Origin of the sequence: Pseudomonas sp. Marseille-P9899 (assembly GCF_903166565.1) — a bacterium.
Taxonomy (GTDB): domain Bacteria; phylum Pseudomonadota; class Gammaproteobacteria; order Pseudomonadales; family Pseudomonadaceae; genus Aquipseudomonas; species Aquipseudomonas huaxiensis.
In genome coordinates this window covers 57,672-114,710 of record NZ_CAESCG010000007.1, presented here as the reverse complement: position 1 = coordinate 114,710, position 57,039 = coordinate 57,672, and the positions used below count along the sequence as shown (strand labels likewise).

Annotated in this window: 49 protein-coding genes and 1 tRNA gene (2 of these 50 running past the window's edge); 32 read left to right on the top strand and 18 right to left on the bottom strand. The window is 63.7% G+C overall.

The genetic code is table 11. The features are described 5' to 3' along the window. Positions 1–356, top strand: partial view of a glycerol-3-phosphate 1-O-acyltransferase PlsY gene (gene plsY, locus HWV67_RS26750; protein WP_110971529.1) — the 3' portion only. It extends 214 nt beyond the left edge of the window; only the last 356 of its 570 coding nucleotides appear in the window; the start codon falls outside the window, past its left edge; it ends in the stop codon at positions 354–356. Between the two features lie 26 nt (positions 357–382). Here plsY and tsaD read toward each other — a convergent pair whose 3' ends face one another. Then, entirely contained in the window at positions 383–1,408 is a 1,026-nt protein-coding gene (tsaD, locus tag HWV67_RS26745) for a tRNA (adenosine(37)-N6)-threonylcarbamoyltransferase complex transferase subunit TsaD (protein ID WP_095156166.1), read from the bottom strand. 201 nt (positions 1,409–1,609) lie between these two features. Between tsaD and rpsU the strand changes: the two genes are divergently transcribed. The 5 genes from rpsU (at position 1,610) to HWV67_RS26720 (ending at position 10,002) form a co-directional block, all read left to right on the top strand. Beyond that, a complete protein-coding gene (gene rpsU / locus HWV67_RS26740) occupies positions 1,610–1,825 on the top strand; it encodes a 30S ribosomal protein S21 (RefSeq protein ID WP_002551877.1) in 216 nt (71 codons plus the stop codon). A gap of 324 nt (positions 1,826–2,149) precedes the next feature. After that, positions 2,150–4,126, top strand: coding sequence for a DNA primase (dnaG, locus tag HWV67_RS26735; protein ID WP_110971528.1), 1,977 nt, complete (start codon positions 2,150–2,152; stop codon positions 4,124–4,126). A 67-nt stretch (positions 4,127–4,193) separates the two neighbouring features. Continuing rightward, positions 4,194–6,044, top strand: coding sequence for an RNA polymerase sigma factor RpoD (rpoD, locus tag HWV67_RS26730; protein ID WP_095156168.1), 1,851 nt, complete (start codon positions 4,194–4,196; stop codon positions 6,042–6,044). 124 nt (positions 6,045–6,168) lie between these two features. Continuing rightward, positions 6,169–9,912 carry a bifunctional diguanylate cyclase/phosphodiesterase gene (locus HWV67_RS26725; protein ID WP_175653448.1) on the top strand — a complete coding sequence of 1,248 codons (3,744 nt, stop codon included), beginning with the start codon at positions 6,169–6,171 and terminating at the stop codon, positions 9,910–9,912. A 13-nt stretch (positions 9,913–9,925) separates the two neighbouring features. Then, positions 9,926–10,002 (top strand) — tRNA-Ile (locus HWV67_RS26720). A gap of 51 nt (positions 10,003–10,053) precedes the next feature. Here the strand turns inward: HWV67_RS26720 and HWV67_RS26715 are convergent. Beyond that, positions 10,054–10,842 (bottom strand): AraC family transcriptional regulator, encoded by a 789-nt coding sequence (locus HWV67_RS26715; RefSeq protein WP_175653447.1) that lies wholly within the window; start codon positions 10,840–10,842, stop codon positions 10,054–10,056. Between the two features lie 85 nt (positions 10,843–10,927). Here HWV67_RS26715 and panB point away from each other — a divergent pair, with 85 nt between their 5' ends. The 11 genes from panB to HWV67_RS26660 all read left to right on the top strand — a co-directional run bounded on the left by panB (position 10,928) and on the right by HWV67_RS26660 (position 22,463). Beyond that, positions 10,928–11,749, top strand: coding sequence for a 3-methyl-2-oxobutanoate hydroxymethyltransferase (panB, locus tag HWV67_RS26710; protein ID WP_175653446.1), 822 nt, complete (start codon positions 10,928–10,930; stop codon positions 11,747–11,749). 57 nt (positions 11,750–11,806) lie between these two features. Next, on the top strand, positions 11,807–12,265 hold the full coding sequence (locus HWV67_RS26705) for an Lrp/AsnC family transcriptional regulator (RefSeq protein WP_095156172.1): 459 nt from the start codon (positions 11,807–11,809) through the stop codon (positions 12,263–12,265). Positions 12,266–12,473: 208 nt separating this feature from the next. Further along, positions 12,474–14,156: a flavin monoamine oxidase family protein gene (locus tag HWV67_RS26700; protein ID WP_175653445.1), complete on the top strand. Its 1,683-nt coding sequence runs from the start codon at positions 12,474–12,476 to the stop codon at positions 14,154–14,156. Between the two features lie 13 nt (positions 14,157–14,169). After that, entirely contained in the window at positions 14,170–14,970 is an 801-nt protein-coding gene (locus HWV67_RS26695) for a carbon-nitrogen hydrolase family protein (RefSeq protein WP_175653444.1), read from the top strand. Between the two features lie 41 nt (positions 14,971–15,011). Next, complete coding sequence (gene pqqF, locus HWV67_RS26690; RefSeq protein ID WP_175653443.1) at positions 15,012–17,222, top strand: pyrroloquinoline quinone biosynthesis protein PqqF; 2,211 nt, start codon at positions 15,012–15,014, stop codon at positions 17,220–17,222. A 161-nt stretch (positions 17,223–17,383) separates the two neighbouring features. Continuing rightward, positions 17,384–17,455, top strand: a complete 72-nt coding sequence (gene pqqA, locus HWV67_RS26685) for a pyrroloquinoline quinone precursor peptide PqqA (RefSeq protein ID WP_003243383.1) — start codon at positions 17,384–17,386, stop codon at positions 17,453–17,455. Positions 17,456–17,591: 136 nt separating this feature from the next. Beyond that, positions 17,592–18,503 carry a pyrroloquinoline quinone biosynthesis protein PqqB gene (gene pqqB, locus HWV67_RS26680; protein ID WP_175653442.1) on the top strand — a complete coding sequence of 304 codons (912 nt, stop codon included), beginning with the start codon at positions 17,592–17,594 and terminating at the stop codon, positions 18,501–18,503. A 14-nt stretch (positions 18,504–18,517) separates the two neighbouring features. Next, positions 18,518–19,273, top strand: a complete 756-nt coding sequence (gene pqqC / locus HWV67_RS26675) for a pyrroloquinoline-quinone synthase PqqC (protein WP_175653441.1) — start codon at positions 18,518–18,520, stop codon at positions 19,271–19,273. Then, positions 19,270–19,545 carry a pyrroloquinoline quinone biosynthesis peptide chaperone PqqD gene (gene pqqD / locus HWV67_RS26670; protein WP_110971515.1) on the top strand — a complete coding sequence of 92 codons (276 nt, stop codon included), beginning with the start codon at positions 19,270–19,272 and terminating at the stop codon, positions 19,543–19,545. Before pqqC ends, pqqD begins: the two co-directional genes overlap by 4 nt. Beyond that, positions 19,517–20,677 (top strand): pyrroloquinoline quinone biosynthesis protein PqqE, encoded by a 1,161-nt coding sequence (gene pqqE / locus HWV67_RS26665; RefSeq protein WP_175653440.1) that lies wholly within the window; start codon positions 19,517–19,519, stop codon positions 20,675–20,677. Before pqqD ends, pqqE begins: the two co-directional genes overlap by 29 nt. Beyond that, positions 20,643–22,463 carry a S9 family peptidase gene (locus HWV67_RS26660; RefSeq protein ID WP_175653439.1) on the top strand — a complete coding sequence of 607 codons (1,821 nt, stop codon included), beginning with the start codon at positions 20,643–20,645 and terminating at the stop codon, positions 22,461–22,463. The genes pqqE and HWV67_RS26660 overlap by 35 nt, the downstream gene beginning before the upstream one ends. Positions 22,464–22,502: 39 nt before the next feature. On the opposite strand, the gene HWV67_RS26655 is transcribed toward HWV67_RS26660, so the two are convergent. From HWV67_RS26655 to HWV67_RS26645, 3 genes are all read right to left on the bottom strand, one after another. Beyond that, positions 22,503–22,661 carry a YqaE/Pmp3 family membrane protein gene (locus HWV67_RS26655; RefSeq protein ID WP_003177654.1) on the bottom strand — a complete coding sequence of 53 codons (159 nt, stop codon included), beginning with the start codon at positions 22,659–22,661 and terminating at the stop codon, positions 22,503–22,505. A 171-nt stretch (positions 22,662–22,832) separates the two neighbouring features. Next, entirely contained in the window at positions 22,833–24,113 is a 1,281-nt protein-coding gene (locus HWV67_RS26650) for an aspartate aminotransferase family protein (RefSeq protein WP_175653438.1), read from the bottom strand. Beyond that, positions 24,110–24,808, bottom strand: a complete 699-nt coding sequence (locus tag HWV67_RS26645; protein WP_095156182.1) for an MOSC domain-containing protein — start codon at positions 24,806–24,808, stop codon at positions 24,110–24,112. The genes HWV67_RS26650 and HWV67_RS26645 overlap by 4 nt, the downstream gene beginning before the upstream one ends. A gap of 103 nt (positions 24,809–24,911) precedes the next feature. Here HWV67_RS26645 and HWV67_RS26640 point away from each other — a divergent pair, with 103 nt between their 5' ends. Continuing rightward, a complete protein-coding gene (locus tag HWV67_RS26640) occupies positions 24,912–25,832 on the top strand; it encodes a LysR family transcriptional regulator (RefSeq protein ID WP_110971511.1) in 921 nt (306 codons plus the stop codon). A gap of 228 nt (positions 25,833–26,060) precedes the next feature. Here the strand turns inward: HWV67_RS26640 and HWV67_RS26635 are convergent, their stop codons facing one another. The 9 genes from HWV67_RS26635 to bioB form a co-directional block, all read right to left on the bottom strand. Beyond that, positions 26,061–27,839: an acyl-CoA dehydrogenase C-terminal domain-containing protein gene (locus HWV67_RS26635; RefSeq protein WP_175653437.1), complete on the bottom strand. Its 1,779-nt coding sequence runs from the start codon at positions 27,837–27,839 to the stop codon at positions 26,061–26,063. 130 nt (positions 27,840–27,969) lie between these two features. Next, positions 27,970–29,253: a GGDEF domain-containing protein gene (locus tag HWV67_RS26630; RefSeq protein WP_175653436.1), complete on the bottom strand. Its 1,284-nt coding sequence runs from the start codon at positions 29,251–29,253 to the stop codon at positions 27,970–27,972. A gap of 228 nt (positions 29,254–29,481) precedes the next feature. Then, the gene (locus tag HWV67_RS26625; protein WP_175653435.1) at positions 29,482–31,287 is read right to left on the bottom strand and encodes a phenylacyl-CoA dehydrogenase; all 1,806 of its coding nucleotides are present in this window, start codon (positions 31,285–31,287) and stop codon (positions 29,482–29,484) included. Positions 31,288–31,561: 274 nt separating this feature from the next. Then, a complete protein-coding gene (locus HWV67_RS26620; protein WP_110971507.1) occupies positions 31,562–31,858 on the bottom strand; it encodes a pyrroloquinoline quinone biosynthesis protein PqqE in 297 nt (98 codons plus the stop codon). Between the two features lie 139 nt (positions 31,859–31,997). Next, complete coding sequence (bioD, locus tag HWV67_RS26615; protein WP_175653434.1) at positions 31,998–32,678, bottom strand: dethiobiotin synthase; 681 nt, start codon at positions 32,676–32,678, stop codon at positions 31,998–32,000. A gap of 1 nt (position 32,679) precedes the next feature. Then, positions 32,680–33,504: a malonyl-ACP O-methyltransferase BioC gene (gene bioC / locus HWV67_RS26610; protein ID WP_175653433.1), complete on the bottom strand. Its 825-nt coding sequence runs from the start codon at positions 33,502–33,504 to the stop codon at positions 32,680–32,682. Further along, a complete protein-coding gene (locus HWV67_RS26605; protein ID WP_175653432.1) occupies positions 33,497–34,228 on the bottom strand; it encodes an alpha/beta fold hydrolase in 732 nt (243 codons plus the stop codon). The genes bioC and HWV67_RS26605 overlap by 8 nt, the downstream gene beginning before the upstream one ends. After that, on the bottom strand, positions 34,221–35,393 hold the full coding sequence (gene bioF / locus HWV67_RS26600; protein WP_175653431.1) for an 8-amino-7-oxononanoate synthase: 1,173 nt from the start codon (positions 35,391–35,393) through the stop codon (positions 34,221–34,223). The genes HWV67_RS26605 and bioF overlap by 8 nt, the downstream gene beginning before the upstream one ends. A 7-nt stretch (positions 35,394–35,400) precedes the next feature. Then, entirely contained in the window at positions 35,401–36,459 is a 1,059-nt protein-coding gene (bioB, locus tag HWV67_RS26595; RefSeq protein WP_175653430.1) for a biotin synthase BioB, read from the bottom strand. Positions 36,460–36,549: 90 nt separating this feature from the next. On the opposite strand from bioB, the gene HWV67_RS26590 reads away from it, so the two are divergent. The 5 genes from HWV67_RS26590 (at position 36,550) to rarD (ending at position 42,116) form a co-directional block, all read left to right on the top strand. Next, positions 36,550–37,287 (top strand): ComF family protein, encoded by a 738-nt coding sequence (locus HWV67_RS26590; protein WP_175653429.1) that lies wholly within the window; start codon positions 36,550–36,552, stop codon positions 37,285–37,287. Between the two features lie 59 nt (positions 37,288–37,346). Continuing rightward, positions 37,347–38,111: a TOBE domain-containing protein gene (locus HWV67_RS26585; protein ID WP_175653428.1), complete on the top strand. Its 765-nt coding sequence runs from the start codon at positions 37,347–37,349 to the stop codon at positions 38,109–38,111. A gap of 64 nt (positions 38,112–38,175) precedes the next feature. Then, positions 38,176–40,077 carry a PhoX family protein gene (locus HWV67_RS26580; protein ID WP_175653427.1) on the top strand — a complete coding sequence of 634 codons (1,902 nt, stop codon included), beginning with the start codon at positions 38,176–38,178 and terminating at the stop codon, positions 40,075–40,077. 116 nt (positions 40,078–40,193) lie between these two features. Next, positions 40,194–41,168, top strand: a complete 975-nt coding sequence (locus HWV67_RS26575) for a serine/threonine protein kinase (RefSeq protein WP_175653426.1) — start codon at positions 40,194–40,196, stop codon at positions 41,166–41,168. A 60-nt stretch (positions 41,169–41,228) separates the two neighbouring features. Beyond that, entirely contained in the window at positions 41,229–42,116 is an 888-nt protein-coding gene (rarD, locus tag HWV67_RS26570) for an EamA family transporter RarD (RefSeq protein ID WP_175653425.1), read from the top strand. 237 nt (positions 42,117–42,353) lie between these two features. Here rarD and HWV67_RS26565 read toward each other — a convergent pair whose 3' ends face one another. Continuing rightward, positions 42,354–42,872, bottom strand: a complete 519-nt coding sequence (locus HWV67_RS26565) for a glycine cleavage system protein R (RefSeq protein WP_110971497.1) — start codon at positions 42,870–42,872, stop codon at positions 42,354–42,356. Between the two features lie 440 nt (positions 42,873–43,312). Here HWV67_RS26565 and HWV67_RS26560 point away from each other — a divergent pair, with 440 nt between their 5' ends. Then, positions 43,313–45,490, top strand: coding sequence for a malate synthase G (locus tag HWV67_RS26560; protein ID WP_175653424.1), 2,178 nt, complete (start codon positions 43,313–43,315; stop codon positions 45,488–45,490). Between the two features lie 123 nt (positions 45,491–45,613). Here HWV67_RS26560 and HWV67_RS26555 read toward each other — a convergent pair whose 3' ends face one another. Next, positions 45,614–46,060, bottom strand: a complete 447-nt coding sequence (locus HWV67_RS26555) for a response regulator (protein ID WP_175653423.1) — start codon at positions 46,058–46,060, stop codon at positions 45,614–45,616. A gap of 199 nt (positions 46,061–46,259) precedes the next feature. On the opposite strand from HWV67_RS26555, the gene HWV67_RS26550 reads away from it, so the two are divergent. The 7 genes from HWV67_RS26550 (at position 46,260) to HWV67_RS26520 (ending at position 54,479) form a co-directional block, all read left to right on the top strand. Then, positions 46,260–48,197, top strand: a complete 1,938-nt coding sequence (locus tag HWV67_RS26550; protein WP_175653422.1) for a DUF294 nucleotidyltransferase-like domain-containing protein — start codon at positions 46,260–46,262, stop codon at positions 48,195–48,197. Positions 48,198–48,207: 10 nt separating this feature from the next. After that, positions 48,208–48,918, top strand: coding sequence for a 3'-5' exonuclease (locus tag HWV67_RS26545; protein WP_175653421.1), 711 nt, complete (start codon positions 48,208–48,210; stop codon positions 48,916–48,918). Between the two features lie 116 nt (positions 48,919–49,034). Beyond that, positions 49,035–49,553 (top strand): RNA polymerase sigma factor, encoded by a 519-nt coding sequence (locus tag HWV67_RS26540; RefSeq protein ID WP_175653420.1) that lies wholly within the window; start codon positions 49,035–49,037, stop codon positions 49,551–49,553. Further along, positions 49,550–50,527, top strand: coding sequence for a FecR domain-containing protein (locus HWV67_RS26535; RefSeq protein ID WP_175653419.1), 978 nt, complete (start codon positions 49,550–49,552; stop codon positions 50,525–50,527). The genes HWV67_RS26540 and HWV67_RS26535 overlap by 4 nt, the downstream gene beginning before the upstream one ends. Positions 50,528–50,674: 147 nt before the next feature. Next, positions 50,675–53,101, top strand: a complete 2,427-nt coding sequence (locus tag HWV67_RS26530; protein ID WP_175653418.1) for a TonB-dependent receptor — start codon at positions 50,675–50,677, stop codon at positions 53,099–53,101. Between the two features lie 113 nt (positions 53,102–53,214). Next, on the top strand, positions 53,215–54,327 hold the full coding sequence (locus HWV67_RS26525; RefSeq protein WP_175653417.1) for a PepSY-associated TM helix domain-containing protein: 1,113 nt from the start codon (positions 53,215–53,217) through the stop codon (positions 54,325–54,327). Continuing rightward, positions 54,324–54,479: a hypothetical protein gene (locus HWV67_RS26520; protein WP_175653416.1), complete on the top strand. Its 156-nt coding sequence runs from the start codon at positions 54,324–54,326 to the stop codon at positions 54,477–54,479. Before HWV67_RS26525 ends, HWV67_RS26520 begins: the two co-directional genes overlap by 4 nt. 123 nt (positions 54,480–54,602) lie before the next feature. Here HWV67_RS26520 and HWV67_RS26515 read toward each other — a convergent pair whose 3' ends face one another. After that, on the bottom strand, positions 54,603–55,853 hold the full coding sequence (locus HWV67_RS26515) for an IS256 family transposase (protein WP_175653415.1): 1,251 nt from the start codon (positions 55,851–55,853) through the stop codon (positions 54,603–54,605). Positions 55,854–56,003: 150 nt separating this feature from the next. Here HWV67_RS26515 and HWV67_RS26510 point away from each other — a divergent pair, with 150 nt between their 5' ends. After that, on the top strand, positions 56,004–56,591 hold the full coding sequence (locus HWV67_RS26510) for a DUF2780 domain-containing protein (protein WP_175653414.1): 588 nt from the start codon (positions 56,004–56,006) through the stop codon (positions 56,589–56,591). On the opposite strand, the gene HWV67_RS26505 is transcribed toward HWV67_RS26510, so the two are convergent. Then, positions 56,583–57,039: the 3' portion of an acyltransferase gene (locus HWV67_RS26505; protein WP_175653413.1), read on the bottom strand. Its footprint extends 431 nt past the window's final position; only the last 457 of its 888 coding nucleotides appear in the window; its start codon lies beyond the right edge, outside the window; the stop codon is at positions 56,583–56,585. The two genes, HWV67_RS26510 and HWV67_RS26505, sit on opposite strands and share 9 nt — an antisense overlap.

Below are 57,039 nucleotides of genomic sequence, written 5' to 3'. Positions count from 1 at the left end.
CGGCTGGCCTGGACCAACAAGAACAGGCCTGGATCGGCGTCAGCGCGGTCATCGGCCACCTGTTCCCGGTGTACTTCCGCTTCCGCGGCGGCAAGGGTGTCGCCACCGCCGCCGGCATGCTACTCGGCCTCTACCCGCCGGCCGCCCTGCTGGCCATCAGCAGTTGGCTGCTGACCTTCTACCTGACCCGCACCAGCTCGCTGGCCGCCCTGATCGCAACGCCCCTCACCCTGCCACTGCTGGCCTGGCGCGAGCCTGAAGCGTTGTTGCCAATGAGCCTGTTGACCTTGCTCATCGTCTGGCGTCATCGCGGCAATCTACGCGACCTGTTCGCCGGACGCGAACGGCATTTCTGAACGCGGCGAATGAACAGGATTCACCTTCAGATCGCCTGCAGCTGCTCCATCGGCCAGCGTGCCTGCACGCTGATCGCCAGGCTTTCCTTCTGGCCGGCCGCCAGGCGCTGGCATCCCGCATAGGCAATCATCGCGCCGTTATCGGTGCAGAACTGCGGCCGGGCGTAATACACATTGCCCTTGAGTCCCGCAGTCATATCCTCGAGGGACGCGCGCAACGCCTTGTTGGCGCTTACGCCGCCAGCGATCACCAGGCGCTTCAGGCCGGTCTGCTGCAATGCGCGTCGGCACTTGATGGTCAGAGTCTCCACCACCGCCTTCTCGAAGGCCAGGGAGATGTCGCAACGGGTTTGCTCGCCGTCGTCCCCAGCGCTCTTGCACTGCTGCCAGGTATTGAGGGCGAAGGTTTTCAGGCCACTGAAGCTGAAATCCAGGCCCGGACGATCGGTCATCGGCCGCGGGAATACGAAGCGGCCGGGCACGCCCTGAGTTGCCAGGCGCGCAATTTCAGGACCGCCGGGATAATTCAGGCCGATCAGCTTGGCAGTCTTGTCGAAGGCCTCGCCTGCGGCGTCGTCCAGCGACTCGCCGAGCAGTTCGTAACGGCCAATGCCGTCGACCCGCACCAGTTGCGTATGGCCGCCCGACACCAGCAAGGCGACGAACGGGAATTCCGGAGGATGCTCTTCCAGCATCGGCGCCAGCAGGTGACCTTCCATATGGTGGACGCCCAACGCCGGAATATCCCAGGCAAACGCCAGGGCCTGGGCGCAAGAGGCGCCCACCAGCAGCGCACCGACCAGGCCGGGGCCGGCCGTGTAGGCGATCGCGTCGATCTCGGTAGGCGCGCAATCGGCTTCGGCCAGAACCTGGCGGATCAGCGGCAGCATGCGCTTGACGTGATCGCGCGAAGCGAGCTCTGGCACCACGCCGCCGTAGACGCGGTGCAGGTCGATCTGGCTGAATAACGCGTCGGCCAGCAGGCCTCGCTCGCTGTCGTAGAGCGCGACGCCGGTTTCATCGCAGGATGTTTCCAATCCCAGTACTAGCATGGGTGTTTGCCTTGTCGAGGCTGAATTCGAAGGCGGGCATGATAGTCCCCGCTCCCGGTGCCGACCAGCGGTTTTCGATCAGAGGCTTTGCATTCCGCCCAGCTAAGAGTTACCATCCGCAACCCTTAAAACCGACGTTACTCCAGTGCACATTTCTGCCACGAGTTCGTTGACCCCGGTAATGAATGAAGGTAGCTCTGGATGCCAGCCGTCAAAGTTAAAGAGAATGAACCCTTCGACGTAGCTCTGCGTCGTTTCAAGCGCTCCTGCGAAAAAGCCGGTGTACTGGCTGAAGTTCGTAGCCGCGAATTTTACGAGAAGCCAACTTCTGAGCGTAAGCGCAAAGCAGCAGCCGCTGTTAAGCGTCACGCCAAGAAAGTTCAGCGCGAACAGCGCCGCGCCGTTCGTCTGTACTAATACAGACATTCGTCGCAAGCTTCTGCCTTGCCCGGCCTACAGCCGGGCTGCCGGCAGATGTTCTGCTGTTTACTCCGGCAGCGACCCAGGTCGTGATGCCAGAGACGCCCAGACTGTTTATCAGCGCGGGCAAGCCTGCTTAAATCGTCAGAACTGGCCTCAACGCCAGCCGTGCACGTCACCACTGACGAGCCCTTACGGGCTGCAGACGAGCACACCCTTCTTTCCGTTTTTGCGTCATGCCATTCGACACCTGCTTCGAATGCACCGTCGTTCCCGCTGCATTAGCGATAGACTTTGTTATCGCCTGACGACGAGAGAGCCATGGCCGGGTTGATTCCCCAAAGCTTCATTGACGACCTTCTGAACCGCACCGACATCGTCGATGTGGTGAGTTCTCGCGTCCAGCTGAAAAAAGCCGGCAAGAACCTCACCGCCTGCTGCCCGTTCCACAAGGAAAAGACCCCGTCCTTCAGCGTCAGCCCCGACAAGCAGTTCTATTACTGCTTCGGCTGTGGCGCTGGCGGTAACGCCCTCGGCTTCATCATGGACCACGACAACCTGGACTTTCCCCAGGCTGTCGAAGAACTGGCCAAGGCCGCGGGGATGGAAATCCCCCGCGAAGAAAGCGGTCGCGGACACAAGCCGCGCCAGCCGACCGATTCGCCGCTCTACCCGCTGCTCACTGCTTCCGCCGAGTTTTATCGCCAGGCCCTGAAAAGCCACCCGACCCGCAAGGCGGCGGTGGACTACCTCAAGGGTCGCGGCCTGTCCGGGGAAATCGCCCGCGACTTCGGCCTCGGTTTCGCCCCGCCCGGCTGGGACAACCTGTTCAAGCACCTGGGCAGCGACACCTTGCAACAAAAGGCCATGATCGACGCCGGCCTGCTCATCGAGAACGCCGAATCCGGCAAGCGCTACGACCGCTTCCGCGACCGGGTCATGTTCCCGATCCGCGACAGTCGCGGCAGAGTGATCGCCTTCGGTGGCCGGGTACTCGGCGACGACAAGCCGAAATACCTCAACTCCCCGGAAACCCCGGTCTTTCACAAGGGCCAGGAGCTGTACGGGCTGTACGAGGCACGCAAATTCAACCGCAACCTCGACGAGATCATCGTCGTCGAGGGCTACATGGACGTCATCGCCCTCGCCCAGCAAGGCCTGCGCAATGCCGTCGCAACCTTGGGTACGGCGACCAGTGAGGAACACCTCAAACGCCTGTTCCGCGTGGTGCCCAGCGTATTGTTCTGCTTCGACGGCGACCAAGCCGGCCGCAACGCTGCCTGGCGTGCACTGGAAGCCGCGCTGTCGAGCCTGCAGGATGGCCGCAAGGCGCGCTTCCTGTTCCTGCCCGAAGGTGAAGACCCAGACACCCTGGTACGCGCCGAAGGCACCGATGCCTTCCGTGCCCGCATCAACCAGCATGCCCAGCCGCTGGCCGACTACTTCTTCCAGCAACTGACCGAGGAAGCCGACCCGCGCTCGCTCGAAGGCAAGGCCCACATGGCCACCCTCGCCGCACCGCTGATCGACAAAGTGCCGGGCGCCAACCTGCGCGCCCTGATGCGCAATCGTCTGAAGGAAATCACCGGGCTGGACAACCAGCAGGTCGAGCGACTGGCCCAGAGCGCGCCGCGCGAAGCGCCGCCGGCCTACGACCCGGGCATCGACTACGATGCGATTCCGGACTACAGCCAGGACTACAGCGACTTCCACCAGCCGGAGCACTTCCAGCCCCAGCAGCAATGGACGCCCAACCAGGGCGGACAGCAGCAGAAGAAGAAATGGGACGGCCAGGGCAAGAAGGGCAAACCGTGGGACCGCAATGGCAAACGCCAGGAATTCCACCCGGCATGGGTCCCGACCTCGGTCGAACCACCGACCATCATCGCCCTGCGGACCTTGCTGCATCACCCGGAGCTGGCGAGAAAAGTCGAGGAAACCAGTCATTTCGCCGCCGAAGAGCATCTTCACGCGCAACTGCTGGTAGCACTGGTCGAAGCGCTGCAAAAAAAACCTGAGCTACGCTCATTACAGTTGATCGCACGCTGGCACGGCACTGAACAAGGCCGTCTGCTGCGGGCGCTGGCGGAAAAGGAATGGCTGATCGATGCCGACAACCTTGAACAACAGTTTTTCGACACTATAACTAGCTTGTCCGCTCGCCAACGCGAGCGCAGCCTGGAACATCTGCTCAGAAAAGCACGTCAAAGCGAATTGAGCGCAGAGGAAAAAAATCAGCTGCGCGACCTACTGAGTCGCAATGTTCCCGCACAAACCCCGACCTCAACTGGCGCGTGAGGTCCATGCTCGGGTATAATCCTCGGCTTGTTTTTTGCCCGCCAAGACCTTCAGTGGATAGGGTGTTATGTCCGGAAAAGCGCAACAGCAGTCTCGCATCAAAGAGTTGATCACCCGCGGTCGTGAGCAGGGCTACCTGACTTACGCGGAGGTCAACGACCACCTGCCGGAGGATATTTCAGATCCGGAACAGGTGGAAGACATCATCCGCATGATCAACGACATGGGGATCAACGTATTCGAGAGTGCTCCGGATGCGGATGCCCTTTTGTTGGCCGAAGCCGACACCGACGAAGCCGCGGCCGAAGAAGCCGCAGCAGCGTTGGCGGCTGTGGAAACCGACATTGGTCGCACCACCGACCCAGTGCGCATGTACATGCGCGAAATGGGTACCGTCGAGCTTCTGACCCGTGAAGGCGAAATCGAAATCGCCAAGCGGATCGAGGAAGGCATCCGTGAAGTAATGAGCGCTATCGCTCACTTCCCAGGTACCGTCGAATACATCCTCGGCGAATATGATCGCGTTACCGTCGAAGGCGGTCGGCTGTCCGACGTCCTGAGCGGCTACATCGACCCGGACGACGGTATTGCACCGCCGGCCGAAGTGCCTCCGCCTGTCGATCCGAAAGCCCCGGCCAAGGCCGAAGGTGACGAAGACGAAGACGAAGAGAAAGAAGGTGCCGAGGAAGAGGAAGAGACCGAAAGCGGTCCCGATCCTGAAATCGCGCGCCAACGTTTCGGTGCCGTCGCCGAACAACTGGAAGCTACCACCAAGATCCTGAAGAAGCATGGTCGCGGCAGCAAGCAAGGCGTTGCCGAGCTGCTGGCACTGGCCGAGCTGTTCATGCCGATCAAGCTGGTTCCGAAGCAGTTCGAAGTACTGGTCGAGCGTGTTCGCGGTGCACTTGAGCGTCTGCGTGCCCAGGAACGCGCAATCATGCAACTGTGCGTCCGTGACGCCCGCATGCCACGCGCCGACTTCCTGCGTCTGTTCCCGAGCAACGAAGTCGACATGACCTGGAGCGGCGACCTCGCCAAGCGCAGCACCAAATGGGCTGAAGCCCTGGGTCGCCTGGACGCGGACATCGTGCGTTGCCAGCAGAAGCTGGTCGACCTCGAAGCCGAAACCGGTCTGACCATCGCCGAGATCAAGGACGTCAACCGTCGCATGTCGATCGGTGAAGCCAAGGCTCGTCGTGCCAAGAAAGAAATGGTCGAGGCCAACCTGCGTCTGGTTATCTCGATCGCCAAGAAGTACACCAACCGCGGCCTGCAGTTCCTCGACCTGATCCAGGAAGGCAACATCGGCCTGATGAAGGCGGTGGACAAGTTCGAATACCGTCGCGGTTACAAGTTCTCGACTTATGCCACCTGGTGGATTCGTCAGGCGATCACCCGTTCGATCGCCGACCAGGCCCGCACCATCCGTATTCCGGTGCACATGATCGAGACGATCAACAAGCTCAACCGCATTTCCCGGCAGATGCTGCAGGAAATGGGTCGTGAACCGACCCCGGAAGAGCTGGGCGAACGCATGGAAATGCCTGAAGACAAGATCCGCAAGGTACTGAAGATCGCCAAAGAGCCGATCTCCATGGAAACCCCGATCGGCGACGACGAAGATTCGCATCTGGGTGACTTCATCGAAGACTCGACCATGCAGTCGCCAATCGATGTCGCCACTGTCGAAAGCCTCAAGGAAGCAACCCGTGACGTGCTCTCGGGCCTGACCGCACGCGAGGCCAAAGTGCTGCGCATGCGTTTCGGTATCGACATGAACACCGATCACACCCTCGAAGAGGTCGGCAAACAGTTCGACGTGACCCGTGAACGGATCCGTCAGATTGAAGCCAAGGCGCTGCGCAAGCTGCGTCACCCGACGCGAAGCGAGCACCTGCGCTCCTTCCTCGACGAGTAATGACAAACCCCGGCACCCGCCGGGGTTTTTCTTTTCCGCTCGGAAAATCCTACTGTCGGCAGCGGCCCTGTGGACGGAATGCCCGTCTACACTCGACTCTATCCATTAGATCGATGAGGCCGCTATGCCGAGAATGCCGGCCCTTCTGTTATCGCTCCTGCTGGCCTGGAGCGCGACGGCCGGCGCCTTGACCCTGACTGAAGAAGAGCAGGCCTGGCTCAGTGCGCACCCCAAACTGCGCCTGGGCGCCGATGCTTCTTGGCCACCGTTTGAATACCGGGACCAGGAAGGCCGCTACCAGGGATTGGCCGCCGACTATATCTCTGTGATTCAGGACCGCCTGAATGTCACTTTCGAGCCGGCGGAGCCCACCACCTGGACCGCTTTACTCGAACGCGCGCGACAGAACCAACTCGACCTGTTGCCGAGTGTCATGTCCACCCCGGAGCGCCAGGCCTACCTGTCCTTCACCCGCCCTTACCTCGACTTCCCCATGGTTATCCTGTCCCATGAAGGCGGCCCCCAATCCAAGGACCTGAAGGACCTCTACGGCCGGAAAATCGCCGTGGTGGAAAACTCTGCTCCGCATGAACTGCTGCGCACCCACCACCCCGACCTCAACCTGGTGGCGATGCCGAACGTCAGCTCCACCCTGCAAGCCCTGGCCACAGATGAAGTGGACGCCGTAGTCGGCGACCTTGCCTCCAGCGTCTGGAGCCTGCGCGAACTCAAGCTCGAAGGCCTCTATGTCAGTGGTGAAACGCCTTACCGCTATCAACTGGCAATGGGCGCTCCGAAGGACCAGAAAGTGCTGGTCGGCATCCTCGACAAAGCCATCGCCGACATGACGCCCGAGGAAATCAACAGCATCCAGCAGCGCTGGGTCGGCAACGTCCTGGATCAGCGCACCGTCTGGCCCGACTTGCTGCTCTACGGCCTGCCCGGCGTACTGTTCATGGTGGCGATACTGGCGGGCGTCATGCGCGTCAACCGCCGCCTCAGTTCCGAGATTTCCAGGCGCATCGCGCTGGAACAAGAACTGCGCAGCAGCGAATACCACTACCGCGGCCTGGTCGAGAGCCTGTCGGCCATTGCCTGGGAAGCCGACGCCAATGACTTCACCTACAACTACGTGTCTCCCCACGCCGAAGACCTCCTTGGCTACCCGCTCAGCCGCTGGCTGGAGCCTGGTTTCTGGCGCTCCATCCTGCACCCCGAGGACGCGCTGTGGGCGCAGGCTTACTGCGACGCGGAAACCGCGGCCGGCCGCGATCACAGCCTCGATTACCGGGTAATCCGTTCCGATGGCCGAACCCTGTGGATCCGCGACATCGTCAGCCTGATCGAACACGGTCATAGACCGGTAATGCGCGGCCTGATGATCGACATCAGCGAGGCCAAATACACCGAGCAAGCGCTGCGCCTGTCAGAGCAGAAGTTCGCTTCGGTCTTCCATCAGTGCCCCGACATCCTGGTCATCGCCCGGCTCAGCGACGGCTGCCTGCTGGAGGTCAACGAAACATTCGTGGAACAGATCGGCCTGAGCCCTTCCCAGGTTGTTGGCCGAACCGCCACCGAATTGAACATCTGGGGCGTCGAAGGCATTGGCGCCGGCTTGCTGGAACGCCTGCAGCGGGGCAGCGTGCGCAATCTGGAGATGAGTTTCCGGCGCAGTAACGGCCAGTTGTTCACCGGCCTGATTTCGGCAGAATCCTTCGACCTGGAAAGCACCCCGGCGCTGGTGGTGGCGGTGCGTGATATCAACCAGCTCAAGGAAACCCAACAGCAACTGCAGATTTCCGAAGAGAAGTTCGCCAAGGCCTTCCACGCCTCTCCCGACGGCATGCTGCTGTCGCGTCAGAGCGATGGGCTGCTATTGGAGGTCAATGAAGGCTTTTGCCGCCTGACCGGCTTCGACAGCCATTCGTCCCTCGACCACACCGCCATCGACCTGGGCATCTGGGTCAACCTGAACGAACGCCGGCAAATGCTGGAGATACTGAAAAAGGATGGCTTCGTCCGCGATTTCACCTGCAACCTGAGGCGCAGCGACGGGCAGATCCGTCTGTGCGAACTGTCGGCCAGGCCGCTGCCCATCGGCGGCATCGACTGCATGCTGACTATCGCCCGCGACATCACCGACCGCCAGCAGATGCAGGAAAAACTGCAACTGGCGGCGACCGTCTTTGAAAACACCGCCGAAGGCGTGCTCATCACTGACACCGAGCAACACATCAGTGCGGTCAACCGGGCGTTCAGCGAAATCACCGGCTACAGCGAAGCCGAAGTGCTCGGCCAGACCCCGCGCCTGCTCGCCTCTGGCCAGCACGACAGCGCCTTCTACGCCGCCATGTGGCATCAACTGAGCGCAGAAGGCCATTGGCAAGGCGAGATCCTCAACCGGCGCAAGAATGGCGAGCTTTACCCCAGCTGGCTGACCATCAGCGCCGTGCGCAACCCGGAACTGGGCACCACGCATTTCGTCGCGGTGTTCGCCGATATCTCCAGCCTCAAGCACGCCCAGGCCAAGCTCGACTACCAGGCCCACCACGACCCGCTCACCGGCCTGCCCAACCGCACGCTGTTCGAAAACCGCCTGCAAGCGGCGCTGCACTGCACACAAGCATCGAGCCGCCAGGGCGCGGTGTTGTTCCTCGATCTGGACCGTTTCAAGCACATCAACGACAGCCTCGGCCACCCGGTCGGCGACTTGCTGCTCAAGGCCATCGCCCATCGACTGAAGGAACAGGTGCGCGACATCGACACCGTGGCCCGCCTCGGCGGCGATGAATTCATCATCCTGCTGCCCGGCCTGCACCAGGCCAGCGATGCCGAGCACATCGCACAGAAAGTGCTGACCTGCTTCAACGCGCCGTTCCAGGCCGGCGACCACGAGTTCTTCTCCAGCGCCAGCATCGGCATCAGCCTGTACCCGCAGGACGGCGCCGATGTGGCCTCGCTGATCCGCAACGCCGACGCGGCGATGTACCGCTCCAAGGCCAAGGGGCGCAACCGGGTCGAGTCCTACACCCGCGACCTCACCGCCCAGGCCAGCGAGCGCATCGCCCTGGAGCATGAACTGCGCCGGGCCATCGAGCGCAACGAGCTGAGCCTGTACTTCCAGCCCAAACTGAGCCTGAAGAACCACGCACTCGTCGGCGCCGAAGCCTTGATCCGCTGGACCAACCCGACCTTCGGCGACGTCCCGCCCGAGCACTTCATCCCGTTGGCCGAGGAGAACGGCATGATCCTGCCGCTCGGCGACTGGGTGCTGGAGCGCGCCTGCCAGCAGATGCATGAATGGAAAAGTCACTACCAGGCTTTCGGCCCGCTGTCGGTCAACCTGGCCGGCGCGCAATTGCGCCAGCCGGGGCTGGTGCGGCGCATCGAGCAACTGCTCAAGACCTACCAGCTCAAGGCCGGCGACCTGCAACTGGAGATCACCGAGAACTTCATCATGAGCCAGGCCGAGGAAGGCCTGGCGATCCTTCACCAGCTCAAGCATTTGGGCGTGCAACTGGCGATCGACGACTTCGGCACCGGCTATTCGTCCCTCAGCTACCTAAAGCGCCTGCCGCTGGACATCCTCAAGATCGACCAGTCGTTTATCCGCGGCCTGCCCGACGACCCCAACGACGCCGCCATCGCCCGCGCCATCATTGCCCTGGGCCGCAGCATGCAATTGACCATCATTGCCGAGGGCGTCGAGACCCAGGCACAGCAGGAATTCCTCGCCGCCGAAGGCTGCGAACAGATCCAGGGCTACATCGTCAGCCTGCCGCTGCCGCCGCACGCCTTTGCCGAGTCGTTTTTACGCATAGTACTTTCGGATCTTTCGGATGGCACTGCCTGGAATCCCTCGATATAATCCGCGACCTCTGGGGCCTATAGCTCAGTCGGTTAGAGCAGAGGACTCATAATCCTTTGGTCCACGGTTCGAGTCCGTGTGGGCCCACCAGATACCAAAAGCCGCGCACTGCGCGGCTTTTTCATTTCTCCCGGGCGGGCATCAGCCCAGGCCGAGCGCATAAGCGCCGGGCGTCTCGCCATAGTGGCGCTGAAACAGCGCAATGAACGCCGACACCGAGTCATACCCCAAGTCATTCGCCACCGCCGTAACGCTCGTGCCTTGCGCCAGCATCGGCAGCGCCGCCAGCAAGCGCAGGCGTTGGCGCCAGGCCTGGAACGACAGTTGCGTCTGCGCCTGGAACAAGCGCACCAGGGTGCGCCGCGACGCGCCGACCTGTTGCGCCCATTCCTCGATACCACGGTTATCGCCCGGCTCAGCCTGCAAGGCGTCGGTGATACGGCGCAGGCGCGGGTCGCTGGGCAGCGGCAGGCTGAAAGGCGCCTCGGGCAATTCGCGCACTTCATCCACCAGCACCTGCAACAACCGCGCTTGCGGGCCCTGCTCGGGATAGTCGTTGGCGAAGTGGCTGGCCTTTTCGATCAGCTCGCGCACCAGTGGCGTGACCTGCACCACTGCGCAATCCCGTGCATAGCCCTTGAGGATGCCGTCACCCAAATAGAGGCTGCGAAAAGCCAGCGCCCGCTCGCTGTAGACGGTGTGGTGCACGCCGGGCGGAATCCACACGGCACACTGCGGCGGCAGCAGGTAGCTGTGGCGCTCGGTCAGTACTTGCATGATCCCCGCGCTGGCGTAGGTGAACTGCACCCAGTCATGGCTGTGCATGTCCACCCGATAGCCCGCCGGGATATCGAACATGCGCCCGTGCACCGACCGGGTCAGTTGCTCCGGCACTGGCGGTACCGGGGCGGGTTGTCCCGTGTGCGGCATTGTTAGTCCCCTTTGCTCAAGTGAGCCAGAAGAGCCGATGGTAGCCTGCGCCGCGTCTCGTTGAACAACGCCAGGAGCACACGTCATGAGCACACAGATCCGCGCAAGCCGCCTGACCATTCCCGCCATCCGCCAGCGCAAGGGCGCCGGCAGCCTGGTGGCGCTGACGGCGTACAGCCTGCCGATGGCGCGCTGGGTGGATGCCCACGCCGACATCATCATCGTTGGCGACTCGGTGGGCATGGTGCTGTACGGCATGCCCAGCACCCTGGGCGTGACCCTCGACATGATGATCGCCCACGGCCAGGCGGTGATGCGCGGCGCCGAGCGCGCCTGTGTGGTGGTGGACATGCCGTTCGGCAGCTACCAGGCCTCGCCGGAGCAGGCGTTTCTCAATGCCGCGAAGCTGTTGCGCGACACCGGTGCCCAGGGCATCAAGCTGGAAGGCGGCGAGGAGATGGCCGACACGGTGGCGTTCCTCAGTCAGCGTGGGATTCCGGTGATGGCCCATGTCGGACTGATGCCGCAGCAGGTCAACAGCCAGGGCGGTTTCAAGGCTCAGGGCCGGGATCAGGAAAGCGCGGCAAAGGTGCGTCGCGATGCGCTGGCGATGCAGGCGGCCGGTGCGTTTTCGGTGGTGTTGGAAGGCATCGCCGAGCCTCTGGCGCGGGCCTTGAGCGAGGAGCTGGAGATTCCCACCATCGGCATCGGTGCCTCACCGGCCTGCGACGGGCAGGTGCTGGTGACGGAAGACCTGCTGGGGCTGTTCGGCGAATACCAGCCGCGCTTCGTCAAACGCTACGCCGAGCTGCAGGGGCCGATCGACCGGGCGCTGGGCGAGTATGCGCGGGAAGTGCGCGCGGGGGTTTTCCCCGCATTGGAGCACTGCTTCAAGGCGGCGGGTTGAGTCGCCCGGCGCCGTCTGTACACTGGGCCGACCTTCACCGTTGTACCCGGGAATCCCATGTCCGACAGCCGCACCGCCCTCGATGAAATCGACCGCCAGCTTATCGCCGCCTTGCAGATCAACGCCCGCGAAAGCGTCGCCACCCTCGCCCGCCAACTGGGCATCGCCCGCACCACGGTGACCTCGCGGCTGGCGCGGCTGGAAAAGACCAAGGTGATCAGCGGCTACGGTGTGCGTCTTGGTCAGCGGGTGATCGATGGCGGGTTGCAGGCCTACGTGGGCATCACCGTACAACCGCGCTCCGGGCGAGAGGTGGTGCGGCGGTTGAGCGCCATGGGGCAGGTGCAGCAGCTTTGCGCGGTGAGTGGCGAGTTTGATTACGTGGCGTGGCTGCGCAGTGAGTCGCCGGAACAGCTCGATCAGTTGCTGGACCAGATCGGCAGCCTGGAAGGGGTGGAGAAGACCACCACGTCGATCATTCTGAGTAGCAAGGTGGACCGGGGGCAGCCGGTTTAGCTGGCGGCGCCCTGATCTGTAGGAGCGAGCTCGCGCGAAAACCAGCGCAACTGTCATTCTGCAAACACAACCCGTCATATCGACCAAAAACACCACAAAACGACAACACTCTGCATCTTAATTACGAACACTCCACTCCCTAAAATTGACCCCAGGCATTTCCTATACTCAGGCTCCGCACCCCGCGCAGCCCCTGGCAAGGTCAATCATGAACAAGAACAACCGCCACCCCGCCGACGGCAAGAAGCCCGTCACCATCTTCGGTCCCGACTTCCCTTTCGCCTTCGATGACTGGATCGAACACCCGGCCGGTCTGGGCAGCATTCCCGCCGAACGTCATGGTGAAGAAGTGGCGATCGTCGGTGCCGGTATCGCCGGGCTGGTGGCGGCCTACGAATTGATGAAGCTGGGCCTCAAGCCGGTGGTCTACGAGGCCTCGAAGATGGGCGGGCGCCTGCGTTCGCAAGCCTTCGCCGGGACCGAGGGCATCGTCGCCGAGCTGGGCGGCATGCGTTTTCCGGTGTCGTCCACGGCCTTCTATCACTACGTCGACAAACTCGGCCTCGAAACCAAGCCCTTCCCCAACCCGCTGACGCCCGCCTCCGGCAGCACGGTGATCGACCTCGAAGGCCAGACCCACTACGCGGAAAAGATCAGCGACCTGCCGGCCCTGTTCCAGGAAGTCGCCGACGCCTGGGCCGACGCCCTGGAAGACGGCTCGCGCTTCGGTGATATCCAGCAGGCGATCCGCGACCGCGATGTACCGCGTCTGAAAGAACTGTGGAACACGCTGGTTCCGCTGTGGGATGACCGCACGTTCTACGACTTCGTCGCCACCTCGAAAGCCTTCGCCAAGCTGAGCTTCCTGCACCGCGAAGTGTTCGGTCAGGTCGGTTTCGGCACCGGCGGCTGGGACTCGGACTTCCCCAACTCGATGCTGGAAATCTTCCGCGTGGTGATGACCAACTGCGACGACCACCAGCATCTGATTGTCGGCGGTGTCGAGCAGGTGCCGCTGGGTATCTGGAAGCACGTGCCCGAGCGCTGCGCCCATTGGCCGGCCGGCACCAGCCTGGCGTCGCTGCACCGGGGTGCGCCGCGGCCGGGGGTCAAGCGCATCGCCCGCAATGCCGACGGCAGCGTGGCGGTCACCGATAACTGGGGCGACACGCGCAACTACGCGGCCGTGCTGACCACCTGCCAGAGCTGGCTGCTGACCACTCAAATCGAGTGCGAGGAATCGCTGTTCTCGCAGAAGATGTGGATGGCCTTGGACCGCACCCGCTACATGCAGTCGTCGAAGACCTTCGTGATGGTCGACCGCCCCTTCTGGAAGGACAAGGACCCGGAAACCGGCCGCGACCTGATGAGCATGACCCTCACCGATCGCCTGACCCGCGGCACCTACCTGTTCGACAACGGCGACGACAAGCCGGGGGTGATCTGCCTGTCCTATTCGTGGATGAGCGACGCGCTGAAGATGCTGCCGCACCCGGTGGAAAAGCGGGTCAAGCTGGCGCTGGATGCGCTGAAGAAGATCTACCCGAAGGTGGATATCGCCGGGCATATCATCGGCGATCCGATCACCGTGTCGTGGGAAGCCGACCCGTATTTCCTCGGTGCCTTCAAGGGCGCGCTGCCGGGTCATTACCGCTACAACCAGCGCATGTACGCGCACTTCATGCAGCAGGACATGCCCGCCGAACAGCGCGGCATTTTCATCGCCGGTGACGATGTATCCTGGACCCCGGCCTGGGTCGAGGGCGCGGTGCAGACCTCGCTCAACGCAGTTTGGGGCATCATGAATCACTTCGGCGGTCGCACCCACGCCGACAACCCGGGCCCGGGCGATGTGTTCAACGAAATCGGCCCGATCGCCCTCGCCGACTGACAGGAGATTCAACATGCGTATCGCCCTCTACCAGGGCTCGCCGCAGCCACTGGACGTTGCCGGCAACCTTGAGCGTCTGCAGCAGCAGGCGCAGGTTGCCGCCTCCCGCGGGGCCGAGTTGCTGGTGTGTCCGGAGATGTTCCTTACCGGCTACAACATCGGCAGCGAAGCCGTCGCCCGCCTGGCCGAAGCCGAAGACGGCGCCTCGGCGATGCGCGTGGTGGAAATCGCCCAGGCCAACCGTATCGCCATCGTCTATGGCTACCCGGAGCTGGGCGACGACGGACGGATCTTCAACAGCGTGCAGTTGATCGACGCCCACGGCAGCAGCCTCGGCAACTACCGCAAGACCCACCTGTTCGGTGGCCTCGACCGGGCGATGTTCAGCCCCGGCGACAACCACTTCCCGGTGGTGGAACTCAACGGCTGGAAGGTCGGCATGCTGATCTGCTACGACATCGAGTTCCCGGAGAACGCCCGCCGCCTGGCCATGGCCGGCGCCGAGCTGATCCTGGTGCCGACGGCGAACATGGAACCCTACGATTTCATCTGCCAGGTGACCGTGCGCTCCCGTGCCCACGAAAACCAGTGCTACCTGGTCTACGCCAACTACAGCGGCGCCGAGGGCGAGATCCACTACTGCGGCCAAAGCAGCATCGTCGGCCCCGACGGCAGCGTCCTCGCCATGGCCGGGCGCGATACCGCGCTGCTGTCGGCCGACCTGGAACTGCGTCGGGTCCACGAAGGCCGCGCCCACACGCCCTACCTGCAAGACCTGCGCAGCGAGCTGCACCGCGAGCCGCGCAGCGACTGATTTATCCGCTAGCATGATGGCTCGCGCGTTTCGGAGCCGTCATGTCCAGCACCCTCCAGCACCTCATCCTGAGCAACGGCCTGCGGGTCGCCCTGCGCCATGCGCCGCACCTCAAGCGCTGCGCGGCAGCCGTGCGGGTGCATGCCGGCAGCCATGACGCGCCCACCGAATACCCCGGTCTGGCGCATTTTCTTGAGCACCTGTTCTTTCTCGGCACTGCGCGCTTTCCGGTGGAAGACGGGCTGATGCGCTTCGTCCAGCGCCAAGGCGGGCAGCTCAACGCGAGCACCCGCGAGCGCACCACCGAGTTCTTTTTCGAGGTGCCGCCAGCGGCATTCCCCAATGCGCTGGAGCGGTTGTGCGAGATGCTCGCGAATCCGCTACTGACGCTGGAACGCCAGCGCGCCGAGCGCGAGGTGATCCATGCCGAGTGGGTTGCCTGGTCGGGCAATACCGAGGCGCAACGCCAATACGCGCTGTTGCGCAGCGTGTCGGCGAAGCATCCACTGAGCGGTTTTCATGCGGGCAATCGTGACAGCCTGCCAATCGATGAGCCGGCGTTTCAGCAGGCGCTGGCCGCTTTTCATCAGCGCTTTTATCAGGCCGGGCAAATGACCCTCAGCCTGAGCGGGCCGGAATCACTGGATGAGCTGGAACGGGCCGCGCGCGAATTCGGCAAGCTGTTCGCGACGGGAACGCGGATCGAGCAAACCGCGCCACCGGCCTTGCTCGACGGACCGCTGTGTGTGCCGCCAATCGACGGCCAGCTGGACCTGCTGTTCGCCCATGAGCATCTGCCGGACGGTGCCGACGAGGCCATCGACTACCTCACCACCTGGATCACGGACACGCGCCCGGGCGGGCTACCGGCCGAGTTGCGGCGGCGCGGCTGGCTGGAAGATTTCAGCTTCACCGCGTTGTACCGGTTCGGTGGTCAGGCACTGCTGCATGCACGATTGAAATTGAGCCCGAGCGCCGAGACGGTCGAGGCCGAAGCGTTATTGCACGACTGGCTGGCCTTCTTTCGCGAGGTGGATCACAGCGCCTTGTTGCTGGAATATCAGCGCCTGCAAGCGTGCCGCGATGCCGGCGCCAGCGCGCTGGAACTGGCACGTCGTGAGCGGCCGTTCACGGCGCTGGATCAGCAGGGGCAAGCGGCGCTGCGGGTGTTGTTGGCGGATGCCGGAGTGTCCCGTCATCCATGGCAATTACCCGAACCGGAACCGCTGCTCGCTGCCACGCTTGCCGAGGCTGGAGCCTCGCCCGTACCCGCCGGATTGACCGTCAGCCTTGCCCTGCCCGCCGTTCGCCAGTACGCCGCGCTGTACCTGCGCCTGCAATTCGAAGATCACGCCGAGCACCTTCGCGATGTGCTTAAGCCACTTATCGAACGCGCCAGCCGCGCCGCAGTTGAACTGCAATGGACCCGCACGGCCAACACCTGGCAACTGCGCTGTGCCGGTGCGCCCGCGCCAGTGCTGGCGGTCATTGAACAAGCGCTGTTGCAACTGGACGAGGCCAGCCCCGCCGAGCCGAGTGCGGAGCCGCCGCTGATCCCGATCCGCGCGCTGATGCGGGAACTGCCGCACCACGTGCTCGCTCCCGCCGCGCCGGGTTGGACCGCGCTGTCCACCGGCTTTGACGAGGCGGCGCAGAATGCTCTCAACCTGTTGCTGGCCAACCTCCCCGGCAACCCGATGACACTGCCGCCGCCTACACCGCCAGCCCGCCAATGGCATCACTACGCCGAGGCCAGCGGCGAAGCGGCCCTGCTGCTGTTCTGTCCCACCCCTGACGAAACCAGGGGGCGGCTGCTCGCGCAACTGATTCAGGGCCCGTTCTACCAGCGCCTGCGCAGTGAACTGCAACTGGGTTACGCGGTGTTCAGCGCCTTCCGGCAGATCCAGGGACACAGCGGACTGATGTTCGGCGTGCAATCGCCGAACGCCAGTCACGAGGAAATCCTCAGCCATATCCGCGCATTCCTGGCCCGGCCCACACCCCAGCTTGGCAGCGCCCGCGAAGCCCTCGCCGCGCAGCTTACTGAGCCAGCCATGGCCAATGCCGACGTCGCCGAATGGGCGTGGCAAACCCACCTGGCCGGCAACGACGGCTTCACTCTGGAGCCTCTGGCCGCGACCATCCTCACGCGCCAACAGGCGGATATCGACAGCGCCTGGGAACGCTTGCGCAGCGAAAACGACTGGTTGCTGCTGGCCAACGGGCCGGCGCCGGAGAGCGGCTGGCGTTGACTGTTACGGTTTTTGCAAAAGCTTTTCTGTAAAAATATTTAACCGTTCAGTTAATTTGTTTCGGTAAGATTGCGCAACCCCGAGACTTTGAACGCCTGCCCGAGAGGGTGGACTAAATGAGTAGCGGTGCCCTATCAGACCTATCCCGAAGGAGTAATCCCATGTGGACCAAACCTGCTTACACTGACCTGCGTATTGGCTTTGAAGTGACCATGTATTTCGCCAATCGCTGAGTCGATTCGCGGAACGACGCCTCGGTCGCCAATGAGGTTGGAGCACATCACGATGTAGGAGCGAGCTTGCTCGCGATGAGCCTCCACCCCCAATCGCCCGAGGCGTTTTCATTTTCAGACGGGGCAGGAGTAGGCCATGTACGTCCAGATTCTAGGTTCCGCCGCCGGCGGTGGTTTCCCGCAGTGGAACTGCAACTGCCCCAACTGCAAGGGCTACCGCGACGGCACGCTGCGGGCCAAGTCACGGACGCAATCGTCCATCGCCCTGTCCGACGACGGCGTGCACTGGATCCTCTGCAACGCCTCGCCGGATATCCGCGCCCAACTCCAGTCCTTCGCCCCGATGCAGCCGGCCCGCGCCGTGCGCGATAGCGGCATCGACGCGATCATCCTGCTCGACAGCCAGATCGACCACACCACCGGCCTGCTCAGCCTGCGCGAAGGCTGCCCGCATCAGGTCTGGTGCACCGAGATGGTCCATCAGGACCTCACCACCGGCTTCCCGCTGTTCAACATGCTCGAACACTGGAACGGCGGCCTGGCCTGGAACCGCATCGAACTGGACGGCAGCTTCACCATCGACGCCTGCCCCAACCTGCGTTTCAGCCCTTTCCCGCTGCGCAGCGCCGCACCGCCCTACTCGCCGCACCGCTTCGACCCGCACCCCGGCGACAACCTCGGCTTGATGGTCGAAGACCTGAGTACCGGCGGCAAACTGTTCTACGCGCCGGGCCTCGGCAAGGTCGACGACAGCCTGCTGCAACGCATGCAGGACGCCGACTGCCTGCTGGTGGACGGCACGCTGTGGAACGATGACGAAATGCAGCGCCGCGGGGTCGGCACCCGCACCGGCAGCGAAATGGGCCACCTGCCGCAGAACGGCCCCGGCGGCATGCTCCAGGTGCTGGAAGGCTTCCCCGCGCAGCGCAAGGTGCTTATCCACATCAACAACACCAACCCGATTCTCGATGAGGACTCGGCCGAGCGCGCCGAGCTGGACCGCCGTGGCGTGGAAGTCGCCTTCGACGGTATGAGCATCGAACTCTGAGGAGCCGCCAGGTAATGAGCGACGCGAAACCGCTGTCCCCCGCCGAATTCGAGCAGGCCCTGCGCGCCAAGGGCGCCTACTACCACATCCACCACCCGTATCATGTGGCGATGTACGAAGGCCGCGCGACCCGCGAGCAGATCCAGGGCTGGGTCGCCAACCGCTTCTACTATCAGGTGAACATTCCCCTGAAGGACGCCGCGATCCTCGCCAACTGCCCGGACCGCGACGTGCGCCGCGAGTGGCTGCAACGCATCCTCGACCACGATGGCGCGCCCGGCGAAGACGGCGGCATCGAAGCCTGGCTGCGCCTGGCCGAGTCGGTGGGGCTGGACCGCGAGCAAGTGCTGTCGCAGGAACTGGTGCTGCCCGGCGTGCGTTTCGCCGTGGACGCCTACGTCAATTTCGCCCGCCGCGCCTGCTGGCAGGAAGCGGCCAGCAGCTCGCTGACCGAACTGTTCGCGCCGCAGATCCACCAATCGCGCCTCGACACCTGGCCGCAGCATTACCCGTGGATCGACCCAACCGGCTACACCTACTTCCGCAATCGCCTGAGCCAGGCGCGGCGTGATGTCGAGCACGGTCTGGCGATCACCCTGCAGTACTACAAGACAGTGGAAGGCCAGCAGCGCATGCTGGAAATCCTCCAGTTCAAGCTGGATATTCTCTGGAGCATGCTCGACGCCATGAGCATGGCCTACGAACTCAACCGCCCGCCCTATCACAGCGTCACCGACGCGCGGGTCTGGCACCGGGGGATCGCCCTATGAGCTTCGACCGACACCTGACTCCGCGCTGGCGTCCCGGCTACCGCTTCCAGTACGAGCCGGCGCAGAAAGCCCACGTGCTGCTGTATCCCGAGGGCATGATCAAGCTCAATGAAAGCGCCGCGCTGATCGGCGAGCTGATCGACGGCGAGCGTGACGTCAACGCGATCATCGCCCTGCTCGACGAGAAATTCCCCGGCGTGCCCGAGCTTCCCGAAGACATCGAGCAATTCATGGAGGTGGCCCGTGCCGAACACTGGATCACCCTTGAGTGAGCTACCCGGCAAGCCCGAGGTCGGCCTGCCGTTGTGGCTGCTGGCCGAGCTGACCTACCGCTGCCCGCTGCAATGCCCGTACTGCTCCAACCCGCTGGACTTCGCCGCCCAGGGCCAGGAACTGACCACCGAACAGTGGTTCAAGGTGATGGCCGAGGCGCGGGAAATGGGTGCGGCGCAACTGGGCTTTTCCGGCGGTGAACCGCTGGTGCGCCAGGACCTCGCCGAGCTGATCGGTGAAGGCCGGCGACTGGGCTATTACACCAACCTGATCACCTCCGGCATAGGTCTGACCGAAGAGAAGATAGCCACCTTCAAGAAGGCCGGGCTCGATCACATTCAGATCAGCTTCCAGGCCAGCGACGAACAGGTGAACAACCTGCTCGCCGGCTCGAAGAAAGCCTTTGCGCAGAAACTGGAAATGGCCCGGGCGGTGAAGGCCCAGGGCTACCCGATGGTGCTGAACTTCGTCACCCACCGGCATAACATCGACCGCATCGACCGCATCATCGAGCTGTGCATCGCCCTCGAAGCCGACTTCGTCGAGCTCGCCACCTGCCAGTTCTACGGCTGGGCGCACCTGAACCGCGTCGGCCTGTTGCCGACCCGCGAGCAACTGGAACGCGCCGAGCGCATCACCAACGAATACCGCGATCGGCTCAAGGCCGAAGGCAACCCGTGCAAGCTGATCTTCGTCACCCCGGACTACTACGAAGAACGCCCCAAAGCCTGCATGAACGGCTGGGGCAGCGTGTTCCTCACCGTCACCCCGGACGGCACGGCCCTGCCCTGCCATGGCGCGCGGCAACTGCCGGTGCAGTTTCCCAACGTGCGCGAGCACAGCATGCAGCACATCTGGTACGACTCCTTCGGTTTCAACCGCTATCGTGGTTATGACTGGATGCCTGAGCCGTGCCGCTCGTGCGATGAGAAAGAACGTGATTTCGGCGGCTGCCGCTGCCAGGCGTTCATGCTTACCGGCGACGCCAGCAAGGCTGATCCGGTGTGTGCCAAATCGGCGGACCACGGCATGATTCTCGCGGCGCGGGAGGAGGCCGAGACCGCCAGCCTGACCATCGACCAGATGACCTTCCGCAATGATCGAAACTCCCGACTCATCGCTCGCGGCTGAGCGCTTCAGCGCCGAACAGGCCGTCGCCGCCGGCACCGACTTCGCCGAACTGAAGGTCGGTGCCCACGGCCTGTTCTGGAACGAATTCCGCCCACTCGACGGCGCCTGCCGGATCTGGCACTGGCGCGACGGCCTGGCCCGCTGCCTGACCCCGGTCGGCTTCAGCGTGCGCAGCCGGGTTTACGAATATGGCGGCGGCTCGTTCTGCCTGAACGACGACGGGCTGGTGTTCGTCAACGAAAGCGACCAACAGCTCTACCGCCAATCCCTCGACGGAGGCCCGCCGCAGGCCCTGACCCAAGGCCAGCGCCGCTATGGTGATCTGCTCTGGGCCGCCGGACGGGTGCTGGCGGTGGAAGAAACCCACGCCCCCGAACACGTGGAACATCGGCTGGTGGCCATTGCCGCCGACGGTGAACGCCACGTGCTGGCCGAAGGCGCGGACTTCTACGCCGCGCCGACCCTGAGCGACGATGGCCAGCGCCTGGCCTGGATCGAATGGAGCCGGCCCGACCAGCCCTGGACCGCGACCCGGCTTTATGTCCGTGACGGCCAGCAGGCACCGCGCTGCATCGCCGGCGACGACACTCCGCAATCACTGCAACAGCCGCGTTTCGACCGCGATGGCCGGCTTTACTGCCTGTCCGACCGCAACGGCTACTGGCAGCCCTGGGGCGAAATCGACGGTCAGTGGCAGCCCCTGCCCGCCGTCAACGCCGACCATGCCGGCGCGCCGTGGCAACTGGGCGCCAGCACCTGGCTGCCGGTTGGCGATGGCTACCTGGCGAGCTGGTTCGAAAGCGGTTTCGCCCGCCTCGGCCTGCGCACGGTGAACGGTGAACTGGACGACTTCAGCGGCGACTACAGCCGCTTCCGCAGCCTCGATCTGGACGCCACGTCGATCTACGCCATCGCCGCCTCATCGGTCAGCCCGCCAGCGGTGATCGCCATCGACCGCCATAGCCATGACGTCCAGGTGCTGGCCGGCGGCGTGCTGTCGTTGCCCGCCGAAGGCATCAGCCGCCCGCGTGGTTTCAGCTACCCGAGCGGCGACGGCGAAGCTCACGGCTTTTTCTACCCGGCCATGAACGGCAGCGGCCCGACGCCGCTGATCGTGTTCATCCATGGCGGGCCGACCTCCGCCTGTTATCCGGTGCTCGACCCGCGCATCCAGTACTGGGCACAGCGCGGCTTCGCCGTGGCCGACCTCAATTACCGCGGCAGCAGTGGCTATGGCCGGGCCTACCGGCAGGCGCTGCACTTGCGTTGGGGCGAGGTGGATGTGCAAGACGCCTGCGCGGCGGTCGCGCATCTGGCGGCTGAAGGCTTGATCGACGCGGCCCAGGCGTTTATCCGTGGTGGCAGCGCGGGCGGCTACACCACCTTGTGCGCCCTCGCCTTCCACGACGTGTTCCGCGCCGGCGCCAGCCTGTATGGGGTCAGCGATCCCGTGGCGCTGGCCCGGGCCACGCACAAGTTCGAAGGGGATTATCTGGACTGGCTGATCGGCGACCCGCAACGGGATGCCGAGCGCTACCACGCCCGCACGCCGCTACTGCACGCGGGGAACATCAAGGTGCCGGTGATTTTCTTCCAGGGCGAACTGGATGCGGTGGTGGTGCCGGAACAGACCCGTTCGATGCTGGCAGCGCTGAAGGCCAATGGGATCGAGGCGGTGGGACATTTCTATCCGACCGAGCGGCATGGGTTCAGGACGGCAGCGAACCTGGCGCATGCGTTGGAGGAAGAGTGGCGGTTTTACTGCAAGGTTTTGGGCGCGGGTTGATGACCTCATCGCTGCGATGCGGCGATGAGGCTCAAAAGCTCAACGCTTGGCGATGATATACACCGCATGCACGATCCCCGGAATGTACCCCAGCAGCGTCAGCAAGATGTTCAGCCAGAACGCCCCGCCGAATCCCACCTGCAGAAACACCCCCAGCGGCGGCAGGAGGATGGCGATGATGATGCGGATGAAGTCCATGAAACATCTCCTCGAATGATGTCCTGTTCTGACCCCGACCTCTGCGCCGTGGTTCCCACAGCATAGCCAGTCGCCATTGCCGCAAAAAAAACGCCCCAGACCAAAAACAACAGGTCTGGGGCGACGCGCAGAAACGCGAGACGGTTCGTTTGATTCGTGACTGAGGCCGGGTCAGGCGTTGGCTTCGCGGCGCCGGCTCAGTTGTGCGGTATGGACACGGGAGAAGGCCCGGGCCAGACGCAGCAGCATTTCGTCGATATTGCCGTGGCTGACGGTCAGCGCCGGCGAGAAGCGCAGCACATTCGGCTGCGGCGCATTCAGCAGCAGGCCTTCCTGCAAAGCCGCCTTGACCACCTCGGCCGCCAGCGGCTCGTTCAGTTCCAGTCCCCACAACAGGCCTTGGCCGCGGACTTCGCCCTGACCGTAACGTCCGGCCAAGCGGCTCAAGCCATCGCGCAGGTGGCGCCCGGCGTCTTGCACCTGGCTCAGGAAACCGCTGTCCAGCACCGTTTCCAGCACCGCCAGGCCCGCCGCGCTCATCAGCGCGTTACCGTGGTGGCTGCCTTCCAGCTCACCGGCCTCGGCGCAGCAAGCGGTGCCGCGGGCCAGCAGCGCGGCGATCGGTACGCCGCCGCCCAAGCCCTTGCCGAGGGTCAGAATGTCGGCGCGCACACCGTAGGTTTCTTCGGCGAGCAACGCACCGCAGCGGCCCACGCCTGTCTGCACTTCATCGAGGATCAGCAAAATGCCCAGCTCGCGGCACAGCCGCTCCACGCCCTTGAGGTAGTGCTGGGTCGCCGGGATCACACCGGCCTCGCCCTGAATCGGCTCCAGCATGATCGCCACGGTGCGCGAGTCCACTGCCGCATGCAGCGCCGGCAGGTCGTTGAACGGGACTTTGCTGAAACCCGGCAGGCCCGGCTCGCAGCGGTTGCACGGCAACGGGTCGGAAGCGGCCAGCGCCCCGAGGCTACGGCCATGGGTCGCCTGGCTGGCGGTGATGATGTGGTAAGCGCCGTTGCGATGAAGCTGACCCCATTTGCGCGCTAGCTTGATCGCCCCTTCACAGGCTTCGGCGCCGCTGTTGAGCAGATAGGCCTGGTCGCTGCCGGTGCTCTGGCACAGCAGATTGACCAGCTTGAGCTGGCCACGGTTGTGAAAGCCCGCGCCGGAATTGATCAGCGCCTGGGCCTGGCCGCTCAGGGCCTGGACCAGTGCCTTGGGGCTGTGACCGAGGCTGTTGACCGCGTTGCCCTGGGTGAAGTCGAGGTAGGCACGGCCTTCGCTGTCCCACAGCCAGGAACCCTGGCCACGGACGAAGACCTGCGCGGCACGTTCGATGGCTGGCATCAGGTGCTCGCGGGACAGCGGGTCGACCGGGTCGGCCAGTGCCGGAGCCGGCGCTGCTTCAGCGGCGCGTGCCGCCTGGCGCCGCAGGTTGAACAGGTTCATGCGCGCAGTCCTTCCAGTGGCAGGCCGAGCAAGCGTGCGCTCCAGTCTTCGACCCTGCCGCTGCGCAGACGCTTGATCGCGATATCGCGCCAGCGTGACGACAGGGCCGGACAATCCACCAGCTTCTTCAAACCCGCATGCTCCAAAGGTTCACGGTAAAAAGTGTGCAGCGCCCAGGCCACGGTGAGGCCGGGATAACTGCGCTGTATCAGTTCAAAAGGCTCGTCGGCGCTGACGAAGCCGGGCTTGAGCACCCGATAGAACCAGCCGCAGCGGCCACTGTCCTGCGCCTGTTGCGGCAGCTCCGATAGTCCCCAGCGGTGACTCAGGCGGTAGCAGGGCGAACGCGGCTGGCTGATTTGCAGCAACGCCCCGCCCCAGCGGAACAGGTCGCCCAGGCACACCTGTTCTTCGGTGACGCCGTGGGTCGAGAGGTTTTCGCCAAACGCCGGTGCCCGCCAGTCGATCTGTGGATAACGTTTCCGCCACCAGGCGTAGTGCTCGGCCGGATAGTGGTGCAGGGCCCGTTCGGGGCCGGTATGGAAACGTGGGTCGCCGTGTTCATCGCTTCCAAGCCCCTGCGGCCATAACCAAAGCCGCCGCGCAACCTCTTCCTTATCGATATCGGTCATCAAACCGTGACCGAGATTCTTTGCCTTGCCTATGTAAACGCCATCCACATATACGGTGTTCATCGCGCCTTCTGGCCCTGTAAACCTTGTGAATACGGGCATAGACTAGGCGTCTCGGGCCGTCGCGGCCATTTCGTTTTTCGAGCTTTTTCGATAAGTAGAAGTTATGGATTTTCGCCAACTGCGTTATTTCGTCGCGGTGTATGAAGAAGGCCATGTCGGCCGCGCCGCCGAGCGCCTGTCGCTGTCGCAGCCCGCGCTGTCGCAACAGATCCGTCAGCTCGAGCACAGCCTCGATGTCAGCCTGTTCGAGCGCGGCAACAAGCGCCTGCTGCCGACCCTGGCCGCGCACACCCTTTACAACCACGCCGTGCCCCTGCTCGACGGCCTGCAGCGGGCCCGCGAAGCACTGCGCAACTTCAAGGGCCAGGCCCTGCGTACCCTGGCCATCGGCGTGCTGCAAACCGTGCGGCCGAGCCTGGTGCCGCAGCTGCTCGACCGGGTGCGCAAGGCCCAGCCGCACCTGGTGGTGCAGATCTACGAACTGTCGGGGATGGAGATCGAGCGGCGTCTGCTCAACGGCACGCTGGACATCGGCATCAGCTACCTGCCGCCGCGCCAGGCGGGGCTGCACGGGCTGCTGCTGTACGAGGACGAGTTACAAGTCGTGATTCCGCACACGCACCCGCTGCGCGAGTTCAAGAAGGTCTCGCTGAAACAGGCCGCCGAACTGCCGATGATCCTCCTCGGTGAGGAATTCCAGGTGCGGCAGATCTGGCAAGGCCAACTGGCCAACCTGGGCCGGCGCCCGCAGGTGCAAGCGGAAATGAACAATATGGGCGGGATACTCGACAGCCTGGCGCACACTTCGCTGGCGACGGTGTTGCCGGGGCGGGCGCAGGAGGGGTCGGAAGATCCGGAACTGCTCTGGAAGCCGTTGAGCGAGCCACGGGTGCCGCTGAAGGTCGGGCTGGTGTTCCGTGATGCTCAGCGTCAGCAGGCGTCGGTGGAGTTGCTGCACACGCTGCTAGAGGAAGAGATCGCCCCACGGCCGATGGGCGTGTCGCCGCTGGATGTACTGGGATAAAAACGCAGGCAAAAGAAAACCCCGCCGAAGCGGGGTTTTGCAGACTGTTTCCCTTTTGACTTCCCTTTCGCCCCACCATCCTGGTGAGAATCCTTCGTTCATCCCTGGTTGTTCATTGCGCGTCCTGCGCGACGTCCATGTGAGAAAGATTAACTGTGGATCCAATATTCCGGAAGACGCCAAAGACCACCACGCCATGTAAGTAAATGCTTACATGGCGCATTTACGTCAGAACTGCTCGGCGTCGAGCAGGTACAGCGAGTCGCTACCCGCTTTGACCGAGGCGCACAGCGACTGAAGACGCGGCAGCAGACGGGCGAAGTAGAAGCGTGCGGTGCCCAGCTTGCTGGCGTAGAAGGTGTCGTCGCCCTGCTTGGCCAGCGCGGTGCGCGCCATCAAGGCCCACATGTAGGCGTAGGCGGTGTAGCCAAAGGCGTGCAGGTATTCCACCGACGCGGCGCCGATCTCGTTGGGGTTGCCCTTGGCGCGATCGAGCACCCAGGCGGTCAGTTCGTCGAGGTCATTCAAGGCGGCGTTGAGCGGCGCGGTGAACTCGGCCAGCTCGCTGCCCGCCGTGGCGGTGAAATGGCGAATCTCGTCGGCGAGCAGCGCGTAGAACGCGCCGCCGCTGCCGACGATCTTACGGCCCACCAGGTCCAGCGCCTGAATGCCGTTGGTGCCTTCGTAGATCTGGGTGATGCGCACATCACGCACCAGTTGCTCCTGGCCCCATTCGCGGATGTAGCCGTGGCCGCCGAACACTTGCTGGCCGTGTACGGCAGTTTCCAGGCCGAGGTCGGTGAGGAAGGCCTTGGCCACCGGAGTCAGCAGCGCAACCAGGTCCTCGGCGCGCTTGCGGGTGCTGGCGTCGACGCTGAACTTGGCTGTGTCCAGTTGCATGGCAACGTAGGTGGAAAACGCCCGGCCGCCTTCGTTCAGGGCCTTCATGGTCAGCAGCATGCGGCGCACGTCCGGGTGGACGATGATCGGGTCGGCAACCTTGTCCTTGGCTTGCGGGCCAGTTGGCGCGCGACTCTGCAAACGGTCACGGGCGTACTCGACGGCGTTCTGGTACGAGCGCTCGGCCGAGGCCAGCCCCTGGATACCAACGCCCAGGCGCTCGTAGTTCATCATGGTGAACATGGCCGCCAGGCCCTTGTTCGGCTCGCCGACCAGATAGCCGACCGCTTCATCGAAGTTCATCACGCAGGTGGCCGAAGCCTGGATGCCCATCTTGTGTTCGATCGAACCGCAGGTGGCCGGGTTACGTGCACCCAGGCTGCCATCGGCATTGACCAGGAATTTCGGCACCAGGAACAGCGAGATGCCCTTCGGCCCCGCCGGTGCGTCCGGCAGCTTGGCCAGCACCAGGTGGATGATGTTCTCGGTAAGGTCGTGTTCGCCGCCGGTGATGAAGATCTTGGTCCCGCTGACCTTGTAGCTGCCGTCAGCCTGCGGCTCGGCGCGGGTGCGGATGATGCCGAGGTCGGTGCCGGCATGCGGCTCGGTCAGGCACATGGACCCGGCCCAGACGCCGGCGTACATGTTCGGCAGGTACTTTTCCTTCAGCTCGTCGCTGGCGTGAGCGTTGATCGACAGGCAGGCGCCGGCGGTCAGCATCGGGTACAGGCCGAAGGACAGGCTGGAGGAGTTGACCATTTCCTCGACCTGGGCCGAGACCACCTTGGGCATGCCCATGCCGCCGTACACCGGGTCACCGCCAACACCGACCCAACCGCCCTCGGCGTAGGTGCGGTAGGCCTCGATGAAACCGGCCGGGGTGCGGACCGCACCGTTGTCCCAGTGGCAGCCTTCTTCGTCGGCGGCGCGGCTCAGTGGCGCGATGCTCTTGCCGGTGACCTTGCCGGCTTCTTCCAGCACCGCCATGGCGGTGTCTTCGTCCACCGTCTCGGCCAGCGCGGGCAGATCGGCCCACAACTTCGAGACTTCGAAGACCTCATTGAGGACGAAGCGCATATCGCGCAGCGGCGCTTTATAGTCAGCCATGGCAACCTCTCAAACCGTGAGTCGTGGGTGATCCCATTGTAGGACCGGTACTAAGAACCAAGGTCCAAAGTCTAACCCAACAACTTTTGCGACACATAGGGTCATCAAGAGACCGAATAGTCAGTTACGGTCACGCCACGCGCATCGCTCCACGCCGATCTTTTTGCCCATGGGCCATCACACAGTTGCGTCCCGCGCCTTTGGCGCTGTAGAGCGCCTGGTCCGCAGCCTTGAGCACTTCGTCCGGGCCACGATGTTCGGGCTGGCGCTCGCAGGCGCCGATACTGACGGTCACCGAAACGCTGGTGGCGCCCGCTGTGCCGCGGCGCTGACGGCCTTGCTGGTCGTCCTGCGGGCGGTTGTCCTGGTTGCGCAACTGGATGGCGTAGTTGGCGATCATCTCGCGCACCGCTTCCAGGTGCGGCATGCATTCCTCTATGGTCTTGCCGGCAAACACCAGGGCGAATTCCTCACCGCCGTAGCGATAGGCACGGCCGCCACCGGTCACCTTGGACAGCTTGCTCGCCACCAGGCGCAGCACCTGGTCACCGACATCATGGCCATGGGTGTCGTTGAATTTCTTGAAGTGGTCGACGTCGGTCATCGCCAGCACATAGTTGCGGCCCAGGCGCTGCATGCGTTCGTTCAGCGCGCGACGACCGGGCAGGCCGGTGAGTTCATCGCGGAAGGCCATCTGGTAAGCCTCGTGGGACACCGCGGCGGCGATCATCAGCATCACCTGGCTGCACATGATGTTCAGGGTGAACGGCAGGATGAACGTCTGCGGCAACATCCAGAAAATGCCGATCAGGCCAATGATCTGCGCCGCGTGCAGGGGCCGCGGCTCGCGCAGGTACTGCACCACCAACACGACGAAGGCGAGGAAAAACACCGGGTAGGACAACTGGATCAGGCTCATCCACTTGCCGTGCAGCGCCGGCCAGCGAATCTCCGCCAACCAGCCCAGCAATGCCTGTGGGTAACTCTGCTCCAGGCCCAGCGCCACGCTGCCCACCGCCAGCAGCACGGCGAAGCGCGCCACCATGTCCTGGAACAGATGGGTGCGTTCCTGCCAGGCGCCGAACAGCGCGAACAGGATCGGCAACAGCAGGCAGACAAGGTGGAACACCACCGCCGCATCCTCGCGGACCCGGCCGTTGTCACGATAGAAATCAGTCTGGGTGTCGAGCAGGTAGTAGGCGATGTACACGGTGATCATCAGGAACAGCTCGCGCTGACGCCGATACACCGCGCAGTAGGCGCCGCCGAGCAGCAGCACCAGGGTCGGCAGCACGTTGAACAGCGACGTGAAGAACACCGACAAGTCCCGCACATAGGCGGCCGCGAGCCCGGACAGCAGCAAGCAGGCGCCGGGAAGGAAGTGACTGACTTTTACAGCGGAAAAACGGAACAAGAGAACTCTCCGATCCAGCAGATCGATAATGTCATTGTGCCTCTACTGTATCGGCAATGCACATGAATAGATAAATTTTTGACGTCAATTTCTTTAACGACAGCAATAGCCTGAAGCTTGAACCTCATCTGTTGGATCAAACCAACCTCATTGCCGGCGACAGGATTTCAGCAGACAAAAAAAAACGCCTGCCGGTTAGGGCAGGCGTTTTTCGGTACAGCAGAGCAATCAGTAAGACAGGCCGAAGTTCGCTTCGTCCATCGCCATCAGGTTGTTCGCACCGGACAGCATGGTGGCAACGTGAGTGCGAGTACGCGGCAGGATGCGCTGGAAGTAGAAGCGCGCGGTCTGCAGCTTGGCGGTGTAGAAGGCTTCTTCGCTGGTGCCGGCAGCCAGTTTCTCGGCAGCCAGACGGGCGATGTCAGCCCAGAAGTAAGCCAGGCAGGCGTAGCCGGAGTACATCAGGTAGTCCACCGAAGCGGCGCCGACTTCTTCGCGGTCCTTCATGGCGGCCATGCCGACCTTCATGGTCAGTTCGCCCCACTCTTTGTTCAGCGCGGCCAGTGGCTCGACGAATTCCTTGGTGGCTTCGTTGCCTTCCTGGGACTGGCAGAACTTGTGAACGATCCGGGTGAAGCCCTTCAGCGCTTCGCCCTGGGTCATCAGCACTTTACGGCCCAGCAGGTCCAGGGCCTGGATGCCGGTGGTGCCTTCGTACAGCATCGAAATACGGCTGTCGCGAACGTTCTGCTCCATGCCCCACTCGGCGATGAAGCCGTGGCCACCGTAGATCTGCACGCCGTGGTTGGCGGCTTCGAAGCCGACTTCGGGCATGAAGGCCTTGGCGATCGGCGTCATGAAGGCCAGCAGTGCGTCGGCTTTCTTCTTCTCTTCTTCGTCCTGGCTGTACTTGACGATGTCCACTTGCTTGGCGGTGAAGTACCCCATGGCGCGGTTGCCTTCGGCGAAGGCCTTCATGGTCAGCAGCATGCGGCGCACGTCCGGGTGGACGATGATCGGGTCAGCCGCCTTTTCCGGCGCTTTCGGGCCGGTCAGCGAACGCATTTGCAGGCGGTCGCGGGCGTATTTCAAGCCACCCTGGAAGGCCACTTCGGCGTGGGCCAGGCCTTGCAGCGCGGTCCCCAGACGAGCGGTGTTCATGAAGGTGAACATGCAGTTCAGGCCCTTGTTGGCTGGGCCAATCAGGTAGCCGGTAGCAGCGTCGAAGTTCATCACGCAGGTGGCGTTGCCGTGGATGCCCATCTTGTGTTCGAGGGAACCGCAGGAAACAGCGTTGCGCTCGCCGATGGTGCCTTCGGCAGTCGGCAGGAACTTCGGCACGATAAACAGGGAAATGCCTTTGGTGCCGGCCGGTGCATCGGGCAGGCGGGCCAGGACGATATGGACGATGTTGTCGGCCATGTCGTGTTCACCAGCGGAAATGAAGATCTTGGTGCCGGTGACTTTGTAGGAACCGTCGGCTTGAGGTTCGGCCTTGGTGCGCAGCATGCCCAGGTCGGTGCCGCAGTGTGGCTCGGTCAGGCACATGGTGCCGGTCCATTCGCCGGACACCAGCTTGGTCAGGTAAGCCTCTTGCTGCTCGGGGGTGCCGTGCTCGGAGATGGTGTTCATCGCGCCGTGGGACAGGCCAGGGTACATGCCCCACGACCAGTTCGACTCGCCAACCATTTCGCTGACTGCCAGGCCCAGCGACTCCGGCAGGCCCTGGCCGCCATGATCGACGTCATGCGCCAGGCTCGGCCAGCCGCCTTCAACGAACTGCTTGTAGGCTTCTTTGAAACCAGTAGGGGTTTTCACGCCCGACTCGCTCCAGGTACAGCCTTCCAGGTCACCAACGCGGTTCAGCGGGGCCAATACCTGTTCACAGAACTTGGCGCCTTCCTCGAGGATGGCATCCACCATGTCAGGCGTGGCGTCCTGGCAACCCGGCAGGCTCTGATAGTGCGCTTCATAGCCGAGCAGTTCATCACGGACGAAACGAATATCACGCAAGGGGGCTTTGTATTCAGGCATAGCGATGAACCTCTGCTGATGAATCCTGGATGGGGTGGGAGAGACCGCGACACACCGACCAGCTCTTGGCGGCTTTCGGTCAAACAGTTGTTTGAAACATACGTTTACGCCGAAAGCTTGTCAAGCACCCTGCCGGTGGCGCTTTTGTCATCCTCCGTTTGCATCAAACCCTACAAGAAAGTGTAGAAAACACGCAGCCGAACGCCCGGCACAATTGCCAAGGCGCTGATGAATAAAGGGTATCGGGGAAAGATGAAGCCTGAAGCGGCGGGCCTCAGGCGTAGGTATCGATCAGCGTGCCGAGCATTTCGTCCGACGCTTTGGCCACTTTGACACCGAGTTCGACCTGCTGCTTGCCCAAGGCCTGCTCAACGGTGTTGGTGGCCAGGTCCAATTGCTGGCTGCGATCGACCGAACGCAGGCGCTCGGCCTGGTAGTCGCTGGACTGGCTGGTGACGGCACGCTCGACGGTCGTGTTGGCGATCTGGCTGGCAGCCTGATCGACGCGGTGCTGACCGGCCTGAATGGCGCCCAGGCCGGCATAAAATGCGGAACTGCCCGAGATTTCCATTTCAAATACTCCAAAAAGCTTGAAGGCGAGAGTGGCAATACAATGGCTATTGAAGCAGACGTCGGCGCAAAAGGCCCGTCAAAAACACTAATGGCACCCTGCCCTGCAATAGAGAACCGCTAGCGACCGGCCGATCTCATCAGTCCAGCAGGTCGATCTGCAGATGCTCCGCCACCGCTTCCGCGCTCGCCGGCTTGAGCCGAGGTATCCGTCCCAGACAGGGCGCGGGCAGCCGCTCGGCAAGGCTGGCGAGGTTCTCTTCCAGCCGCGAGGTGCGCGAATCGATGATATTGGCCACCCAGCCCGCCAGTTGCAGGCCATCGCGGGCAATCGCCTCGGCGCTGAGCAGCGCGTGATTGATGCAGCCCAGCCGCACGCCGACCACCAGAATCACCGGCAGATTCAGCGCGACCGCCAGGTCGGACAGATTGGCGTGGTGCGACAGCGGCACGCGCCAGCCGCCTGCGCCTTCGATCAGGGTGAAATCCGCCTGCTGGGCGAGAATCTCGCGCATCGGCTCGAGCAGGCCCTGCACGCTGAGTTCGATATCGGCTTCGCGGGCGGCAAGGTGCGGCGCGATGGCCGGCTCGAAGGCAAAGGGGTTGATCTGTTCGTAGGGCAACTTGATCGAACTCTGCGCGATCAGTGCCAAGGCGTCGGCGTTGCGCAGGCCCTTGGGCGTCACTTCGCAGCCAGAGGCCACCGGCTTGGCGCCGAGGGTGCTGAGGCCGGCCAGTTGCGCCGCGTGCAAGAGGCCGGCGGCGACGGTGGTCTTGCCGACATCTGTATCGGTTCCGGCGATGAAATAGGCCGCGGCCATGTCACTCCCCTTCTGTCAGCGGCTTGTGCAAAACCCCGTACACCACCTGATAGGTGGCCGGCAGGCCTTGCGGCTGGCGGAACTGCTCGTAAGCCTGCAACAGTCCCTGCATCCGCGCCCGTCCGGTCAGCCCGGTGGGTCGACCGGGGTTGAGATTGTGCGCGCCGAGCGCTTTCAATTCATGGGTCAGACTGCGCACATCAGGGTAGTGCAAGACATGCGGTTGTGCATGCAGCCCAAGCACCTCAAGGCCGCTTTCACCGCACAGGCGCTGATAGTCCTCGAGCCGGCGGAAGCGGTTGACATGCACCAGCCCATCCACCGCCTCCCAGCTTGCCCGCAACTCATGCAAGGTGCCGACGCACAGACTGGAAAACGCCAGCACGCCGCCCGGCTGCAACACGCGCCGCGCCTCGCTCAGCACCGCGCGAAAGTCCGCGCACCACTGCACTGCCAGGCTGGAGAACATCAGGCCCGCGCAACCATCCCGCAGCGGCAGCCGCTCGGCGTCACCGGCCACATGAAAATGCGCGCCGCCCGCCTCACGGGCATGGCGCAGCATGCCTTCGGCGATATCGACGGCGACGCCCAGCCCCTGTGGATAACGCACCTGCAACTGACGGCTGAAATGACCGGTGCCGCTGCCCAGGTCAACCCAGCACTGCGGCTGCAGATCCTTCGGCAGCAGCCCTTGCAAGTGACCGCCCACCGCGCGCTGCAATTCGGCGACGCTGTCGTAGCTGGCGGCGGCCCGGGAAAACGATGCGGCCACCTGGCGCTTGTCGGGCAAGGCGCCGGGCAAACCCGGCAGGGATAGATCAGTCATCGCCGCTCTCATGCAGGAAGGTCTTGATGGCCGCGGCCAGGTCTTGCGGGTATTCGAGGATGAAGGCGTGGGAGGCGTCTTCCACCAGCCCCACTTCCACATCCGGGAGCAAGTCGCTGAGGGCCCGGGCGGCCTTGGCCGGCACCAGTTCATCGGCGCCGGCGAACAGGTGAAGTTGTGGCCCGCCATAAGCTTGCAGGGCCGCGCGGGTGTCCAGTTGGCCGAGGATTTCCAGGCCATTCACCAGCAGCACGGGATCGGTGTCCGGTACGCCGACTTCCAGTTGGCGCAAGATGCTTTTCTGTTCCTGCGCGCCCTTGCTGCACAGCGACTTGAAGCGTTTGAGGGTGACGGAGGTGTGGCCCCGACAACCATCGACAAACGCCTCGAAAGTGTCCGCTGCCATACCATCCGGCCAGTCGGGACGGGCGACGAAGCTGAGGTTGCTGGCCAGGGTCAGCAGCCCGCAGCAACGGTCACCGCGGCGCGCGGCCAACTCGGCGGCAAGCATCCCGCCCAGCGACCAACCGCCGAGCCAGGTGTCCTTGGGCAAGCGCCGGTCCAGCTCGTCGAGCCAGACGTTCGGGTCGTCAGTGACCCGTTCCGGCAACGCCGCCAGCTCGACCCGAAGGCCGGCGTCCTGCGCCCGAAGGCTGGCCGCCAGCGGCTCCAGCGCGGCACTGCCCAGGCCCCAGCCCGACAGCAGAATCAGATGGTTACGCATCGACAGGCTCCAACAGCGGATAGCACTCGGCCAATGCATTCAACAATAGCTGCACCTGCGCCGGGCTGTGCGCGGCGGTCAGGGTCACGCGCAGGCGGGCGCTGCCGGCAGGCACGGTGGGCGGCCGAATCGCCGTCACCATCAGCCCACGCTCGCGCAGCATCCGCGACAGCGCGAGGGCGCGTCCCGCATCGCCGATCAGGATCGGCTGGATCGGCGTGAAGCTGTCCATCAGTTGCAGGCCGATCGCTTCGGCACCGCCGCGGAACTGGGCGATCAGCGCCGCCAGATGCTCGCGCCGCCAGTACTCGTCGCGCAGCAGGCTGAGGCTTTTCAGCGTGGCGCAGGCCAGCGCCGGGGGCTGGCTGGTGGTGTAGATGTACGGACGGGCGAACTGGATCAGGCATTCGATCAGTTCTTCGCTGCCGGCCACAAACGCACCCGCCGTACCGAACGCCTTGCCCAGGGTGCCGACCAGCACCGGCAGCTCTTCCAGGCTCAAGCCAAAGTGCTCGGCCACGCCGCCGCCGCGACGGCCCAGGGTGCCGAAGCCGTGGGCGTCGTCCACCATCAGCCAGGCGCCTTTTTCGCGGCTGCGGTTGACCAGTTCCGGCAGGTCGGCGATATCGCCGTCCATGCTGAACACGCCATCGGTGACCACCAGGGTATTGCCTTCGGCTTTATCGAGGCGGTTGTCGAGGCTGTCGCCGTCGTTGTGCAAATAGCGGTTGAAGCGCGCACCACTGAGCAACCCTGCATCCAGCAGCGAGGCATGGTTGAGGCGGTCTTGCAGAACGGTATCGCCCTGCCCCACCAGCGCGGTAATGGCGCCGAGGTTGGCCATGTAACCGGTGGTGAACAGCAGCGCCCGCGGGCGCCCGGTGAACTCGGCCAGGGCTTCTTCCAGTTCGTGGTGCGGCGTGCTGTGGCCGACCACCAGGTGCGACGCGCCGCCGCCCACGCCCCAGCGCTCGGCGCCGGCACGCCAGGCGGCGATCACGTCGGGGTGGTTGGCCAGGCCGAGGTAGTCATTGCTGCAGAAGGCCAGCAGCGGCTGGCCGTCCACCACCACCTGCGGCCCCTGCGGGCTTTGCAGCAGCGGGCGCTGACGGTACAGGTCAGCGGCGCGCCGCTGTTCGAGGCGCGCACGGAGATCGAAGCTCATGGCAGCCTCAGACCGACGCGGCGTTGTAGAACAGCTCGCTGCTCTTCTGCTCGATCAATGCCTGCTCGATGGCGGCCTGATGCACTTCGTCGGCGTGCTCTTCGCGGGCTTCGGGCTTGATGCCCAGGCGTGCGAAAAGCTGCATGTCCTTGTCGGCCTGCGGGTTGGCGGTGGTCAGCAGTTTCTCGCCGTAGAAGATCGAGTTGGCCCCGGCCATGAACGCCAGCGCCTGCATCTGCTCGTTCATCGCTTCGCGCCCGGCGGACAGCCGGACATGGGACTGCGGCATAAGAATACGGGCGACCGCCAGCATGCGGATGAAATCGAACGGATCGACCTCCTCGGCGTTTTCCAGCGGCGTGCCGGCGACTTTCACCAGCATGTTGATCGGCACCGACTCCGGGTGCTCCGGCAGGTTGGCCAGCTGGATCAGCAGGCCGGCGCGGTCGTCCAGCGACTCGCCCATACCGAGGATTCCGCCCGAGCAGATTTTCATCCCGGCGTCACGCACATAGGCCAGCGTCTGCAGGCGCTCGCTGTAGGTGCGGGTGGTGATGATGCTGCCGTAGAACTCCGGCGAGGTATCAAGGTTGTGGTTGTAGTAATCCAGGCCGGCATCGGCCAGGGCGACGGTCTGCTCCTGGTCGAGCTTGCCCAGGGTCATGCAGGTTTCCAGGCCCAGGGCCTTGACCCCTTTGACCATCTGCAGGACGTAGGGCATGTCCTTCGCCGATGGGTGCTTCCACGCCGCACCCATGCAGAAACGGGTGGAGCCGATGGCCTTGGCCCGGGCGGCCTCTTCCAGCACCTTCTGCACTTCCATCAGCTTCTGTTTTTCCAGCCCGGTGTTGTAGTGACCGGACTGCGGACAATATTTGCAATCTTCCGGGCAGGCGCCGGTCTTGATCGACAGCAGGGTCGAGACCTGTACGCGATTGGGGTCGAAATGCGCCCGGTGCACGATCTGCGCCTGGAACAGCAGGTCATTGAACGGCTGTTGGAACAGGGCTTTGACTTCGGCCAGGGACCAGTCGTGACGAAGCGTTGCAGTTGCGCTGGCGCTCATGGGCGTTTCCTTGTTTAGGCTTGTACTGGCGCCGGAACAGGAATGCCCCGCCAGCGCATCACGGATAGCCCGCATAGTTAAGGAAGCCACATGCACTGTCAACCACACCAAGAACCACCGGTTTACATCTGTACAAATAACAACCAGGCCTGCTTATTGTGCGATGAAGCGTCCGAGCAGCCGCACCCGATTTGCGTGCCCTGTGAAAGCGAGCTGCCCTGGCTCGATGAACATTGCCGGATCTGCGCCCTGCCGCTGCCGATGCGCGGCCTGCTCTGCGGCCAGTGCGCGCGGCGGCGTCCGGCGTTCCGGCAGGTCGAAGCGCCCTGGCATTACGGCTTTCCCGTGGATGCGCTGATCACCCGCTTCAAGCACCAGCGCCAATGGCCGTTGGGCCGGCTGCTGGCGCAAATGCTCGGCAACTGGCTCGGTCATCGCTTCGACGAAGGCCTACCGCGACCAGACCTGCTGTTGCCGGTGCCCATGGCAACCCGGCGCCTGCGCCAACGCGGCTACAACCAGGCGCAGATGCTCGCCGAATGGATCAGCGGGCAACTGAAGATTCCCTGCAATTCACAACTGCTGGACCGCTTGCGGGACACCCCGGCGCAACAGGACCTGAACGCCCGCGCACGCAAGCGCAACCTCAACGGCGCATTCGCCCTCGCGACCGCGGAGGGCATCCAGGGCCGCCACCTGGCGCTGGTCGATGACGTCCTGACCACCGGTGCCACAGCCCAGGCATTGGCGCGCCTGCTGCGCGATGCCGGGGCGAAACGGGTCGATGTCTACTGCCTGGCGCGCACCCCGCGACCCGGCGACGCTTGACTTGAAGCAGACAGGCGGGCACTTTCCTGCCGATCATCGTCATCTTTCGTACCCATCCTATGCCCTTGCCCGCGCCCCTGACCCAGCACATCGTCCGCCGTCCGCAACGTATCGGCCTGTTGCAGCACATTGACGAGCAAGGCTCGATCACCCGTGCCGCAAAAGCCGCCGGCATGAGCTACAGGGCCGCGTGGGACGCCATCGACGAACTGACCAACCTCGCCGCCCGCCCGTTGGTGGAACGCAGCACCGGTGGTCGCGGCGGCGGCGGCGCCCGCCTGTCGGATGAAGGACGCCGGGTACTGCGCCTGTACCAACGCCTGCAGATCCTGCAAGCGCAGATCCTCGAAGAAGCCGAAGACACCAGCGACCTCGACCTGCTCGGTCGCCTGATGCTGCGCACCAGCGCGCGCAATCAGTTGCATGGCCGGGTCAGCGCGATCCATCCGCAAGGGCGCAACGACACCATCGAACTGACCCTCGCCGGAGGCCTGCGCATCGAAGCGCAGATCACCCATGACAGCACCCATCGCCTGGAACTGGAGATTGGCACCGCGGTGGTCGCGCTGATCAAGGCCGGCTGGCTGGAACTGGCCACCCTCGACGAACCGGTGCCCGCAGGCAGCAACAGCCTGAACGCGGAAATCGAAGAATTGCTCGAGGATCCACAGGGCCCCAGCGAGCTGCGCCTGACCCTGAGCAGCGGGCAGATTCTCTGCGCGTTCGCCGAGCCGGAATGGCTGCGGACCCACGACCTTGGCGTCGGAAACGTCGTACAGGTTCGCTTCCTTCCGACCTACGTTCTTCTCGGAACACCCGTCTAAAATTCGCCATATAACTGTCATAACGGCTGATTAAGGTGACTGCCTAAACCGCAGGAAGCCTGTCATGAACCTATTAGAAGAAAATCAACTGACCGACCTCGAGCAACTGGTCGGTCTCAGCCGTCGCCGCTTTATCGGCGCCGGTGCCTTGTGTGGTGCAGCATTGTTTCTCGGTGGCAACCTCCTCAGCCGCAGCGTGCTGGCCGACAGCGTCAGCGCCGCCAGCAGCAACCTGCTCGGCTTCGCCGGCATTCCTGCGTCCAGCGCCGATGGCATCAGCCTGCCGCCCGGCTACAAGGCTTCGGTGCTGATCAGTTGGGGCCAGCCGCTGAATGCCGCTGCGCCGGCCTTCGACCCGTCCGGCAAGGGCACGGCCAAAGCGCAGGAAATCCAGTTCGGCGACAACAACGACGGCATGAGCCTGTTCCCCTTCCCCGGCGACGAAAACCGGGCGCTGATGGCGATCAACAACGAATACACCAACTACCGCTACCTGTTCGACCACGGTGGCCAGCCCGCCAACGCCGAAGACGTGCACAAGGCCCAGGCTGCCGAAGGCGTCTCGGTGATCGAAGTGCGGCGCAAGGACGGCCAGTGGCAGTTCGTCCAGGACTCGCCCTACAACCGTCGCATCCACGGCAACACACCAATCCGCCTGAGCGGCCCGGCCGCCGGTGATGCCTGGCTGCGCACCGCCGCCGACAACAGCGCGACCAAGGTGCTCGGCACCTTCCAGAACTGCGCCAACGGCAAGACGCCGTGGGGCACCTACCTGACCTGCGAAGAAAACTTCACCGATTGCTTCGGCAGCAGCGATCCACAGCAGGCGTTCGACGCCGCGCAAAAACGCTACGGCGCCTCGGTGACCGGCAAGGAAGTCGGCTGGCATCAGCACGACCCGCGCTTCGACCTGGCGAAGAACCCCAACGAACTGAACCGCCACGGCTGGGTGGTGGAGATCGACCCGTTCGATCCGAAGTCCACGCCGATCAAGCGCACTGCCCTGGGCCGCTTCAAGCACGAAAACGCCGCCCTCGGCGAAACCCGCGATGGCCGCGCGGTGGTGTACATGGGCGACGACGAGCGGGGCGAGTTCATCTACAAGTTCATCAGCCGCGACCGCATCGACCACAAGAACCCCACCGCCAACCGCAACCTGCTAGACCACGGCACCCTCTACGTGGCGCGCTTCGATGAAGGCGACGGCAATCCCGGACATCCGAAAGGCAAGGGCCAGTGGCTGGAACTGAGCCACGGCAAGAACGGCCTCAACGCCGCCGCCGGCTTTGCCAGCCAGGCGCAGGTGCTGATTCATGCACGCCTGGCCGCCAGCCTGCTCAAGGCCACGCGCATGGACCGTCCCGAGTGGATCGTGGTCAGCCCAAAGGACGGCCAGGTCTATTGCACCCTGACCAACAACGTCAAACGTGGCGAAGAAGGCCAGCCGGTGGGCGGGCCCAACCCGCGCGAGAAGAACGTCTACGGGCAGATCCTGCGCTGGCGCGAAACGACTGACGACCACGCCTCGATGACATTCGACTGGGACCTGTTCGTGGTCGCCGGCAACCCCGAGGTGCATCCGGGTGCGGCCAAGGGCGGCTCGACCAACGTCACCGCGCAGAACATGTTCAACAGCCCTGACGGCCTGGGTTTCGATGCGGATGGCCGGCTGTGGATCCTCACGGATGGCGACTACAGCAACGCCGGAGATTTCGCCGGCATGGGCAACAACCAGATGCTGTGCGCCGACCCGGCGACTGGCGAGATCCGTCGCTTCATGGTCGGTCCGGTGGCGTGTGAAGTAACCGGTATCGCCTTCGCGCCGGACCAGAAGACCCTGTTCGTCGGTATCCAGCACCCGGGTGAAACCGGCGGCTCGACCTTCCCCGAGCACTTGCCGAACGGCAAACCGCGCTCCTCGGTGATGGCGATTGTCCGCGAGGATGGCGGGGTGATCGGCGCCTGATCCCGCCACAAAAAATCCTGTGGGAGCGAGCTTGCTCCCGCCCACAAGGTTTTGCCCCCTGAGTTACCATGCCGAATCGATGCGGCCGCTCACCTGCCGCACAGCCGGAGTCGCGCATGTCTCATCCCTTCAATACCCTCACTCCCGATCTGGTCCTGGATGCCATTGAAAGCCAGGACCTGCTCAGCGACGCGCGGGTGCTGGCCCTGAACAGCTATGAGAACCGCGTCTATCAGGTCGGCATCGAAGACGCCGAGCCGGTGATCGCCAAGTTCTACCGGCCTGACCGCTGGACCGACGCCGCGATTCTTGAAGAACATGCCTTCACCGCCGAACTGGCCGATTGCGAAGTGCCGGTCGTCGCGCCGCTGGCGCACAACGGCAAGACCCTGTTCGAGCACGCCGGTTTCCGCTTCGCGCTGTTCCCGCGCCGCGGTGGCCGGGCGCCGGAGCCGGGCAACCTGGATCAGCTCTACCGCCTCGGCCAGTTGCTCGGGCGCCTGCACGCGGTGGGCGCCACCCGTCCATTCGCCCACCGAGAACACCTTGCGGTGGATAACTTCGGCCACGCTTCGCTGGCCACTCTGCTCGACGGCGGGTTCGTGCCGAAGAGCCTGCTGCCGGCCTTCGAATCCGTGGCGCGTGACCTGCTCAAGCGCATCGAGGCCATCTACGCCCGCACTCCGCACAAACTCACCCGCCTGCACGGCGACTGCCATCCCGGCAACATGATCTGCCGCGACGACGTATTCCATATCGTCGACCTCGACGACTGCCGCATGGGCCCTGCCGTGCAGGACCTGTGGATGATGCTGGCCGGCAGCCGCGAAGAACGCCTGGGCCAGTTGGCCGAGCTGATGGACGGCTACAACGAATTCCACGACTTCGACCCGCGTGAACTGGCCCTGATCGAACCCCTGCGCGGCCTACGCCTGTTGCACTACAGCGCCTGGCTGGCGCGGCGCTGGGACGACCCGGCGTTCCCGCGCAGCTTCCCCTGGTTCGGCCAGGAGCGTTACTGGGGCGACCAGATCCTCGCCCTGCGCGAACAGTGCGCCGCGCTGGACGAAGCGCCGCTGAAATTGTTCTAAATGTGTCTGGCGCTCTGTCTACAATGGCGGCGTATTTAGCTAGCTAAGCAAGGAACCTGCATGACTGCCGCAAACCCGCGCCGCGGGTACATCCTGGGCCTTACCGCCTACATCATCTGGGGCCTGTTCCCGCTCTACTTCAAAGCGCTGCAAAGCGTTCCGTCACTGGAAATCATCGTCCACCGGGCGCTCTGGTCGGCGCTGTTCGGCTCCTTGCTGCTGTTGGTCTGGAAGCATCCGGGCTGGTGGCGCGAGCTGCGCGAGAACCCGCGCCGCCTGGCGGTGCTGGCGGTCAGCGGCGTGCTGATCGCGGCCAACTGGCTGACCTACGTCTGGTCGGTGAACAACGGGCGCATGCTCGAAGCCAGCCTCGGCTACTACATCAACCCGCTGGTAAACGTGCTGCTGGGGATGCTGTTGCTCGGCGAGCGGCTGCGGCGCCTGCAATGGGTCGCGGTGGGCCTGGCGGCGCTGGGCGTGGCGCAGCAGGTCTGGCAGGTGGGTAGCTTGCCCTGGGTGTCGCTGGTGCTGGCGCTGACTTTCGGCTTCTACGGGCTGATCCGCAAACAGGCGCCGGTCGCCGCCCTGCCGGGCCTAGTGGTGGAAACCTGGATGCTGGTGCCGCTGGCGCTCGGCTGGCTGCTGCTCCACCCCGAGGCACACAGCGCCCAACCGGCGTTCTACATGAGCAGCGAAGCGCTGTGGCTGATGGCGGCCGGCCCGGTGACGCTGGTCCCGCTGGTGTGCTTCAACGCCGCCGCGCGGCACCTGCCGTACACCACGCTGGGCTTCCTGCAATACCTTGCGCCAACCCTGGTGTTGCTGCAGGCAGTGCTGTTGTTCGATGAACATTTGTCCAGCAGCACGCTGGTGGCGTTCATGTTTATCTGGGCCGGTCTGGCGCTCTACAGCGTCGATGCCTGGATGAGTTTGCGCCGCCGCGCTTGATCAAAAAACGTACAAACCTCCGGAGGCCACGCCGTTCGTGGCCTCCAGCAACCTCTCCCAAGGTTATCCACACCCTCATCCCCGTGCTTTGTGCACAAGCCCCTGAATTCTGGTGATTTTTTGCTCAATCGCCGGAAAGCCACGGCCCGTATGGCCTGGCGCCGTGACTCCCCAGCTTATCCACAGGCGGGTCCCCGATAAAACGGGATAAGTGAAACGGCAGGGAATTGGGGATAACTACTCTTCCGGGCGCAGTTCCAGGTCCACCATCAGGTCGTCGGCGAGCGCTTCGAGGCGCGACTGCAAGTCATCCAGGGACAGGGTCAGCGGCACGGCAAGCAGTGCGTCGGCGTGGAACAGCGGCTCGCTGCTCATCGGCGCCGGCCGCACATCCGTGCTCAAGCGCTCGACGTTGACGCCTTGCTCGGCCAGCAGGCGGGTGATGTCGCGGACAATACCGGGACGGTCGTTGCCCACCAGGGTCATGGCAATGGGTTTCCAGGTGCAGGACGGCTCGATGCCGCTTTCGGCGATCAGCACGCGAATGCCGCGCTCGCCCAACGCTTGCAAGGCATCCACCAGTTCTTCGTGGGATTCGGCCGGCACCGCCACCCGCAGGATCCCGGCGAACTGCCCGGCCATCCGTGACATGCGGCTTTCCAGCCAATTGCCATTATGCTCGGCGATGCATTGAGCGATACGCTCCACCTGGCCGGCCTTGTCGGCGGCGATGACAGTGAGTACAAGATGATTCACGCGGACGACCTCTGCTGGAAAACCCGTGGAAACGCCCATGGCAACGGCGCGCCGGGAAAGTATAGGCAAGGCGCGGCAACCTGCCGCAGGCCTTTCGAAAATCAAATCGTGTACTGTTTTAAGATTTATCTGGAACAATCCACACAAATTTTGCGAACATACGCCTTCCCAGCGTGACCCCATGCGACCAAACGGTCGCAGAACGACGTATTTAGTCTAATTTTCACAAGCGCAGCGCATCATGTAGTATGCCGCGGCGCGGACTACAAAACGTTCCGATCCGATGTCTGCCAAGCGCCTGTGAAAATGCGCAACCGCCCGCCAGCCCGTCTGGAAGGCCGCACCCAGTCGCCCGCAAGGGCATGCCCTGGTGCCGTGTTTAGAGAAGCGCGTAAGGCATAAATAGAAAAGCGTAATAGCTGAGCAGAGTGAGGCAAGCAATGACTGAACACGTTCAAGTCGGTGGCCTTCAGGTCGCCAAAGTCCTGTTCGACTTCGTGAATAACGAAGCCATTCCCGGAACCGGCGTCAGCGCCGAGAAGTTCTGGGCAGGTGCGGAAAAGATCATCCACGACCTCGCTCCAAAGAACAAAGCCCTGCTGAGCAAACGCGACACCCTGCAAGCGCAGATCGATGCCTGGCACCAGGCGCGCAAAGGCCAGGCCCACGACGCCGTGGCTTACAAAGCATTCCTTCAGGAAATTGGTTATCTGCTGCCAGAAGCATCGGATTTCCAGCTTTCCACCCAGAACGTGGACGACGAAATCGCCCGCATGGCCGGCCCGCAGCTGGTCGTCCCGGTGATGAACGCCCGCTTTGCCCTGAACGCCTCCAACGCTCGCTGGGGCTCGCTGTATGACGCGCTCTACGGCACCGACGTGATCAGCGAAGCCGATGGCGCGGAAAAAGGCAAAGGCTACAACAAGGTTCGCGGCGACAAGGTCATCGCCTTCGCCCGCGCCTTCCTCGACGAGTCCGCGCCACTGGCTGCCGGCTCCCATGTCGACGCTACCCGCTACAGCATCGACGGCGGCAAGCTGATCGTCGCCCTCAAAGGCGGCAGCAACAGCGGCCTGCGTGACGACGCGCAACTGATCGGCTTCCAGGGCCAGACGTCCGAACCAACCGGCATCCTGCTCAAGCACAACGGCCTGCACTTCGAAATCCAGATCGATCCGACCACTCCAGTCGGCCAGACCGACGCCGCTGGTGTGAAGGACGTCCTGGTCGAAGCCGCACTGACCACCATCATGGACTGCGAAGACTCCGTGGCCGCCGTCGATGCCGACGACAAGGTCGTGGTCTACCGCAACTGGCTCGGCCTGATGAAAGGCGACCTGTCGGAAAGCGTGAGCAAGGGCGGCCAGACGTTCACCCGCACCATGAACCCGGACCGCGAATACACCGCGCCCAATGGCGGCACCGTCACCCTGCACGGTCGTTCGCTGCTGTTCGTGCGTAACGTCGGTCACCTGATGACCATCGACGCGATCCTCGACAAGGACGGTAACGAAGTGCCGGAAGGCATCCTCGACGGCCTGGTCACCAACCTCGCGGCGATCCACAACCTCAACGGCAGCGCCACCCGCAAGAACAGCCGTACCGGTTCGGTCTACATCGTCAAACCGAAGATGCACGGCCCGGAAGAAGCCGCGTTCACCAACGAGCTGTTCGGCCGCATCGAAGACATGCTGGGCCTGCCGCACAACACCCTGAAAGTCGGGATCATGGACGAGGAGCGCCGCACCACGGTCAACCTCAAGGCCTGCATCAAGGCTGCCAGCGAGCGCGTGGTGTTCATCAACACCGGCTTCCTCGACCGTACCGGTGACGAAATCCACACCTCGATGGAAGCCGGCGCCATGGTGCGCAAGGGCGCCATGAAGACCCAGAAGTGGATCGGCGCCTACGAGAACTCCAACGTCGATATCGGCCTGGCTGCTGGCCTGCAAGGCCGCGCACAGATCGGTAAAGGCATGTGGGCCATGCCGGACCTGATGGCCGACATGCTCGAGCAGAAGATCGCTCACCCGCTGGCCGGTGCCAACACCGCCTGGGTGCCGTCGCCGACTGCCGCCGCACTGCACGTGCTGCACTACCACAAGGTCGACGTGTTCGCCCGTCAGGCTGAACTGGCCAAGCGTGCCCCGGCTTCGGTCGATGACATCCTGACCATCCCGCTGGCGCCGGACACCAACTGGTCGGCGGACGAAATCCGCAACGAGCTGGACAACAACGCCCAGGGCATCCTCGGCTACGTGGTTCGCTGGATCGACCAGGGCGTGGGTTGCTCGAAAGTGCCGGACATCAACGATGTCGGCCTGATGGAAGACCGCGCGACGCTGCGTATCTCCGCGCAGTTGCTGGCCAACTGGCTGCGTCACGGCGTGGTGAGCGAAGCGCAAGTGCTGGAAAGCCTCAAGCGCATGGCGCCGGTGGTGGACAAGCAGAACGCCAACGACCCGCTGTACCGCCCGCTGGCGCCGGACTTCGACAACAACATCGCCTTCCAGGCGGCTGTTGAACTGGTCGTTGAAGGCACCAAGCAGCCGAACGGCTACACCGAGCCGGTGCTGCATCGTCGTCGTCGTGAATACAAGGCGCGTAACGGTCTCTGATCGCAGGCGCTGAATTTGGGGCTGCTTTGCAGCCCTTCGCGAGCAAGCTCGCTCCCACAGGGTTTTTGCTCAATCCTATGTGGGAGCGAGCTCGCTCGCGAAGGGCCGCAAAGCGGCCCCAATTCATTCCTGAATCCCCAACTCCCTGCGCACCAACTCCATCAACTTATCCACATCAATCGGCTTGAGCAGAAAATCCACCACGCTCAAATGCATCGCCGTAATCGCATCCTGCACATCCGCATCGCCGGAAATGATGATGATCGGCAGCGCCGCCCACTCCGACTCGCGCACCTTGCGAATCAGCTCCAGGCCGTCAAACGGCCCCATCCGCAAATCCGTGATCAACAAACCAATGCGCCGGTCGCTCGCAATAACCTGCAGCGCATCGTCAGCCGCCGTCAACGTCACACACTCGACACCGTGAAACGCGAGGATCTCGGCCAGCAGCGCGCGTGCGTCAGCGTCGTCGTCGACGATCAGCACTTTCTGCGGGCTGGGCGGCGGCGCCGTAAGCTCCGCCAACGCCGCACGCTCGGCGTCGCTCAGTAAATCATCGTGATCGGGCATGGGTGTCTCATCGTCGGTGACCTGCAAAATGTCCCGTAAACCAAGTTCAGACCGCATTCGCGGTGCGTGCAACCTGTATTTCGTCGAGCATCAGCCCCTTAGACTTACGTCCAATGGGCACCGGGTAGCCCGCAGCCGACCATGAAGGCAATAACAACAAAACGGTTTCCCTGGACGAAACCCTGGAACGGTCACGCCGATGAGCAAAATGGACGCTTTCACCCAAGCCGGGAAAACTGCAGTCATGCAGAACATCCAGGGCACCATGCAGTTCCTGCAACGCTTCCCGCCGTTCAATCAGATGGAAAATGCCCATCTGGCCTATCTGGTCGAGCAGTGCCAACTGCGTTTCTATGCGGCCGGCGACAGCATCATCAAGCCCGCCGACGGCCCGGTCGAGCATTTTTATATCGTCAAGCAGGGCCGCGTGGTCGGCGAACGCACCCATGTGGTCAAGGGCGACACTGAAACCACCTTCGAAATCGCACGCGGCGAATGCTTCCCGCTGGCCGCCCTGCTGGGCGAGCGCGCTACCCGCACCGAGCACGTGGCCGGCGAAGACACCTTCTGTCTGCAATTGAACAAAGCCGCCTTTATCCGTCTGTTCGCCCTTTCCGAAGTGTTCCGCGATTTCGCTCTGCGCGGGGTCAGCAGCCTGCTCGATCAGGTCAACCAGCAGGTGCAGCGCCGCGCGGTGGAAACCCTCGGCAACCAGTATTCACTGAACACCCGCCTCGGCGAACTCGCCATGCGCCACCCGGTGGCCTGTACGCCGCAGACCAGCCTGCGCGAAGCCGTGCGGCTGATGGATGAAACCCAGGTCGGCAGCATCGTGATCATTGATGACGAACGCTTCCCCGTTGGCATCTTCACCCTGCGCGACCTGCGCCAGGTGGTGGCCCGGGCCGAGACCGACTTCGACTCGGCGGTGTCCGGCCACATGACCGCTTCGCCGTTCTACCTCACGCCCCAGGCCAGTGCCTTCGACGCCGCCATCGCCATGACCGAGCGGCATATCGCCCATGTCTGCCTGGTGGAAGACCGCCGCCTGTGCGGCGTGGTTTCCGAGCGCGACCTGTTTTCCCTGCAACGGGTCGATCTGGTCCACCTGGCCCGCACCATCCGCAGCGCCCCGCGCCTGGAAAGCCTGGTGGCGATGCGCGGCGAAATCGGCCAGCTTGTCGAGCGCATGCTGGCCCACGGCGCGTCCTCGACCCAGATCACCCACATCATCACCCTGCTCAACGACCACACCGTGTGCCGGGTGATCGAACTGGCGATCGAGGAAAAGGGCGACCCGGGCGTACCGTTCACCTGGCTCTGCTTCGGCAGCGAAGGTCGCCGCGAACAGACCCTGCACACCGACCAGGACAACGGCATCCTGTTCGACGCCCGCGACGCGGCCGAAGCCGCCGAGATTCGCGGGCGCCTGTTGCCGCTGGCGCAACACATCAACCAGGGTCTGGCGCAATGCGGCTTCAGCCTGTGCAAAGGCAACATCATGGCCGGCAACCCCGAGCTGTGCCTGTCGCGGGCCGAATGGGCGCGGCGCTTCTCCGCCTTCATCCGCGAGGCGACCCCGGAAAACCTGCTGGCGTCGAGCATCTATTTCGACCTGCGGGTGGTCTGGGGCAACGACGACAGTTGCGAACAACTGCGCCAGAGCGTCCTCGATCAGGTCGCCGACAACCGCCTGTTCCAACGCATGATGGCGGACAACGCGCTGCGCCAGAAACCGCCGGTGGGGCGCTTCCGCGAGTTCGTCCTGACCCGCAGCGGCAACGACAAGGCCGCCACCCTCGACCTCAAGGTCCAGGGCCTGACGCCCTTCGTCGACGGCGCGCGCTTGCTGGCCCTGGCCAACGGCATCAGCGCCAACAACACCCTGGAGCGCCTGCGCCAACTGGTGGAAAAGGAAGTCATCGACCCGCTGGACGGCGGCGCCTTCGAAGAGGCCTACCATTTCATCCAGCAGACCCGCATGCAGCAGCACCAACTGCAGACCCGGCAGAACCTGCCCTACTCCAACCGCGTCGACCCGGACAGCCTCAACGACCTGGACCGGCGCATCCTGCGTGAATCGCTGCGTCAGGCCCAGCGCCTGCAAAGCAGTCTGGCCCTGCGTTACCAATTGTGAGTTCCCAGCTATGAGTTTGTTTGCCTGGCTGCGTCCCAGCCAACCCACCCTCGACGACGTGCAGCGCCAGCGCCTGGCCGGGCTGGGTACGCCGCCGGTGCTTGGCGAGACGCCGCTGGGCAAGCAGCGCTGGGTGGTGCTGGACCTGGAAACCAGCGGCCTGAACGTCAACCGCGATCAGGTGCTGTCGATCGGCGCCGTGGTGACCGAAGCCGGCGCCATCGTTTTCAGCCAGCAGTTCGAACGCACCCTGCACCGCCACGACCACAAACTCGCCCCCAGCGTGCTGATCCACGGCCTGGCGCCCAGCGCCATCGCCGCCGGCTGCGACCCGGTGGAAGCGCTGCTGGACCTGATGGACTTCATCGGCGACAGCCCGCTGCTGGCCTTCCACGCCGGTTTCGACCAGCGCATGCTCAGCCGCGCGCTCAAGGACAGCCTCGGCTACAAGCTCGTGCACCCGTTCATGGACGTGGCGGAACTGGCGCCGCTGCTCAACCCGGATGTGGTGATGCGCGACGCCGGCCTGGACGACTGGGTGGCGCACTTCAAGCTGCTGGTCGAGGAACGTCACAACGCCAGCGCCGACGCCCAGGTCACCGCCGAACTGGCGCTGATCCTGTTCAGCCAGGCCCGGCGCCAGCAACTGGACAGCCCGAAGGCTCTGGAGCAACGTCTCCAGAGCTGGCGGCGCAAGCGCCAGCAAAGCCACGGGATGTAATCGCCCTTCCCCGACCTTGCTGAATCCGATGAGCGTTAATTGCACAGTGCCACAGGCTCTGACACAATCGCGAATAATTCTCGTTAGTTAACGCATTCTTTTTCCCGGGGAACGCCTTGTCGTCCGTGCCTAGCCCTCACAACGAGCTGGTCGGTGCGCTGTACCGCGACCACCGCAGTTGGCTGCTCGCCTGGTTGCGCCGCAACCTTGCCTGCGCCGAGCGCGCCGAAGACCTGAGCCAGGACACCTTCGTGCGCCTGCTCGGCCGCGACGCATTGCCGGCGCCGCGCCAGCCGCGGGCTTTTCTCATGGCCGTGGCCAAGGGCTTGCTGTTCGACCATTTCCGTCGTTCGGCGCTGGAGCAGGCGTACCTGGAAGAACTGCTGCTGGTGCCCGAGGCCGAACAACCGTCTCCCGAAGCGCTGCTGCTGATCCTCGAAGACCTCAAGGCCATCGACCGCCTGCTCGGCAAGCTGTCGAGCAAGGCCCGCGCCGCGTTCCTGTACAACCGCCTGGACGGCATGAGCCATGCCGAGATCGCCGAAAAGATCGGCGTCTCCGTGCCGCGAGTGCGCCAGTACCTGGCCCAGGGCATGCGCCAGTGCTACATCGCGCTGTACGGCGAGCCGACATGAGCGCGTTTAACGCCAGACCGGTATCAGCCGGTGTGCTTGATGCCGCCATCGCCTGGCAACTGTGCCTGGATGCCGGCAGCGGCAACGCTCAGGAACGCGCCGACTTCGAGCGCTGGCATGCCGCCAGCGAAGAACACGCCCGCGCCTGGCTACAACTGGGCATGCTCGACCAGCGTTTCGCCGCCGCCGCCGGCCCGGCGCGCAAGGCCCTGATGCAATCCCGGGTCAGCCTGCGCCAGCGCGTGCGCAAGCTCGGCGGCGGGCTGGCCAGCCTGTTGTTGGTGGGCGGTTTGCTCAGTTGGGTCAATGCTCATCAGACGCTGGGGTACTGGCTCGCCGACCAGCGCACCGCCACCGGCGAGCAGCGCAGCCTGCGCCTGGACGACGGTACGCTGATCAGCCTGAACACCCATTCGGCGGTGGATATCCGCTTCACCGAGAACGAACGCCTGATCGTGCTGCACGACGGCGAGATTTCCATCGAGACCGGGCACAAGGCCAACGACACCCGACCGTTCGTCGTCGCCACCGATGATGGCCGCATGCGGGCGTTGGGCACGCGCTTCCTGGTGCGTCTGGAAGGCGATGGCACGCGCCTGAGCGTGTTGCAGTCGGCCGTGGCCGCCAAGCCGCAGGACAGCGGCGACGAGCAGATCGTGCATGAAGGCCAGGAAGTGTTGATGAGCCACGACCAGTTGGGTCGCATCAACACCCTCAAGCCCGGCGCCGACGCCTGGACCCGCGGCATGCTGGTGGTGGACAACGTGCGGCTGGCCGACCTGCTGGGCGAGCTGGGGCGTTATCGCGCCGGTTACCTGGGCGTTGCGCCCGAAGTCGCCGATTTGCGCATCACCGGCAGCTTCCCGCTGCATGACACCGACCTGGCGCTGAAATCGCTGTTGCCGACCCTGCCGGTGCAGGTGCAGCAGCGGACGCCGTGGTGGGTAACGGTGATGGCGCGCGGCGACAAATAACCACTGCTGACCTGATCGCTGGCTTGTCGGCGATCAGGTCGCTGCCCCACCGAAATCTAAATCGAAAATATTTTCATCCAGCCCTATCACTTTTCAATTCTCGCTCGGCAAGGAGGCTAGTTAGCACATATCCCGTCGAGGACCCGCATGACCCGCTCAATCGAAAGCTTCCTGCGTCCAAGCCTGCTGGCCGTGGCCATTGCCATCGCCGCACCGTTGGCCAGCACCCCGCTGATCGCCGCCGAACAGGCCGGCAACCTGCACAGCTACAACCTGCCGGCCGCGCCACTGGCCACCACCCTGAACCAGATCGCCAGCCAGGCCGGCATCGCCCTGACCCTGGACCCGGCGCTGGCCAGCGGGCGCACCTCGGCTCCGGTCAAAGGCCAGTACGACGCCGTCGGCGCCCTGCAACAGGCCCTGCGCGGCAGCGGCCTGCAACTGCAACAGAGCAGTGCCGGGACTTACAGCCTGGTGGCCGTGGAAGAAAACGCCATCGCCCTGCCCAACACCGATATCAACGCCAAGGTCGCCGCCGCTGACGGCAGCGCCGCCGCCGGCTATCGCGCAGAAACCGTCAAGAACGTCGGTGCCCTCGGCGCCATGAAACTGCAAGACACGCCCTACTCCATGAGCGTGGTGTCCCAGGAATTCCTCAAGAACACCCAGACCACCAGCCTCGACGACGTGTTCAAGCGCAACCCCGCCACCCAGCTCTACGGGCCACGTTCCGCCGGTTACGCCAGCGCCGTCGCGATCCGCGGCTTCAGCGGCTCCGGCAACATGAACATCGCCAACGACGGCCTGCGCTTCAGCAACGGCGCCGATGCCGGCAACTTCATCGAAGACACCGAGCAACTGGAAATCATCACCGGCCTGACCGGCTTCCTGTATGGCCCGGGCACGCCCGGTGGCCTGGTCAACTACGTGCTCAAGCGCCCGACCTACGAGCGCTACAACAGCGTCACCCTCGGCAACGCCGGCGGCGAAAACTACTACATGCATGGCGACTTCGGCGGCAAGATCGACGACGCCGGCGTGTTCGCCTACCGCCTGAACGTGCTGGCGCAGGACGGCGAGACCGCCATCGATCTGCAGAAGCACCGCCGCGAAATGATCAGCGCGGCACTGGACTGGAACGTCAACGACGACCTGCAGATCCAGTTCGATGCGTCCCACCGCAAGAATCAGGTGCGCGGTCTGAGCAGCTATTGGTACGTCGCACCGGGCATCGAGCGGCCTGATGCCTCGTCGCTGAAAAACGACAAGCTGTACAGCCAGAAATGGTCGTTCTCCGACAACGAAACCGACAAGGCCGGCGTGCGCGCCAACTGGCGCCTGAACGACACCTTCACCGTGCGTGCAGCCTTCGCGGCCCAGCAGTACACCGATGAGTTCACTTACACCGGCCCGACGCTGACCAGCGCCACCACCTACAGCCAGCCGATCTACGCCTTTGCCCCGATCGAAAGCGAAGAAAAGTCCGGCTCGCTGTTCCTCGACGCCGCCTTCGCCACCGGCCCACTGGATCACAAACTGACCGTGGGCTACCAGGGCAACACCACCCGGGTGAAGCAGTACGAAGATCACATCCCGTACCCGGGCTGGCAGTACAAGTCGCCGGTAGGTGACATTCCGCTGAGCGAGCAGCCGCAAGTGACCAAGCCCGGCTGGTCCATCGGTCATGGCGACCAGCGTCTGGCCAACAGCGCGGAAACCAACAACTTCCTGCTCGGCGACATCATCACCTTCAACGAGCAGTGGTCGACCATCCTTGGCGTGACCCAGACCCAGATCAAGAGCTACACCAACGAGTTCGTCTACGCCAAGGCCTTCGGCACGCCGGAGACCGAGACCAAGTACAACAAGAGCAAGACTTCGCCGAACATCTCGCTTATCTACAAGCCAGTGCCTTGGCTGACCACCTACGCCACCTACATCGAAGGCCTGCAGGCCGGCGGCGTAGCGCCAAGCGATGCGATCAACGCCGGTCAGGCGCTGGCGCCGCAGATCAGCGAACAGTATGAAATCGGCGCGAAGGCGACCGTGGGCGACACCCTGCTCACCCTGGCCTTCTTCAACATCGACAAGCCGAACAACTACAAGAACAGCGCCGGGCTCTACACCCAGGATGGTCGCCAGGAAAACAACGGCCTGGAGTTCAGCGTGACTGGCAAAGTGATGCCCGAGCTGACCGTGGTCGGCGGTATCACCCTGCTGGATCCGCAGGTCAAGAAGACCGCCATCACCGCCAACGAAGGCAACGCCCCGACCAACGTCGCCAAGCAACTGGCCAAGGTCTACGCCGAGTACGATCTGGACGCGCTGCCGGGCGTAGCGCTGACCGGTGGTGCCTATTACACCGGCAAGCAATATGCCGATGAAGCCAACCACGTCAGCCTGCCGTCGTTCACCACCTTCGATGCGGGTGCGCGCTACAAGACCCATGTGGCGGACAACGACGTGACCTTCCGGGTCAACGTCGCCAACCTGGCGAACAAGGAATACTGGCTGAACAGCTTCTACCTGGGTGATCCACGGACCGTGCAGTTCTCGGCTCAGTTGGAGTTTTAAGGCCCCCCATCGCGAGCAAGCTCGCTCCTACAGGTGACCGATCGCGTCTCCCTGTAGGAGCGAGCTTGCTCGCGATTATGTGCACCGCTTTCTACCGACGGTTAGCCAACCCCATGCAAGCCAAAACCATCCGCCGCTGGTCCGCGATCCACACCTGGACCAGCCTCATCAGCACCCTGTTCCTGCTGCTACTGGCAGTCACCGGCCTGCCGCTGATCTTCCACCATGAAATCGACCACCTGCTGGGCGATGCGCCCGAGCTGAAGGTGATGCCCGCCGACACCCCGAAACTGGATCTCGCGCAGCTTGTGCTGAGAGCCGAGGCCCATCGTCCGGGCGAGGTGATGCAGTACTTCGGCTGGGACGAAGACGACAGCAACGGCGTGGTGGCGATCATGGCCGCCACCGCCGGTACCGAGCCCAACTCGTCGCACACCTTCATGCTCGACGCGCGCACCGGCGAGGTCGTGGAAATGCCCTCGGCCAACGGCGGCTTCATGATGACCATGCTGCGCCTGCACGTCGACATGTTCGCCGGCCTGCCGGGCAAGCTGCTGCTGGCGTTCATGGGCGTGCTGTTTATCGTGGCGATCATCTCCGGCGTGGTGCTCTATGCGCCGTTCATGCGCCGGCTGGACTTCGCCACGGTGCGCCACGACAAGTCACGGCGGCTGCGCTGGCTCGACCTGCATAACCTGATCGGCGTCGTCACCCTGACCTGGGCGCTGGTGGTGGGCGTCACCGGGGTGATCAGCGCGCTGTCGGATCTGGTCATCGCCGCGTGGCGCAACGACAGCCTGACGACGATGGTCGCGCCGTACCGTGATGCGCCGCCGCTGACCGCGCTGGCACCGGTCAGCCGGGTGCTGGATATCGCCGCCGACGCTGCGCCGGGCATGACGCCCGACTTCATCGCCTTCCCCGGTACACGCTTCTCCAGCGAGCACCACTACGCGGTGTTCATGAAGGGCAGCAGCCATCTGACCGCCCATCTGCTGACGCCGGTGCTGATCGACGCCAGCACCCTGGCGGTCACCGCCGTGGGCGAGCGGCCGTGGTACATGGACGCCATGGGCCTGTCGCAGCCGCTGCATTTTGGCGACTACGGCGGCCGGCCGATGCAGATTCTGTGGGCGGCGCTGGATGTGCTGACCATCATCGTGCTGGGCAGCGGGCTTTATCTCTGGTGGGTGCGCCGACGCACGGCCGCGGAGGGCGCGCGATGAACATGAAGGTGTTCGGCATGCCGCTGTTGATCGGGGTGCTCGGGGCGGCGGGGTTGTTTGCCGCGCTGCTTGGGGATGGTTGGTGGGATGCGCTGGCGTGGGTTGGGTTGGGGTTGCCGGCCTGGTATGGGTTCAGGGGGTTTTTCAGGTAGGTCTCTGGGCTCTTATCGCGAGCAAGCTCGCTCCTACCCTGTAGGAGCGAGCTTGCTCGCGAGGGAGTGTCAGATTTTTTGTGTGCGGGCCGGTAACGGCCTGCCGTCAGGCAGGCCCTGATTTCACCAGGTCGGCCTGATGAATCGATCTCCGTACAGAATCGCAAATTGATTCATCGCACTTTTCCAGTCATGCGCCGCTGAGCCCCAGTTTGCGGTGATGTTGCGCAGTCCCAGCCAGATCAATTTGGTCGCTGCATCGTCGTTCGGGAAGTGGCCACGGGTCTTGATGATCTTGCGCAGTTGGGCGTTGATGCTCTCGATGGCATTGGTGGTGTAGATCACCTTCCGGATAGCAGGCGGGAAGACAAAGAATGGAATCACGCGATCCCATGCCCGTCGCCAGGCAGCCACTACGGTTGGATATTGCTTGCCCCAAGGCCCGCTTTCAAACTCATCCAGCGCCTGTTCAGCCGCTTCGGCGTTAACAGCCTGATAGATCGGTTTGAGGGCCTTGGCCAACGCCCGACGTTTGTCCCAGGCTGCAAAATCGAGGCTGTTGCGGATCAGATGAACGATGCAGGTTTGCAGCGTTGTTTCTGGAAACACCGCGCCCAAGGCCTCTGGCATGCCTTTGAGACCATCGGTCACGGCAATCAACACATCCTCGACACCGCGAGTCTTGAGGTCGTTGAACACCTTCATCCAGAACTTCGCACCTTCGGTGCTCTCGATCCAGATGCCCAGAATATCGCGCGTTCCATCAGGCAAAACGCCCAGCGCCAGGTAGATCGCCTTGTTGCGAACCAGACCTTCTTCGCGGATTTTGACTCGCAGCGCATCAAAGAAAATGACCGGGTACATCGGCTCCAAGGGACGTTGTTGCCAGGCACCAATTTCCTCCATGACCTCATCGGTTACAGAGCTGATGAAGTCATGTGAAACGTCTGTTCCGTATTGCTCGGAAAGAAAAGCCCGAATCTCTCTAACCGTCATTCCACGGGCGTACATGGCAATGATCTTGTCGTCGAAACCGGTGTAACGGCGCTCATGTTTGGGGATCAGGATGGGCGAGAAACTGCCGTCCCGGTCCCGAGGGATATCCAGGCGTAGCGGGCCATCGCCTGTCAGCACGGTCTTGCCACTCTTGCCGTTGCGCTGGTTGGTCTCATCCTCTGGGCGCTGCGCGCCAGGAGGATAGCCCAGGTGATGGCCAAGCTCGGCGTTCAGGGCTCGCTCGATCAGTGCTTTCTTGAAGGCGGCAGAGGCCTCTTCGATAGCCTCTGCGGTCATCAGTGGGGTCGCGGAAAACTGTTCAAGAAGCTCTTTCGGGACCTTCGGTAACTCTCGAAGCGGTTTCTTTTTGGTTGGCATACATGCACCTCTTACTCATGGTATGCCCGAACACAAAATTTCTGACACCCTCGCTCGCGATGGCGACAACGCCACCTCCGGGAACATTCCCCCGCCAATCCACTCCAACACCTCGTTTTCCCTGCCTTTACGGCTGACGAGGTCTTTGCCATGAAACGTTTCGCGCTGGTCACCCTGATGACCCTGGCCGCCAGTTCGGCCTTCGCTTTCAACCTCAACGACGCGGCCAACGCCGTGTCCGCCATGCAAGGCAAGTCCGATGGCGCAGCCGTGCAGGCGCCCGCCGCTTCGGCCAATCTGCTCAACACCCTCGGCAGCGAACTCAAGATCACCCCGGAACAAGCCATTGGCGGCACCGGCGCCCTGCTGGGCCTGGCGCGCAATCAGTTGAGCACGGGCGATTACCAACAACTGAGCAAGGCCGTGCCGGGCCTCGACATGCTGTCTGGCGAGAACGCCCTCGGCGGGCTGGCGGGATTGGGGGATCTGCTCGGCAAGAGCGGTCAGGCGTCGGCGTTGAGCAATGCGCTGGGCGGGGAGGTGAAGAACGGCACGGACCTGAACAACGCCTTCAGCGCCCTCGGCATGGAGAACGGTATGATCGCCCGCTTCGCGCCGCTGATCCTGCAGTACCTCGGCCAGCAAGGCGTGGCCGAGTCGTTGTTGCAGAACCTGGCCGGCATCTGGGGCAACGGCACTGTCGCACCGCTCGCCCCGGCAACCGGCCCGTCAGTTTAATTCCGCGCGCAGGGCCTCGATCCGCGCATCCTTCTCGCGCCACAACTGGTTCACCCAGTCCTGCACGGCCTGGCGCACCGCCGGGTCGGTCTCGTAGTCACCGGCCCACAGCGCCGGGTCCAGCTCGCGCACCTGAATATCGACGATCACCCGCGGCAACCCGCCGCTGACCAGATCCCAGAAGCCCGGCGCCTTGTCGCCGGGATAGACGATGGTCACGTCCAGCAGCGCGTCGAGTTGCTCACCCAAGGCCGCCAGCACGAAGGCGACACCGCCGGCCTTGGGCTTGAGCAGGTGCCGATAAGGCGACTGTTGTTCCTGGCGCTTGGCCTCGGTGAAACGGGTGCCTTCCAGGTAATTGACCACGGTCACCGGCTGGCGCTTGAACAGCTCGCACGCCGCCTTGGTGATGGCCAGGTCCTGGCCCTTGAGGTGCGGGTGTTTGTCG

What these genes read in the sequence shown, in the direction of transcription:
- pqqB (WP_175653442.1), top strand. Translation starts at nt 17,592, where the DNA reads ATGTACGTCCAGATTCTAGGTTCCGCCGCCGGCGGTGGTTTCCCGCAG.
- pqqD (WP_110971515.1), top strand. Translation starts at nt 19,270, where the DNA reads ATGAGCTTCGACCGACACCTGACTCCGCGCTGGCGTCCCGGCTACCGC.
- HWV67_RS26625 (WP_175653435.1), bottom strand. Translation starts at nt 31,287, where the DNA reads ATGCCTGAATACAAAGCCCCCTTGCGTGATATTCGTTTCGTCCGTGAT.
- HWV67_RS26650 (WP_175653438.1), bottom strand. Translation starts at nt 24,113, where the DNA reads ATGAACCTGTTCAACCTGCGGCGCCAGGCGGCACGCGCCGCTGAAGCA.
- HWV67_RS26700 (WP_175653445.1), top strand. Translation starts at nt 12,474, where the DNA reads ATGAACAAGAACAACCGCCACCCCGCCGACGGCAAGAAGCCCGTCACC.
- HWV67_RS26545 (WP_175653421.1), top strand. Translation starts at nt 48,208, where the DNA reads ATGAGTTTGTTTGCCTGGCTGCGTCCCAGCCAACCCACCCTCGACGAC.
- HWV67_RS26525 (WP_175653417.1), top strand. Translation starts at nt 53,215, where the DNA reads ATGCAAGCCAAAACCATCCGCCGCTGGTCCGCGATCCACACCTGGACC.
- rpsU (WP_002551877.1), top strand. Translation starts at nt 1,610, where the DNA reads ATGCCAGCCGTCAAAGTTAAAGAGAATGAACCCTTCGACGTAGCTCTG.
- rpoD (WP_095156168.1), top strand. Translation starts at nt 4,194, where the DNA reads ATGTCCGGAAAAGCGCAACAGCAGTCTCGCATCAAAGAGTTGATCACC.
- HWV67_RS26580 (WP_175653427.1), top strand. Translation starts at nt 38,176, where the DNA reads ATGAACCTATTAGAAGAAAATCAACTGACCGACCTCGAGCAACTGGTC.
- bioC (WP_175653433.1), bottom strand. Translation starts at nt 33,504, where the DNA reads ATGACTGATCTATCCCTGCCGGGTTTGCCCGGCGCCTTGCCCGACAAG.
- HWV67_RS26585 (WP_175653428.1), top strand. Translation starts at nt 37,347, where the DNA reads ATGCCCTTGCCCGCGCCCCTGACCCAGCACATCGTCCGCCGTCCGCAA.
- HWV67_RS26620 (WP_110971507.1), bottom strand. Translation starts at nt 31,858, where the DNA reads ATGGAAATCTCGGGCAGTTCCGCATTTTATGCCGGCCTGGGCGCCATT.
- HWV67_RS26705 (WP_095156172.1), top strand. Translation starts at nt 11,807, where the DNA reads ATGTCCGACAGCCGCACCGCCCTCGATGAAATCGACCGCCAGCTTATC.
- HWV67_RS26725 (WP_175653448.1), top strand. Translation starts at nt 6,169, where the DNA reads ATGCCGAGAATGCCGGCCCTTCTGTTATCGCTCCTGCTGGCCTGGAGC.
- HWV67_RS26695 (WP_175653444.1), top strand. Translation starts at nt 14,170, where the DNA reads ATGCGTATCGCCCTCTACCAGGGCTCGCCGCAGCCACTGGACGTTGCC.
- dnaG (WP_110971528.1), top strand. Translation starts at nt 2,150, where the DNA reads ATGGCCGGGTTGATTCCCCAAAGCTTCATTGACGACCTTCTGAACCGC.
- panB (WP_175653446.1), top strand. Translation starts at nt 10,928, where the DNA reads ATGAGCACACAGATCCGCGCAAGCCGCCTGACCATTCCCGCCATCCGC.
- HWV67_RS26640 (WP_110971511.1), top strand. Translation starts at nt 24,912, where the DNA reads ATGGATTTTCGCCAACTGCGTTATTTCGTCGCGGTGTATGAAGAAGGC.
- HWV67_RS26645 (WP_095156182.1), bottom strand. Translation starts at nt 24,808, where the DNA reads ATGAACACCGTATATGTGGATGGCGTTTACATAGGCAAGGCAAAGAAT.
- pqqF (WP_175653443.1), top strand. Translation starts at nt 15,012, where the DNA reads ATGTCCAGCACCCTCCAGCACCTCATCCTGAGCAACGGCCTGCGGGTC.
- HWV67_RS26655 (WP_003177654.1), bottom strand. Translation starts at nt 22,661, where the DNA reads ATGGACTTCATCCGCATCATCATCGCCATCCTCCTGCCGCCGCTGGGG.
- HWV67_RS26575 (WP_175653426.1), top strand. Translation starts at nt 40,194, where the DNA reads ATGTCTCATCCCTTCAATACCCTCACTCCCGATCTGGTCCTGGATGCC.
- bioF (WP_175653431.1), bottom strand. Translation starts at nt 35,393, where the DNA reads ATGAGCTTCGATCTCCGTGCGCGCCTCGAACAGCGGCGCGCCGCTGAC.
- HWV67_RS26535 (WP_175653419.1), top strand. Translation starts at nt 49,550, where the DNA reads ATGAGCGCGTTTAACGCCAGACCGGTATCAGCCGGTGTGCTTGATGCC.
- HWV67_RS26660 (WP_175653439.1), top strand. Translation starts at nt 20,643, where the DNA reads ATGATCGAAACTCCCGACTCATCGCTCGCGGCTGAGCGCTTCAGCGCC.
- pqqC (WP_175653441.1), top strand. Translation starts at nt 18,518, where the DNA reads ATGAGCGACGCGAAACCGCTGTCCCCCGCCGAATTCGAGCAGGCCCTG.
- HWV67_RS26515 (WP_175653415.1), bottom strand. Translation starts at nt 55,853, where the DNA reads ATGCCAACCAAAAAGAAACCGCTTCGAGAGTTACCGAAGGTCCCGAAA.
- rarD (WP_175653425.1), top strand. Translation starts at nt 41,229, where the DNA reads ATGACTGCCGCAAACCCGCGCCGCGGGTACATCCTGGGCCTTACCGCC.
- HWV67_RS26510 (WP_175653414.1), top strand. Translation starts at nt 56,004, where the DNA reads ATGAAACGTTTCGCGCTGGTCACCCTGATGACCCTGGCCGCCAGTTCG.
- HWV67_RS26550 (WP_175653422.1), top strand. Translation starts at nt 46,260, where the DNA reads ATGAGCAAAATGGACGCTTTCACCCAAGCCGGGAAAACTGCAGTCATG.
- bioB (WP_175653430.1), bottom strand. Translation starts at nt 36,459, where the DNA reads ATGAGCGCCAGCGCAACTGCAACGCTTCGTCACGACTGGTCCCTGGCC.
- HWV67_RS26555 (WP_175653423.1), bottom strand. Translation starts at nt 46,060, where the DNA reads ATGCCCGATCACGATGATTTACTGAGCGACGCCGAGCGTGCGGCGTTG.
- HWV67_RS26635 (WP_175653437.1), bottom strand. Translation starts at nt 27,839, where the DNA reads ATGGCTGACTATAAAGCGCCGCTGCGCGATATGCGCTTCGTCCTCAAT.
- HWV67_RS26520 (WP_175653416.1), top strand. Translation starts at nt 54,324, where the DNA reads ATGAACATGAAGGTGTTCGGCATGCCGCTGTTGATCGGGGTGCTCGGG.
- HWV67_RS26530 (WP_175653418.1), top strand. Translation starts at nt 50,675, where the DNA reads ATGACCCGCTCAATCGAAAGCTTCCTGCGTCCAAGCCTGCTGGCCGTG.
- HWV67_RS26560 (WP_175653424.1), top strand. Translation starts at nt 43,313, where the DNA reads ATGACTGAACACGTTCAAGTCGGTGGCCTTCAGGTCGCCAAAGTCCTG.
- HWV67_RS26590 (WP_175653429.1), top strand. Translation starts at nt 36,550, where the DNA reads ATGCACTGTCAACCACACCAAGAACCACCGGTTTACATCTGTACAAAT.
- bioD (WP_175653434.1), bottom strand. Translation starts at nt 32,678, where the DNA reads ATGGCCGCGGCCTATTTCATCGCCGGAACCGATACAGATGTCGGCAAG.
- tsaD (WP_095156166.1), bottom strand. Translation starts at nt 1,408, where the DNA reads ATGCTAGTACTGGGATTGGAAACATCCTGCGATGAAACCGGCGTCGCG.
- HWV67_RS26715 (WP_175653447.1), bottom strand. Translation starts at nt 10,842, where the DNA reads ATGCCGCACACGGGACAACCCGCCCCGGTACCGCCAGTGCCGGAGCAA.
- HWV67_RS26605 (WP_175653432.1), bottom strand. Translation starts at nt 34,228, where the DNA reads ATGCGTAACCATCTGATTCTGCTGTCGGGCTGGGGCCTGGGCAGTGCC.